This window comes from Methanobrevibacter sp. (assembly GCF_017406825.1).
In the GTDB taxonomy this organism is placed as follows: Archaea; Methanobacteriota; Methanobacteria; order Methanobacteriales; family Methanobacteriaceae; genus Methanocatella.
In genome coordinates this window covers 1-57,671 of record NZ_JAFQXT010000040.1, presented here as the reverse complement: position 1 = coordinate 57,671, position 57,671 = coordinate 1, and the positions used below count along the sequence as shown (strand labels likewise).

Below are 57,671 nucleotides of genomic sequence, written 5' to 3'. Positions count from 1 at the left end.
TTAATTCGATGTTCATTGGAACATCACCGAATGTGCGGCCTTCCATTCTGAGGAAGCACAGCTTATTGTCATTTTGCCATGGGACGTAATCACTAGGTCCGATGTGGATGTCACGATCGTCCATCCTTTCTGTCAATACGGATTGAACAGCTTCTGTTTTTGATTCTTTTTTGGAATCCAATCTTTCACGGTTAAGCATATTCAAGAAGTCAGTGTTACCACCAGTATTGATTTGATAGGTTCTGTCTAACTTTACACCCCTATCCATGAATAAACTAGCTAGTGTTCTGTGAGTGATAGTAGCACCGATTTGAGCTTTAATATCGTCTCCAACAATAGGAATTCCTTTTTCTCTGAATTTAGCATCCCATTCATCATCACTTACAATGAATACTGGCATACAGTTAACATATGCGACACCTGCATCAAGAGCGCATTGTGCATAATATCTTGCGGCCTCTTCAGAACCTACAGGCAAGTAGTTTACCAATATTTCGGCACCGCTGTCTTTTAGTACTGAAACTACATCAACAGGTTCAGCGTCACTTACCACAAAAGTGTATTCATCGTCATAATTTGACATGTGTTCTGCTACACCATCCAATACATGGCCCATGCATACTTTAACATCATATTTAGGGATGTCCTTTTGGAATACGGTAGTGCAGTTTGGTTTAGCAAATATTGCCTCATCAATAGTTTTCCCGACTTTTCTTGCATCTACATCAAAAGCTGCAACTACTTCAATATCGCTCGGAGTATATCCCCCAATATCCCAATGCATTAATCCTATTGCATCTTCTGGATTTTTACCATCATAATAATGAATTCCTTGAATTAAGGAACTTGCGCAATTCCCCAATCCTACAATTGCTATTTTAATCTTATTCAATTATAACACCAGCTAATATTTAATAATTTATAATACACTATTATGTATTTGTAATACACTTTATATAATTTATTATTTTCAATACATTATTCGAAAATTTCATTGACATTTCTTAAAAATTTAATCGCATCATCAAAAGACTCATCCATTTCCTCTTTGGAATTGAATTGGCTCTTTATTACTGCAAAAGTATCGTGATTTTCAATTACTTCAGGAAATTCCATATAGTTAGGGCCAAACAACTGAGTGAGATAATGATCACAGTCTTTAGGGCTTTTAAAATTGAGTCCTTCAAATTCTATGGAACTTAAAGGAAAAATTTTATCGTAATCGAAGATTTTTATTTTCCAGTGAGGAATCCCTTCAAAAGTTTCTGAAAAGTGCTTTGTTTTAGAATCCGTAAATCCGACTTTCTTTCTCAGAGACTTGAGTTCATCATGGAATTTGACTTTATTATTTAATAAGTCATGATAAAATTTATACTGGACAGGCGTGAACTTATCGGAAAAGTTTTCCAGATCATCATCCAACAGGAAATCATAAGGGAAAATGTCTATTTTTATATACGGCCTTAGCCATGCGATTTGCAAAAAGTTATATTTTCCATCTATAATATGCTCCCCGCTTTTATCCCGAATATCATAAACGCTATTGAATCCGTCAAAATAATTTTTCCTGTTTTCCAAAAGCAATGTTAAACCGCAATGCTCCTTTAAGTTATATTTTTCGATTTCTGTAGGCAGGACTTCGATGAATTTATTATAATCATTTCGAAGAGCGACCAAATCAATGTCATCATCCCATGGAATGAATCCGCCATGCCTTACAGCACCTAAAAGGGAACCAAAACCTAACCAGTAATCGATGCCATGCTTTTCAGCGACATTATCAATGAAAATCAGCAACTCCGCATATAAAACATGAAATTTGCGGCGAAATTCCTTAATCTCATCACTTTCCAATGACAATTCCAATAGATAATCCTGAGGAGATACTCCGTTGGCTTTTTTTAGCCTGTCTGTAATATCGAAACTTAATTTTAGGATTTTCGGATTGAATTTTATAAAATCCGGAAGTTTGAAATAATAATCTTCTAAACTCATATTTCCCCCAATATCAATTAAAAATAGCTTTCTTTTAAGAAATATTATTTTCAATTAATGAAATGAAAAATAAACTTCGAATTATTTTTTTAAATATTATTTAATTCAATGAGATATATAAAAGTATGGGAAATCATTTAAACCAATTGGGACAGTTAAATATTTATTTACAACAATCCAAAATTATGAATATAAACTGTTTATTGTATTTTAACCAAAGAATTAATTATTAGATTATTTTAAAATGAATAAGGAATTTTATGATATGAAAATGAAAAAAGTCCTATATATCGCATTTAATTACAATCATGATACTGGAATTGCATCAAAGAGAATAAGGGGTGTTTCAAAATACCTGCCCTCATTCGGTTGGCAACCAATCGTGATTGTGCCGAGAACATCCAACGAGACCGTTGAAATAGATAATGTAAGAGTTATCGAAACCGATTATCAGGACATGATATCAAAATTTATGCGCAAATCCACCACCACAGGCAGAAAACGGGAAGTGAGCAGCCGAGACCAGACAAATAAACTTATCTCCAAGTCAATATCTGTTGCAGGAGAACTTTTTGCATATCCTGACGGTGCAAAATATTGGAAAGAACCTGCAATTGAAGCGGCCAGCGAGATTATCGAAAATGAAAAGGTTGATGCGATATTGTCAACTTCTTCTCCAGTCACTTCACATTTAATTGCCCATGATTTAAAGGAAAAATATGATATTCCATGGGTGGCCGATTTGAGGGATTTGTGGAATCTGAATCCGTATATACAACATAATGTCATTAGAAAGCATTTTGAAAAGAGATTGGAAATGCAGACATTCGAAAGCGTTGACGCCCTTGCAACAACCACATCACTTGCAAAGCAGACCCTGCAAACCATACATCCGAACAAGAAAATCGTTTCAGTCGTATCAGGTTATGACCCGCAAGACTTTGAAAAGATAGAACAAACAAGCAAAAGTGAAAAATTGACGCTGATTTATGCGGGATCACTTTACAACGGGAAAAGAGACCCTTCAATATTATTCGATGCCATCAGTCAGCTGATTGGAGAAAATAAAGTGGGCAGTGATGAAATCTCTGTCGACTTTTATGGGGAAACCACAAATCTCCGGGAACTTTCACAGAAGTACGGTATCGAGAACAATGTCATGATTCATGGGAAGATTACTCAAAATGAAGTTCTCAAACGGCAAATGAATTCGGATGTCTTACTGTTAATCTCATGGATGAACGAATCGGAAAAAATGTTCATCCCCGGAAAAATCTATGATTGCATGGGCTGTAAAAAACCTGTCCTGTCAATAGGATACAGGGAAGGCTCTCTTAAAGATTTGATCGATGAGACAAATATTGGATATCATGTGTCCAATGTTGAAGAATGCAAAAAAGCTATTTATGATTATTACACTAAATATAATAAAAACGAGCTAAAATATAGCGGAAATGAATTTGCAGAAAACTATTCTCTTAAAAACACTGCAATGAATTTTTCAAAAATCCTTGAGGAAGTTATATGAATCCATATATAGAAATTTTAAGACCGGGAAATGCTTTAATGGGAGCGATTTCAATAATCTTGGTGGCCATTATCGACAGAACAATCAGCATACCTATTATTCTTGCGATGATTGCAGTATTTTTTGAAACCGCTGCCGGAAATGTTATTAATGATTATTTTGATTACAAGATTGATTTGATCAATAAGCCTGAAAGGCCTATACCATCTGGAAGAATTTCCCTTAAGAATGGAAAGAATTATGCATATTTCCTATTTTTCGCAGGAACAGTGTGCGGATTTTTAATCAGTTATCTGACCTCAAATTGGATTCCGTTTATTATTGTTTTAATTGCTGATGCTATTCTTTATCTATATGCATATAAATTGAAAACAACTCCATTAATTGGAAACCTGGCTGTGGGATTCATGACAGGTTTCGGATTTGTTTTTGGAGGATTCACCATAAACAATCCAGATATCATAACTACCTCCATATTTTTAGGATTCTTTGCCTTTGTAATGACAACTGCACGTGAGATTGTCAAGGATATTGAAGATGTGGAAGGGGATAAAAAAGACGGCGCCAGGACTTTACCTATCATGATAGGTAAAAAAATCCCTGCGATGCTTGCCGCCATTCTTATCGTTGTTGACTGTGCGTTATGCCCTTTATTATTCATTTATCATATTTTTGGAATATTGTACCTGGCCATAATTGCAATCGCAGTGATATTATTTATTTATTCCGCAGTTTTAATTTTAAAATCACAAGATGAAGCTACAGCGCACAAATCGTCTAAATTTTTGAAAATCGGAATGTTGATAGCTTTCCTATCCTTTGCACTGGGGTCAATTATCTGATAATATTTAAATAAATTTATAAAGAAAAATAGTAACGATGTTTGAGCAATTCAATATAAAGCAAAAAGACAAATATTATCTGCTATTTATTCTGATTTATAGCATTATTCTTGTTGGATACTACATTAATTTCAATGATAATCTTGGAATTTACTGTTCCGATGTGTATGTCTATCTTTTGAATGCCCTTTACTATACCGGGACAAACATCAGATCAACAGGAACAATATATTTATCTCCGCTGATTTGCTTTTTGACCTCAATATTCTTTGACTTGGGATTCGTGGATAAGCAGGCAATCTATATAGTGACTGGAGCCTTTGCGGTTTTCGGAAATATCGGTTTTTACTTGCTGCTTAAAAGATATTTTGATGAAAATCTGAGCCTGACAGGCACTGTAATGTACTGCTCATTAACACTGTACCTCACATGGCTGGCTAACGGAACTTTGGATATTCCTGCAGTGTCAATGATAATCTGGATAGTATTACTTGCAGTTATTGCAATTGATGATAATCCCAAATTTTACCAATATGCGATAATATTCGTTGTATTGGGGGTTTTTACAAGATACACAATCTTATTGACCTTGCCCGCCATCGCACTTTATTATGTTTATGAAAAAGGATTTGAAATTGATAAAAATGACTTGAAATACATCGCAAAGGGAATAGGAATAGGGGTTCTCTTGATGATCATTACCTTATCTGCAATAATGATAATGGGAAATGGGCATTTCGCTGCGGGAACTCAGATTTCTGACGGATTTAGTGGAGCTCAAGGCTCACAGAACGATCCCGCCTATAATACAAATGTAAGTTACTATGCGGCCAATTTCATTAATTTCATCTCAAATTTCCATACCGTCATCGACGGAAATCCAATTTTGGAAAGTCCCACCCCGCTAGCTTGGGCAGTGATGGCGATATTGATAATTGGAATGGGATTATGGATATTTGAACACAGAAGGAATGTTGAAAAAAAAGACATTATCCCACTTGCATTTTTTATAGGGGCGATAATAAGTTTTACAAGAATAAGTTCCGTTGTTACAACACTTCTTGTTTTGATTGGCCTTTACTTTATGGGAAAAGACAGCGAAAACAAAACAGAATATTTCATGCTTGCATGGATATTTTCAAATATCATATTCTTCAGTTATTACACAATAAAGGTGAACAGATATATGCTGCCGATATTCCCGGCCGCAATATACTTTGTTCTGCTTTCAATCGACACTATCAATAAACATCTGAAAATCAACAAAAATGTAATGCCGATTGTTCTGATTGTCTTGTTTATGGTTCAGGCTTTCGCATTCACATATACATTTGAACCAACAGACGAATTTAAAACAGTGGAAGATGTTTCCCATTACATTATCGACAATAACCCCGATTATGAAAACATCTCTATCGGAGTGTACAACGTAAGGGCGTTCAACTGGTGGCTGGGAGGAAATCTTCTGGCAATAGAAAGCGACGCCGAAGACATTATCGATGGAAGCAACGCCACTTACTATATATCGAACAAGGTACTGACTAATGTGACAAATTATACTGAAATAAAAAATATTAACAATGTCTATATATATGAAAAAAGTGTTTAAAATGAAAATTTTACATGTAGTGCCTTCATTCGCCCCCTGTTTTTCACATGGAGGGGTTGTGAACGCATCCTATCAAATTGCAAAAAAGCAAGTGGAAAATGGACATGACGTTACTGTTTATACCACTGACAGCTGTAATGAGAGACTGAAATTTGATAACAATTACAATGTTGACGTTGACGGAATTAAAGTATTCTACTTTAAAAACATCTCAAACACTGTTAAAAACAAACTGACAATCGATACCCCGCTCAGTTCAGTTAATTATCTTAGAAAAAGCATTGCTGATTTTGATATAATACACATTCATGAACACAGGCACTCCCTGGCCATTGCAACCCACAGATATGCTGAAAAGAATAACATTCCATACGTTCTGCAAGCTCACGGATCAGTGCTGCCTTTCTTCCAAAAAGAACAGCTGAAAGAAATTTTCGATAAGCTTTGGGGATTTGACATATTATATGACGCATCGAAAGTCTTTGCCCTGACTGAAATCGAAAAGGAACAATATTCGAAAATGGGGGTTGGCGAAGATAGAATCGAGATAGTCCCTTTGGGAATAAACCTGGATGAATACAAAAACTTGCCGGATAAGGGCAATTTTAAAACAAAGTATGGAATTAATGAAAATGAAAAATTAATCTTATTTTTAGGAAGAATCCACAAAATAAAAGGACTCGATTTGTTAATCGACAGTTTCAGCCAAATCAAAAATGAAAACGTGAAATTGGCGATTGTCGGAGGAGACTACGGGTTTAAGGATGAGCTTGAAAAGCAAATTGAGAAGTATGGTTTAAGCGACAAAGTCATATTCCCAGGAGTTTTAACCGGAAAAGATAAGATCGAAGCCTTAACTGATTGCGACATTTTTGTCATGCCTTCCAGATACGAATCATTTACAACCAGCGGGCTTGAAGCCATGGCATGTTCAAAGCCTCTTATTTTAACAAAAAACAATCATATTCATACATGGGTAAAGGATAATGTGGGCTTAACATGTGAATTTGATGAAGAAGACTTATCCGAATGCATGAAAACACTCTTAAATGATGAAAAACTATGTGAAAAATTCGGAAAAACAGGACGAGAATTAATAGAGAATGAATATGATTGGAATAAGGTTTCAAAGCAAATTGAAGGCATTTATAAAAATTGCATTGATGGATATTAGAAACATATATAATAATAGAAATAAAAAAGTAATATCATAAAAGCAATTTTAAGAGGATAAGAATGAAAGTTGTATGCTGTAAGAACTGTGGTGCAAAATACCAACTCGATGATGATGACGATATCACAACATTTGAGTGTTCTTCATGTGCAGGGGACTTAGAATACTTAGAAAACTATGCTGATGGCGAAACTAAGAAAAATTCCCTCTTTACAGACACATTCAGGAATAGTAATTCATATATCGTCCAGTGTGAAGATTGTGGATTAAAATATAAAATTAAAAGTAGCGACAGCATACTTGATTATGAATGTGATAGTTGCGGAGGCTCTTTGAGATATTTAGATGATGAAATGAACAAGGAATTAGATAAATATCTTGAAGAAAGGAAAAAAGAGCTTGAAACCATTAGAGAAAACTCACAAGTAAACAAACCAACATCTGAAGAATTAACAAATGAAGAACCTGAACGCTCTTTGAAGTCATTTACTGAAAAAATCGGTGATTTCTTTTCAGAAGAACATATGCTGCAAATTGCTGACACCGAAAAACGTGAACAAGAACTTGAAGAGGAAAATTCAGGCAAAACCGCTAGAACAACAATTCCAGATACTGTTTTATCTAAATTCGGGAAAGAGTTTGCTATTCCAAAAACAGACGATTATGATATTTTAAAAGAGTTCCTTAAAAACGAATTCTTTAAAGGAATGAATGTATATTATCCGAATACTGATAAACAGGATTCATCCGAAGGTTTCTTGAGTAAACTAAATATGAAAGAGCCTGGGGAAGATGATCTGGTGCCAAGCAAAACTTCCCTTAAAGAAGCTGATGAACTTGATGTGAGCGGCTTGAATATGAACAACACCATCCTAATTATCGGCGGTTTGATATTTATAATGAGTGTTATTGAAATATTGCTTATCAACAGCGGTATAGGTATCATTGCATTGTTTGTTGGTGTAATTTTATTATGTTATGGAATTTACAAGACAAGAGATGTTAAACAGGTTGAAGAAAGAACAAGAATTATCAGAGAACATTTGTTAACCCTTTCTGATGAATACTATGTTTTCTATAATCTTAAACTTCCAACTGCTTCTTCCGGTATTAACCACGTAGTTGTCGGTCCGACTGGAATCTATGCTTTATTATCACAAAAATACAATCCTAAACTCAGGTTAGAATCCGAAAATGAAAACCTGAATATGATTGGTGCTACTGATAATAATGAAGAGAAGATGGAAGAAATTCCAAACTACGGATCCGAAAGAAGATTCAGATACACAACTAAACAAGCCAAATTTTCACAGGACAACAAAATAAAACAAAAAGCATTGTCTCTAGGAGAAGATTTGATTAACTTCTTAAATGAAAACAACATCAGAAATTGCTTTGTTGAACCATTAGTCGGATTTATTAACAACGAAGTCGTTGTTATAAATATGCCTCTTACTGATGAAGATTTATTCATTGAAGAATTATTAAATCAAATCAAAACCAGCACTATTAAGTTAGACCAAGAGACTATTGACAAATGCGCTGTTTTACTCAGTAAATATTCTGCAGACTGTTCTGCAGAAATTTAATTTCTTTTTTTAGATAACATGATTTTTGACAAATTTAAGAAAAAATTTTATCTGCATAGATGCCAAAAGGTTGCAAAAAGCTATGGGAATAACCTTAAGGTAAATGGTGAAAGCTATGTTACGCCAAATACCACTTTAGGCAATAATGTTAATTTTAATGGAATGAAAATTCAAGGAAAAGGCAATGTAATCATCGGGGACAATTTCCATTCAGGCATCGAGTGCATGATAATCACAAGCATCCACAATTACGATAAAGGAAATGCGATTCCATATGATGACACCATCATCTCCAAAGACGTGATTATTGAAGATAACGTATGGCTGGGAAATCGCGTTACAATACTTCCAGGCGTAAGAATTGGAGAAGGAGCGATAATCCAGGCCGGAAGTACCGTAGTCAAAGACATTGAAAAATATGGAATAGCTGGAGGGCATCCTGCAAAGGTATTCAAATATCGTGATATTGACCACTACGAAAAATTGAAAAAAGAAGGCAAATTCCATTAAATCATGCTTTTGATCAAATCAACTTCTTTTTTATCTATTCCTTTTAATAGAATCAGGGCTACAAAGTAAATCACTGCGGCAACAGCAATAACAATTAAGATATTAATGATTCCTGTTGGATTAGCAATGAATACAAAAATGCCCATAATAACTGATGACACTATTATTTTAACAATTGATTTATAATCAAAAGGCAAGCTAGCATATTTTTTGGAATAAATTAGAGTTACTGCAAATGCAAAGAAATAGCAAAGCAAAGTTGTAAGACCTGCACCATAAATTCCAATATACGGCACGGCCAAGATATTTAAAACAACGTTTAGAATTGCTACTGCAATCCATATATGTGCTAAAATTGTTGTTCTTTTCTCTAAAATGATGATATTGTTAACAATTCCATAAATTCCCATAAATACTGCTCCAAGTGCAACTACTGGAGTTATCATAAAACCGTTGTCCGCAATAATGGTTGTGGTCAACATATACAGCAGAGGTTTTGAAAGCAAACTTATGCCGACACATGCAGGAATAGTAATTAAAAGATAATATTTCATGGAATAGGTTAAAAATGTATTGACCGTAGCCATGTCCCCTTTTTCATAATATTCCGGCAACACTGCAGGAAGCAACACTGCAAATGGAGTTAAAAACATTATAAGAAGATTCCCCAATGCATAACCCGGAGAATAGCATCCTACTGCTGCAGAACCGAGGAAAACACCTATTACTAATTTGTCGCTTGAATCCACTACCCATGAAGAGACACTATTCGGAACTGTCGGAATGGCGAATTTCAATTCCTCCTTCAAACTCTTGAATTTTGTAGTGATTCCCAATTCCCGTACAATTAGAATAGCCATTGCAACAAATACGAAGAAGAATCCGAAGAAACGTCCTAAAATAACTATATCAATAGGCTGATGCATCCAAGTTAAGATAATGCTGAATACCACTCCGATATAAGTCTGCAATACTAAAAATGTTGAATAGATAAGTATTTGCTGGAATGTTCTGAAATAGCTTAACAGCATAACATCCAAACATGCGAAAAATGACATTGCAATAACAATATACATTATTTGCATGCTTCCATCAAACAATGCAGCGGCAATCTGATTTGAGAATATTAGAAATACTGCGCTCATGATTAATGTTGAAGCTAAAACTAACAGCAACATTGAATAAAAGGATTGTCTGATAATAGCAGGGTCCTTTTCAGCCGATAAAAACCTAACCATTGTATATGGAAGACCCAAATTGACAAAATTTGGAATCAATGAGACAAATGTATTGACCTGTGCCCAAACCCCATAATCGGCAGTCGAGAAACTTTTTGTAATAATTGGAATAAATATCAATCCACTTAGGGAGATCAATATATTTGCAATACCCACTACCCCAATCCTCTTTATGAAATTGGCATACTCATTCATTGTCAATCACCTCATTAAATAGAGAGGTGTCAAAATTTTTGAAAAAGAAATCTTTATCATAATCCTTTGGAGAGAATGTGTCCAACATACCAATCAAATCGGCGCTATCAGTGATTTTGCATACATAACCATTGTCAATTAAATCTGAGATATGCTCTATACCCGGAACATCAACAATGAATGTTTTGCAATTAAACATCAAGCCTTCGTAGATGGCCGTTGAAAATGCCCCAACTTGATAACTGGATTCTGCAAATAACTGATATAATGGAATTTCACTATTGTCAATCACTTCAAAATTTTCCAAATCATTCAAAAGATATGGATAATTTTCCCTCCAGGTTTCGTATTCCCCAGAATGTAATTTATAGACAATTTTGAAATCCTTCATTTCACATGCGAATTCATATGCCAATTTTGACAGATATTTGCCTATAGCTCCCTGGGATATGAATAATATTTGATTATCATGAGGTTTAATATTGATAAAATCCTTAGATTGGACTTCAAAATATGGAAATCCGATAGGAATGACATTTTGCTTGGATATTGGGGATGTTTCATCATTTATCCAATAATCTCCAAAAGAAAATATCTTATTTGGGAAATATACAATTTCTCCTCTTTTTCTTGTTTTTGGAGGATATGAATAACCTAAATGATAATCTGAAATTGTTCCATGTTGCAATTCAATTGCATCAATCCCCAAGTCTTTTGCAGCCGCAACAATAGCCTGATTTAGATAAGCCACCACTACAAAAACCATTTTAGGATTTCTTTTTTTAAACAATTCAGTATACATCTCATAATCATATTGGAAATTTAGAATTTTCCTTGTCAATATGCTCTCAATATCGACATCCACATCAAATGCATTCTTAAGCTCCATCTTGATGTCATTTATTAATTTTTTTTCTGAAGGAGTGAATTCGAGCTTATTGCGTTTCTTATAAATATATGAACCCAATTCAATCCTATCTAGGTATTTAATATAATCCTGCCTTTTGGTAAAATGTTCATTGAAATATGTTGATTCCAACACTTCAAATGAATAATTGCCCTTAATAAAGTCAACTATAAAATAACTGTAGATATCAACAAATTCATCTTCGAAAATCACTTTTCTAGGATGGTCAAAAATCAGAATATCCTTTGTATAATTTCCGCTGAGGGGATTGAAAAGCAAACTATTTTTTAAAAAGGGGATGAATGATTTGACTTTATCAAAAAGAGATAGTTGTCTTTGTTGAACTGCACCAAAAATGCCTAATTTCTTTGTAAGCTCAAGATAAACAGAGAATCTCATCATCTGCCATGCGAAACAGCCCTGAATTTCCTGATAGTTTAGATCATACTTTTCTTCCAAATCAAAAAGTACTTCACAAATTTCTTTAACGCTTACTGTCATTTAAACACCAAAATCATTCAACCATATCAAAATCAAGCAGAGTATCTTCCAGAATATCATCTTTAACTGTTTTTCCAATAATTTCACCTATTCTTGATGGAGAAATTCCAGTTCCAGGACGTTTGAAAGTCAAATCATCGGCAGATATAGCTTCTCCCTTTTTAATGTCTCTGATTGCAACAATTGACCTTCTTGCATAACGTCTTGATGAAGATTCACAGATAACCGGCTGCTTATTTCTCATACCATTAATTTTAGATAAAAACAATAAATTCCATTTTAATTTGATGACATCATCAGGATCCATTGAATAGCAATGGGCATTGCCTGACAAATTCTTATCAGTAGTAAAAGGTTTTTCTAGAATGCGTGCACCATAATTATAAGCAGTTGTTAAGACCACCATGTCCTTATCTGGCTTAGTGTTGTCAGAATAGCCTATTTCATAACCTGGAAAATTTTTAACTAAATCCTTAATCATTAACAGATTTGCATCCTCATATTCAGTAGGGTAGGATGATACAGAATGCATAATCGCAATATCCACAGTAGAAACTTCTTCAATAGCATTTACAGCCTGCTTGATTTCGTTCAATGTGGCGGCTCCTGTTGAAAGTATAATAGGCTTATTTTTACTTGCTATATGTTTAATGAAAGGAATATTTGTTAAATCTGAAGATGATATTTTATAAATATCCATAAACTCATCCAAGTAATCTGCAGACTCAAAATCAAAGGGAGTTGATAAAAATTTGATTCCTATCTGTTGACAATACTCGGCAAGCTCCCTATACTCTCCAACACCGAACTTATCAAATTTTTTATATGAAGCGGGTGTTTCAGATAATTTCAAATCGTTTGGGTAATTTTTTGATATTAATGTTTCTGTTTTGAATGACTGAAATTTAACCGCATCTATGCCGCATTCCTTTGCTTCATCAATCATGAATTTTGCAGCAGCCATATCTGACATGCCTTCCTTTCCGGCAATGTCATAAAAGTTAACATCAATATCGGCAATCAAATAAGGATATCTATTAAATATATTCATTCACTACCTCTTTAATAAAAATTTCCTGTATTCCTCGCTAATAACAGACCAAACGTTCTCAAAGCCGTTTTTTAAATCTATGGCCAACATTTTCTTATTCATTTCAACTCTTAATTCATAATCATTAACTACTTTAATGAATGTTTCAATTATGTCCTGCCTTTCAATAGCTTCACCCAATCCCATATTAATAAAACCATTGCTCTCATTTGCAAAGACATGGGTGATTTCACGTTCATCCTTACATAAGCAAATTGTCGGAACTCCTAGTGAGCAAATCTCATACATTGTCTTTCCCGCTGAAGTAAATACAACATCAGCTTTAAACATGAATTCACTGATATTTGGAACATTCTTATAAATCTGAATAGCCGGATTATATTCATACTTCTCAACCAGCCCTTCAACATCATCATAACCTACTCCCACAACAACATTAATTCTTCCATCAAAATTAGTTGATAGAATAGATTCAAGAACCTTTTCAGTTAGGTTATTCTGGTCATTGCCGCTGAAGGCAATTAGAACATTGTTTACTTTTTGTGTGATAATCTTGTGAGGCTGGAAGTAGAACTCATCTCTTAAAACATAGTACTTGTACCCTGTGAAAATATTGCTTTGCTGACCAATTTCATGCTCATATAATGCATCAAAAACAACATCCGCCACTTTAGTACCAGCACCCAAATCCTCAAAATTGACAACGAAATATCCTTCCTCTTTTAAAATGGAAATATATTCCTCTGAAGTATCCAGAATGTCATTGATAACAATTTGAGGGGAATATTCTCTTAATTTATTTACTAAATCATCCTTTCCATCATAAAGCTGTAACGGATAGTTATAATTTTCTATGATGTCGATTCCAAGCTGATGAGCCTCATCAAGCAAAAATAAGACATCATGGAAAATCAATCTTGAAGCAATTGATAAACATCGATAAATATAGCTGGTTCCAATCTCATCATAAGCATTGACAACAATGGCTATTTTTTTCTTTTGCAGATAATTTTCAGCAATCCACCAATCCTCATAATTGTCGATGTCCACACTTTCCTCACGGGACACTTCAATCAAATCGATATTGGTTCCAAGACGGGACATCTCATTTACAAACTGTCTGCGGCTGGCAAGTATAGCTCCGGTTTCCCTGAAATCCTTAGGCAAGAATTGTCTGTTTTTCCTTTCTATGTAATTTGGGAAATAACTGTCATTATTCTCATCATATCCCCAGCTCAAATGCCTATCATCCACAACTGAAAGAACGCTATCAACGCCAAAATCTTCAAATTTCTCAATAGCCTTGTCTAAAGTTGACGGTTTTAATAATGGTGAAGTTGGCTGTAGCGTAATTACAATATCATACTCGTCTAAGGCCAATTTTTCTTTTTTCACTAATGCATCATATATAACCGGATCGAGTGGAACTTCATCCCCAGATAGTTCTTCAGAACGCCTTATTACACTTGCTCCAAACTTTTCCGATAGCAATGCAATTTCAGAATCATCAGTAGTTACCACAATATCATCAACATATTCTGATGACTTTGCAATGCCAATGGAATATGAAATTAAAGGCTTGTTATCCAATAAACGGATGTTTTTACGGGGAATTCCCTTTGAACCTCCCCTTGCAGGAATAACTACCAAAATTTTATTATTGTTATACATAACTATCCCATAAAATTTAATTAATACAATATTAAATATAGTAATGATATAATATTAAATCTTCGGTGTTACAATGAGTATGAAAGAAATGTCAAAAAAATTAATAGATAAAATTAACGAATTATCAACACCCGTTAAAATAATGCACGTTTGTGGATCCCACGAACACACAATTATGGAAAATGGGATTAGAAGCCTGCTTCCTGAGGAAGTAGAAATCATTGCAGGACCAGGCTGTCCTGTTTGTGTCGTTCCATCACGTGAAATTGACGAAGCATTGGAACTCATTGACAAGGGAGTTACAATAACCACCTTTGGAGATATGCTAAGAGTTCCGGGCTCAGAAAGGTCCCTTGCAGATGCAAAAGCTGAAGGTGGAGACGTCAGAGTAGTTTATGGAATCAACAGGGCTATTGAGATAGCTGAAAAAGTGGATAATGATGTTGCTTTTATTTCAGCAGGTTTTGAAACTACCGCTCCTACAACTGCAGCGGAACTGCTTGCAACACCTCCTGAAAACTTTTCAGTGCTCTCATGTCATCGTTTAATTCCACCTGCAATTGATTTTTTAATCAACTCTGGAGAGACAACATTGAACGCACTGATTCAGCCAGGACATGTCTGCACCATTATTGGTACCAAACCATTCGAATATTTCTCAACCGATTACGGAATTCCGCAAGCTGTGGCAGGATTCAATCCATTGGACATATTGATGTCAGTTTATATGATTTTAAGACAAATGAAAAACGAAACACCGAAAATTGAAAACGAATACAAAAGAGCAGTGAAAGAAGAAGGAAATGTAATCGCAACAGACATGATTGAACAGGTCTTTGATGTGACATCAAGGGAATGGAGAGGATTTCCAAAAATACCTAATTCCATTTTGGAAGTTAAAAAGGAATTCAGCGACTTCAATGCCCGTGAAAAATATGATATTGAAGTTAAGGATGTTAATGAAGCTCCAAAAGGATGTATCTGCGGACCTATTCTAAGAGGCCTTGCAAGACCTGAAGACTGCAAGCTGTTCAGAAAAGCATGCAACCCGTTACACCCAATCGGAGCATGCATGGTAAGTAAGGAAGGAACATGCAACATTGCGCACAGATATTCAAGAGGATAAAATGACAATTGAAGCAATAGCAGTAGACATAGACGGGACAATAACCGACGAAAAAAGACAAATCTGCATATCCGCCATCGAAGCCTTAAGAAAAGCTGAAGCGGCAGGAATCCCCACAATAATTGTGACCGGAAATGTGGTTAACTATGCATATGCCGCAGAAGTGCTGATAGGATGTAGCGGAGGACTGGTTGCAGAAAATGGAGGAATCGTATTTAAAGAAGGTGAAAACAACAATGCCGTTGAAACCATGGTCGAAAGAGACTTTGTAACATCTGCTGAAGACCACTTAAAAGAAAAACTGGCTGACAAATTCGACAAACACGCTTCCCATGACAACATGTACAGATTAACCGAAACAGTATTCTACAAAACAATTGACAAAAAAGAATTGGAAGACGCACTGGAAGATTTCAAATATTTGGACCAGCTTGAAATCTACGACAGCGGTTTTGCACTTCACATTACAGATAAAAGAGTTAATAAAGGAACTTCACTCAAATATCTATGTGAAAGAAACGGAATAAACATGGAAAATGTAATGGCAATCGGAGACAGCCAGAACGATGAGGATTTCCTAAAAGAGGTTGGATATAAAATAGCTGTTGGAAATGCCGACGACAAATTAAAGGAAATGAGTACCTACGTCTGTGAAAACTTCTTTGGGGACGGTGTGGCCGAAGCTATTGAAAAATTTGCCCTTTAGTGATAATATGATATATGAAATTGCAGAAGATGTGAAAAAAACAATTCAAAGCAAATGCGACGCTTACGAAATCTACATTGATGAATCAAAAATCATCCAATTAGATTCGCTTAAGGATGAATTGAACTTTGCAAAAGAAGAAATTGAATTAGGTGTTGGAGTAAGGGTAATCAAAGACAACAGACAAGGCTTTGCATTTACCTCCAATATGGAACAAGCAACACAAACAGCCCTAAAAGCAATTGAAAACACAAAACTGACAAAAGTTGATGAAAATTACGCATTTGCCGAAGTGGAAAAAGTAAGCGAAGTTAAAAAGGTTTATGATAATAAATTTAATGATTTGAGCCTTGATGAATCCGTTGAATTATTGAAAGGCACAATAGATGTTGCTGTTGAATCCGGATGTGAGGTTACCGGTTCCGGTTTCAGCGCCAGCGCGGGCAAATCATTGATTGTGAATTCGAATGGAGTTTCAATCAAAAATGAGGGAACTGGATTTGGTTTAGGATTATCCGTAACCCTGCAGAAAGATGGGGAGATTGCTACCGCATACAATTCGGAAAGTTCAAGGTTTTTAGATATCGACGGTGAAAAACTGGCAAATGAAGTCTGTGATCTGGCCAAAAGTTCACTTAACACAAAACCTGTTGAAACTGGAGACTATGATGTTGTGCTTGATTATTATGCCGCAACAGGATTGCTGTCAACATTCATGAGTGCGTTTAACGGTGAAAATGTAATGAGGGGAAGATCCATCCTAAAAGATAAGTTGGGTGAGGAAATCGCAAATGCCTCACTATCCATCATTGACAACCCTCTGCTTGATAAAGGAATGTTTACCTCAAAATGTGATGATGAGGGAACAGCATCTAAAAAAACCGACCTAATCAAAGACGGAATTTTGAACTCCTTTATCTATGACATTTACACCGCAAATTGTGAAGGGGTCAAAAGCACATCAAACGGGCTTAGAGGTTCCTATTTGACCACACCTATGATTTCACCAACAAATCTTGAATTTGAATTCAGCGAAATGAAGGATTTGGGAGAAATCGGCAGCGGCGTTCTGACAACCAGCGTGTTGGGAGCCCATACCGCAAATCCTATTTCAGGTGATTTTTCAGTGGAGGCAAGCAACGCTTTTAAAATAGAAAATGGTGAAATAAGTGACCCTATCAATAAGGCCATGATTTCCGGAAATATCTTTGAAATCATGAAAGACGTTGAAGGTTTAAAATCTGAAATAAAACAATATGGCTCATACATCATTCCTAAATTACTGGTTCATAGTTTAAGGGTCGTCGGACAATAAAAAAAGGAGAAAAATTAGATTTTCTTCAATTTTTCTCTATATCTGTCAATTGTGGATGTGTCATTTTCAATTGTCAAATAATCTTCAGTCAATCTTTTATTTTCATCGAATAATTTAACTTTATCATCCATTATTTTTTCAATGTCCTTTTCTAGTCTTTTTAAACGTTTATTAAAAGAATATTCAGACTGGTTCATGTTGATTTTTGATTGGCGGGACAATCTTTCAACTTCTTTTTCTAAATCATATTCCTCTTTTTTAGCCATAATTCCACCTACATTTCAATGATAGGCAATTGAATTTCAGTTATATACTCATCGGGATTATCGCAATTATGGAAACCTTTAATCAAAACCTCTTTAGGTGATCCGATGATATCATAATGGTTAGCTTGAGAGATTTTAACCAATTCGGCGTAAGTGTCCATGATTGTATCGGTCGGGCCGAAGTGTGTGCCTGCCAAAACCTTGTTTTCTATCATATCGACAACACGAATTCTGTCGGTTTCATCAGCATCCTCTTTGAGCGGAATGCTGACATCATAAACAACATCACCCTGATTTACTTCATGTCTTGGTGAGAAATAAACAATGAATGGATCTCCATCAGTCATAATCTCTTCAGTTTCCACCCATTCCATTAATATGTTAAGAAATATTTCCAAATCTTCAATTGGAGTTTTGCAATTGATTACCGCTAATTTTTGTTCTGGAATTACTTTTACATCATAATCCATTTTTTACACCTACTTAAAATTATAATCTTAATTGAATAAATAAACTTCTACTTCTTCACCCTCATCAACAAGCTCGACCAATTTTGGAATTTTCACATATCCGTCAGCAGTGGATAGGGAAAATATTGCTCCTGAATCTTTAAATATCGGTTGGATATTGCTACCATCGACTTTAACCAACTGATATTGCATTCTACCAACCTGTGAGTGGATTCTTTTTGTGATTTTACCTTTAACGACTTTCATTTCAAAGTCTTTCTCTATTCCGGCCAATTTTGTTAATGGTTCTGCCACAAATGCATTGAATATCATTAATGCTGATACGGGATTGCCCGGAAGACCAATGACAATCTTGCCGTCAATAACTCCGACGATGGTTGGTTTTCCCGGTTGAACAGATATTCCATGGATATGAACCTCTCCCAATTCATCCAAAACATGCTTCAAGACATCGCCTAAACCGGCAGATGTTCCTCCAGAACAGAACAATACATCCACCTCTTTTAATGAGTCTGTTATCTTTTCCTTTACCTCATCATAGTCGTCTCTCATAACGCCTAAAAATTTTGCATCGGCACCACATGAAATGGCATCGTTTTTAATCATTCCGCCATTGACATCATAGATTTTTCCGTATTTTAACTCTTCACCTTGAAGAGTAATTTCATTTCCTGACGAAAGTATGCCTACACTAGGTTTTTTGTAAACTTCAATGGTTTCAAAACCCTGTGAGAGCAAAACGCCAATCTTTCCGGGATTCAAGAAATCGCCTTTTTCAAGAATCAGGTTACCTTCCTCAATGTCGGAGCCTTTTTTTGCAACGTCCTGTGTGGGGGTTGCAGTTGTCAGCAGGTTAACTTTATCGTCGAATTTTTCCGCATATTCGACCATGACCACTGCATCAGCACCTTCAGGCATTGCAGCGCCTGTACTGATTTCAATGCATCTGCCCTTCTCGACTTTCTTGTCTGTGGTTGCGCCGGCTTCCAAAAAGTCAATGACTTCCAGAGTATTCGGAGACTCTTCAGATGCACCGAAACTATCGCTTGAAAGTATTGCAAAGCCGTCTTTCAGCGCCTTATCAAAAGGAGGAAAATCCATTCGAGAGTAGACGTCTTCAAACAATATTCTGCCGTAAGCCTCATCAACTGGGATTTCTTCACTTTCAGATTTTAGATTTTCATCAAATAAATTTTGAATGATATCAATAGCTTCATCACATTCCTTAATTTTTAAAAATTCAGTTCCCATACTATCACAAAATAATAAAATCCAATAAATTAATATATAATATATTGATATAAATATAAATAATTTAATCTAATGGAAGAATTATAATATTTTATTTTGGAGGAGAGTATTTGTCTAAGCCTAATCAAAACCAACAACAAGAGTACAGAAGGGTAAGAACCCCTAAAAAAGGGGAAATCCCTGGCGTAGTTGAACAAATTATGGGACACGGAAAATTAAAAGTCAGATGTGCTGACGGCAATATTAGAATGACCAGAATCCCTGGAAAAATGAAAAAACGTATTTGGATTCGTGAAGGAGACGTAATCCTTGTAAAACCATGGGATTTCCAATCTGATGAAAAAGCGGATGTAATCTGGAGATACACAAAAACAGAGTCAAACTGGCTTGAAAGAAAAGGCTACTTGAAAATGTAGTCACATTTACTTATTTTTTTGATTTTGATGGACCCAAAAGTCGCTAAAGCCGATGCAAAACATCAAAAAATTCATTCTGAAAAAAGAAGAAAGGACAATTCCGAGAGAAAGACAGGGAATGAAATTTTTGATAAAATCACATTAGAAACACTATACAAATTAGCCAACCAGGGATACATTGATGTTTTGAACGGTGCCATAAGTACCGGAAAGGAAGCGAACGTTTTAACCGGCATAACCGATGACGAAAAATTTGTGGCCGTGAAAATATACAGAATCGCCACATCCGATTTTAAAAAAATGGATTACTACCTTAAAGGAGATCCAAGATTCAATGTTAAAACTAAAAACAAAAGGAAAATCATATATTCATGGGTAACAAAAGAGTTTAAAAACCTGACCCGCCTACACACTGCTGGAGTTAATGTTCCCGAACCGATTACAAGTTCAAATAACGTTCTGCTAATTGAGTTTATTGGCGATGAAGACGGAAATCCTGCACAACCCGTCAAAAATCAGCTGCCGCAAGAGCCGGAAGAATTCTGGAATAAGCTACTGGTTCAGTTGAAGATGTTTGTTAACGATGCAAAGCTGGTTCATGGAGACCTGTCCAATTACAACATCCTGAATTTGAATGAAGAACCTGTAATTATTGACGTTTCACAATCCGTTGTGTTGGACAATCCAATTTCAAAGGAACTGCTTGAAAGGGACATAAACACCCTCGTAAGGGAATATTCAAAACTTGGTGTTAAAACCAGTTTTGAAGAAGTTTGGGAATATGTTAATCCTAAATTTTAATAATTATAATGACCAACTAATATTAAAGGTGATATTTTATGCCAGAAACAGATTATTTAAAAATACCCCAAAATAGAGTGGGGGCATTGATTGGAAGCAATGGTAATGTTAAGAAGTCCATTGAAAAAATAACCGGAACAATACTGGACATTGATAGCGATGAAGGCACAGTTTATATCACACCAAGCGATGATATGGAAGATCCATTGGGAGTATGGAATGCAAATCATATCGTTAAAGCAATAGCTAGAGGATTTAATCCGGAAGTAGCGATGAAACTTATCAGTGATGATATTTATTTGGAAGTTATCAGTCTGCCGTTATACATCGGCAAATCCAAAAAGGCACTTGCAAGACATAAAGGCAGAATCATTGGTAAAGACGGCAAGACTCGTGAAATAATCATGGAAATGGCCGAAGTTGACATGGCGGTCTATGGCAAAACAGTTTCATTGATTGGTGAAATGGACAACATCATGATTGCAAAGGAAGCTATTGAAATGATTTTGAACGGATCAAGACACAAATCCGTTTATGGATTTTTAGAACATAAGAAGGATTCATTGAAAATGAAGGAATTCAAAGACCTTGTCGGAATTGAAGAGGATAAAATCGAATTCAGGGACGGCATTGAATTTGATGAAAAAGATTATTAGGAGTTTAATCTCCTACATTATTATTTTTTAACACAATTGAAAATTTTTCCACATCACTAAAAAATCATATCAAAGAAATATTACAGAACCAAATCAATAATAATAACATTTTGCTTTAAAAATTATACCAATACTTGAAAAGTTTTATATACTTTGACCAACTTATATAGATAGTGTAGTGCAAATACTATATTTTCTACATATTTTTAAATTATTATTTCTCCATACATTTAGATGAATTAGATAGGGTAGGGTAAAAATATTACTTTTCAAATGCTCTCTCTCAATTTATTTATATGGACTATCATGATAAATTTAAATATATGAAATTTACAAGGAGGAAAAAATTTTGGACCAACAACAACTAGGATTAGATTGGGAAGAGGACTTTCAAAGATTAACCCCATCTGAATTCTTTAGAAAAAACAAGCAGATGTTGGGATTCACTGGTAAAATCCGTTCTTTAACCATCGTATTCCACGAATTGATTACTAACAGTTTTGATGCATGTGAAGAAGCCGGAATCTTGCCTGATATCGACATCGAATTAAAACGTGTTGACAAGGAACATTATATTTTAAGACACAAAGATAATGGGCCGGGAATTCCTGAAGACTACGTTATGCAGGTATACTGTATGATGTTTGCAGGATCTAAATTCAGAAACATCCAATCCAGAGGACAGCAAGGTTTAGGTTGTAGTGGTTGTGTACTCCTATCCCAAATGACCACAGGTAAGCCTGCTCGCGTAATTTCATGCTACAAGGAAGGCGGTGAAATTAAAGGAGTGAAAATGAAATTCCAGATGGACGTTAAAAACAACCGCGGAATTCTAATGGAAAGGGAAGACTACCCTGCTGAAAGTACCGGGGTATGTATCGAATTGCAATTCAAGGAAGTATCATACTCCCTTGCAGAACAAGGTGCATTCGAATACATCAGAAGAACCATGATCGGTAACCCTCATGCAAGAATCACATTCAGAGACCCTTCAGGACATAAATACATCTTTAAAAGGGCAGCAGATGTTGTTCCGGTACAGCCAAAAGAAGTCCTGCCACACCCTAAAGGTGTAAGTGCAGATGACTTGATGACCATGGCGCAAAATACCGACAGCAGAAGATACAAGAGTATGCTGACCTCTTCATTGTCAAGAATGTCAAACAAAAGGGCTGATGAAATCGCAGAGATAACTGGAATCGACATGAACAAACGTCCTAAGGCCATGACATTCCAGGAAGCGGAAGCAATCGTTCACTGCTTTAAGAAAATGAAATTCATGGCTCCGCCAACTGATGGACTTATACCAATCGGATCCGAGCAAATCGAAAAGGGTATGAAACAAATCCTTAAACCTGAATTTGTAGCAACAATTACAAGAAAACCTGTTACCTATGCAGGAGGGGTTTCATTCATTATTGAAGCGGGTCTTGCTTATGGAGGAAATGCCGGAAGAGTCGTTAACGAACAGAGAAAATCAGAGATTATGAGATTTGCAAACAGAGTTCCATTAACATTTGATGCAGGAAGCTGTGCCATCACAGAAGCACTTAAAAGTATCGATTGGAAACGTTATGGCTTGAAAGACATGGACAACACTCCATTAACCTTATTTGTAAATATTATTTCAACTCAGGTACCGTACCTCTCAACTGGAAAGCAAAGCGTATCTCCAGAACCTGAAATCGTTCATGAAATCAGACAGGCCACCATGAAACTGGCCCGTAAATTGCAAAAACATATTAGGGCTAAAAGAGCAGCTAAAGAAAAAGAACAACGTTCCAAAGTATTCGAGGAATACGTTCCGGTCATTATCGAAGAAGCTGCAAAACTTGGTGAAACTGGAGTTCCTGAATATCAGGAAGTGCTTGCAAAAGTTACCAAAAGGGCTCTTGCAGAATTGCTTGGGGAAACAGTTGAAGAAGAAGAGGAAGAAGAAGAACTTGACGCAATCATCATGGAAGAAGTCGATGAATTTGGACATGCCGTCGAAGAGGGTAATTCCACATTAGACAATTTCATTGAAGATGATATCGATGACGGTTTTGAGGATTAGGTGATTTAGATGGCAAAAGTTAAACAAGACGAAAAATCACATAAAGAACTTAGGAAAGAATACACCTACAACAAATTAAAAGGATTAGGCCAGGAAATTATTGAAGAGATTGAAAAAAATCAAGTGCCTAACATTAAAGTTCCATCCCGTGGTACCGGAAACATTGTTTATGATGACGCCAAAAGATACTACGTATTAGGGGATAGATACGGTAGAAGATCTTTGGGAAATGTTAAACAAATCAGAAAATTGGGTCAGATGGTTTATGTGGCTAATTTCTGTAAGGACCTTGTGGCACGTGAAAAAACAGCAACAATCAGGGAAATGTATTACGTTTCCGAAGGTTGGGGAATAAGTTTTAAATCACAGCAAGAATCCAACATTGTAGGGGAAGACTTGGAGGTGACTCTGGGAACTACTCGTGAGGATTTAGGTTTAATGCCTGAAGAAGACGGAGCATCCGTTTACGGGGACCTTACATTATTTGATGAAGTTGAAATCAATGCTGCAAAAATGGGAAAATCAGGTTATACCATCTCTCCAACAATTGACCAAGTCGACTTTTTAGACCATAATGTTGACAAGGTATTGGCTGTGGAAACCATGGGAATGTTCCACAGGTTGGTTCAGGAAAATGCTCATGAGAGATTCAATTGTTTGATTGTGGGACTTAAAGGACAAGCTGCCCGTGCAACAAGAAGATTCATTAAAAGAGTTAATGAAGAATTGAATCTGCCAGTATACATCTGTAACGACGGAGACCCTTGGGGATTCCACATCGCACAGGTAATCATTTCAGGAAGTGCAAAATTAGCGCACGTTAATCACGATCTTGCAACTCCTGATGCCAAATTCATTGGAGTAACAGCATCAGACATTATCAATTATGAATTGCCTACTGATGATCTCAAACCTGTTGATGTATTAAGGCTTAAAGAGCTTTCCAAAGACCCGAGGTATAAAAATGATTTCTGGCAGACAGAAATTAAAAAGATGCTTAAGATCGGTAAAAAAGCAGAACAACAATCTTTTTCCAAGTATGGGCTTGAATATGTTGTAGATACATATTTCCCAGCTAAATTTGAGGAAATGGAAAATCAGAATTAAATTTAAACTTTTCCTCCTTTTTTTTATTTTTTAAATTTTTCAAATCCCAACATTTATATAATAAAAAAATCATATACCCCTATAGGTATAGGATGTGTTATTATGAAAGAATGTATGGATAGTGCAAATTTACACAGAAGACTTAAAAAAATCATCGGCCAACTGAATGCAATCGATCGTATGATTGATGAAGACATTCCCTGTGAACAGATATTAATGCAGGTTAATGCATCAAAATCCGCATTACATAAAGTAGGGCACATTATCGTTGAAGGTCACCTCGAACATTGTGTAAAGGAAGCTATTGAAGATGGAGATTCCGATGAAGCCTTAGGAGATATTTCCTCAATATTGGAATACTACTCCAGACTTTAATTTTTTTTAAAATAACTTTATACCCCATAGGGTATATCCATACCTCGGAGTTGTTGAAAATGAACTTGACACAAAATGAAAAAAAAGACATACTGCTAATAGTCATTTCAATAATCAGCGTAATATCAAGTTTTATTCTATCCTTTGACTATCTGGCTTGGATTGCAGTACTATTATGTGGAATACCAATATTTAAAGAATGTGTTGAAGGGATGATTGCAGAATTTGATATTAAGGCAGATCTACTAGTTACAATAGCTATTGTTGCATCAATCATAATCGGCGAAGTATTTGCCGCTGGAGAAATTGCGACGATTATGGCTATTGGAGGATTTTTAGAAGAATACACCGTATCAAAAACTCGTGAAAAAATTGAAAAACTTGTTAAAATGACTCCGCAAGTTACTACAATAATTAAAAATGGAATCGAAAAAAGGATACCAGTTGAAAAAGTAGAGATAGGGGACATTTTAAAGGTGCTTCCCGGAGAAAGCATACCTACCGATGGAGTAATAGTCAATGGAAAAACATCAATAGACCAGGCCACATTGACAGGCGAATCATTGCCTGTTGATAAAAGCGTCGGCGATGAGGTATACAGCGGAACTATTAACCTTTACGGTTCATTCACAATGAAATCAACAAAATCAAGCAAAGACAGTTCCATTCAAAAATTAATCAGACTGGTTGAATCTTCATCACCTGAAAACGCAAATATCGTTCGCCAAGCTGACAAGTGGGCTACAATGATTGTTGTTATAGCCTTCACAGCAGCAGTTCTGACATATTTATTCACCTTTGAAATAATAAGGTCAGTTACCATTTTAGTAGTATTCTGCCCATGTGCATTGGTTCTTGCAACTCCAACAGCGATTATGGCTTCAATTGGAAATCTGGCAAGATATGGAATATTGGTGAAGGACGGAGAATCTTTAGAGGAACTGGCATATGTTAGTGAATTAGTATTCGATAAAACAGGAACACTAACATATGGCATCCCAAAAGTAGTTAATGTAGTTTCAAAAAATCCCGAAGAGATGATGTATCTTTTAGCTTCACTGGAATCCAGATCAGAACATCCTCTGGCCAAAGCCATTGTCAGTTATTATAAAGGCAATGAACTGGCAGAAATCGATGAATTTGAAATGCATTTGGGCATGGGAGTGAGTGGAAACATCAGCGGCTCAAAAATAATAGCCGGGAACAAAAAACTGCTTAATTCCCAGAATATTGAAGTAGTGGAAGAAAAAACTAATAAAACAGAGATTTTCGTTGCCAAAGACTCAGAATATATCGGGAAAGTGCAACTTGCAGATACCCTGCGCGAAAATTCAAAAGAAACAATCAGAAACCTAAAAAGATTGAGGGTTAAGACAACACTGCTTACAGGAGATAATGAAAAAACCGCAGAACTTATCGCAAATGAAATCAAAATTCGAAATGTCATATCAAACTGTTTACCTGAAGATAAAATGGAATACATTAAAAATGAACAACTACTCGGACATAAAGTTGCTATGATTGGAGATGGAATAAATGATGCCCCCTCACTCAAAAAAGCCAATGTTGGAATTGCAATGGGGGATATCGGAAGTGATGTGTCAGTTGAAGCGGCGAACATAGCATTAATTAATGACAACATCGGAGATCTTCCTCATTTAATTGGAATTGCTAGAAAAACCGTAAGAACCATAAATATTGCCATAACCTTTGCATTAATCGTCAATATCCTTGCAATGGGATTGGCGATACTTGGAATCCTAAACCCAATTGAAGGGGCGTTGATTCACAATATCGGATCTGTCATCGTAATAGTGTACTCAGCAACATTGACCAATTACAAAATTTCAAAAAAAGATTACACAAGAGCAAAAAAGTTAGGCATAACTAAAACTATAAATAAAGCGATGACATAATATTAACTATCAATAATTAGGTGAGAAATATGGCTGAAAAAGAAATTAAAGTAGTGGGCATGCACTGCCCATCATGCGTAAATGCTGTAGAACTATGTCTAAAAGACATTGACGGAATTGAAGACGCAAAAGCAGATTTGGATTCCGGAATCACTAAAATTACAATGTCCGGCGACGTAAGCGACGCAGACATTAACGAAGCTGTTGAAGAAGCAGGATTCAAAGTAGAATAATTCTACTTTTTCTTATTTTTTATAAAAACTTTTTAAAATATCCAATATTTTCTCGTTATTTTCGCCGATTAAAATATTGTGTTTTACATTATCAAAAACTATCAGTTCAGAATTTTCAATTTGCCTTTGAAGATCTTTATGTGATTCCAACAAGAATACCCCATCATATTTTCCGGCCAAAACCAGTGTCGGGACATTGATTTTAGAAATCTCATTTTCAATATTGAAGTCCAAGCTCACATCTACCGCCTTAATAAACGCATCCACATTAGCATTTAATGAAGCCATTTCCTTAAGAACCATCAATTCCTCTTTATTTTCCTCAATAACCTCCGGACATAAAATCAATGGCAGGATATAGTCGAAAAATTCGCCGAAACTATTGGCTAATGTCTTTTTAAACTGAGTAATGACCTCAAATGAATGCTGGTCCGCCTTATAAAAGCTGGACATCAACACAAGAGAATCCACTTTATCGGGATATTTGATTGTGAAGCTCTGTGCAATGGCACCTCCTAATGAAAATCCGATTAGATTTGCATTTGAAATATTTAGCTCCTCCAAAAGACCATTCAAGTCTTCAACATAAGTGTCTATAGTGATTTCATCACTACCAAGTTCAGATTCACCATGACCCCTTAAATCAAATCGTATAATCTGAAAATCGCCTTTAAGATTGCTTGCTAAAAATTCCCAATATAACAAATTATCTGACAGGCCATGAATAAAAACCAATGGTATGCCGCTTCCTTCAACTTTGCAATTTAAATTCATATTTTACAATTTATTCCAATCTTTTAAATACTTAATGGAAAACGTGAAGTCAAATATCAAATTTTAAATAAGTTAAAGAATAAATTTAAACTCATATAATAATATTTCTAAAAATTATTATAAAAAAAGGGATTAAAATGAAAACTGTTGCAATTAATGGTTATGGAACCATCGGTAAAAGAGTGGCAGATGCTGTTTCTGCTCAAGATGATATGAAAATCATTGGTGTAAGTAAAACTAGACCAAACTATGAAGCAAGAACTGCTGTTGAGGAAAAAGGCTATCCGTTATACATTGGAATTCCTGAAAGAGAACAATTATTCAAAGATGCGGGAATTGAAATAGCTGGAACCGTTGAAGAAATGATTCAGGAAGCAGATGTTGTTGTTGACTGTACTCCTGGAAGTATCGGTCCGCAAAACCTTGAAATGTATAAAAAAGCTGGTGTGAAAGCCATCTACCAAGGTGGAGAAGACCATGAACTGACCGGCCTTTCATTCAATGCTATTTCCAATTATGATGACTCTTACGGCAAGGATTACACCAGAGTTGTTTCATGTAACACAACCGGTTTGACCCGTACATTATCTACAATCGACCCGATAGCAGATATCAAAAAAGTCAGAGCAGTAATGGTTAGAAGAGGATCAGACCCATCTGAAGTCAAAAAAGGACCAATCAACGCTATTGTTCCAAATCCTCCAAAAGTGCCATCTCACCACGGCCCTGATGTGAAAACCGTTATGAAAGGCATTGATGTGACAACAATGGCATTGCTCGTGCCAACCACTTTAATGCACCAGCACAACATCATGGTTGAAATCAACAACGATATTGAAACCGAAGAGATTATTGAAGCATTAGAAAAACGTTCCAGAGTGATTGTCGTTTCCGCTGAGGAAGGTTTAGGCTCAACTGCGGAACTGATGGAATATGCAAAAGAACTTGGAAGAAGCAGAAATGACTTATATGAAATCCCGGTTTGGAAAGAATCAATCAACGTGGTTGGAAACGAACTGTTCTACATGCAAGCGGTGCATCAGGAATCTGATGTAATACCTGAAAACATTGATGCTATTCGTGCACTTCTTGAAATGGAAAGCGATAACGAAAAATCAATTGCCAAAACCAACAAAGCTATGGGAATATTATAAATTCCCTCTTTTTTACTATTTTTTTGATTTAAAATGAAAAACAGAGTATTTTTTGGACCTGCCGGAAGTCCCGTCAATTACAAGGGAGCAGCATATAAAGCCCCGAAATACATCAGTGATGAGGGACTGAATTCTTACGAATATCAAAGCCCATATGGAGTTAGAATTGGCGAAAAGGCAGCAACCACCCTTAAAAAAGAATCCCAAAAACATGACATTCTTGTTTCAATGCACGCCCCATACTATATAAATTTGTGCGCAAAGGAAGAGGAAAAACTTGACAAGAGCATTGGCCATTTAATCGCAGCTGCCCGTGCAGGGGAATGGATGGGAGCATACCGCCTGGTATTCCATCCTGGAGCTTATTTGAACAGGAAACCTGAAAAGGCCATGGAAATATCAAAAAATACTGTTGAAAGGCTGTTTGAAGAACTTGAAGCTGAAGGAATTGAAGAGTTTACCTTCGCTCCCGAAACCACAGGCAAACGCACACAGCTTGGAAATGTCAGGGAAGTTGTTGAGCTATGTGCAACATTCGACCATTTCGAGCCTACAATCGATTTTGCCCATGTCCATGCTCGCGGCAGAGGATTCTTAAATAAAAAAGAGGATTATAACTGCATATTCTCAATAATTGAAGATAATCTGGACATTGACATGCTGCACTGCCATTTTACAACAATCGAATATGGAAAAGGCGGTGAAGTTAAACATCATACCCTGGATGAAAGTGATGAATACGGTCCGAATATCAGGGATCTGCTGGCTAATCTGATTGATAACGGCTGGAAGGCAAACATTATTTGCGAGACACCCGAACGTGACATTGACGCATTAAAAATGAAAGAGATATATGAAGAGATGATCTAATAGTCTTTGACGGAGCCTATCAAATCATCCATGTCCTTGAATAAATCATTTATATCATCATTATCATCTTTATTTGAACTTAGCTGGATAACCAATTCATTTATTAAGTCTTCCATTTTATCAACGAAAGTGTTTAATGTTACTATTTTTTTCTCGATTTCAGCCTCGACCACTTCATTACTCTCCAATTCCATCATCCTTTGGGTTATCTTTAACTGATTGGCGAATAACTGATTGGATTTTTTAATTGCGTTTGTGAACTTGGAATAGGACATATGTGTAGGGTCGAACAATTTTCCAACTAGTTCTGTGGCTTTGGCTTGTTTTGAATTGTATTCCTGCTCTATTTCATTTACCTGTGATTCGAACTTTGAGGGAACTTTAACTGTTTCCTCATTGGGATCATGATAAACTTCCCTGCCGCATTGTGAGCAGAAATGCTGATTTGGCACTAACTTTGCCCCACAATATATACAAAAGTGATTATGGTTATCCTGAAGAGTCATAAATAATTATTTGATAAAACTTATTAAAAAAAGTATGATATCCTTAATCCAAATTTTTTACAATATCCCTGCCAAGAGGAGTTAATCTGTAGATTCTGTTCTTGCGCTCATTCTCATTAATACATTCAGCAACGCCACAATCCTTTAATTCTTTCAATACATTTGATATATGGCTCATTCTAATATCTGAATCATTAGCAATCTGAGTTGGAGTTTTATCATATTCCTGCAATGCTTTTAAAGCCTTTGATCGGTATGTAGAAATAGTAATGTATGCAAATACCTTTAATGTTTCATCATCTATGATAATTCCCCCATAAATAATAAATCAAGAAAAATATTTAAAGTTATATACAATTTTAGAAAAAGAACATTCCAACTATACAACAACATAATAACTAGATATGTTCTTGAAAAAAGTTACTGTTTTTTTAATTTCAAAACAACAATTTCGGAATCGGTACCCCATCTCATAGGAGTGTCCATGGACCCGACACCTGTTGTTACATGCAAATACCCACCTGATTTATTCCTGAACAGACCCATATTATATCCAAACATCAGATTTCCAAACCAAACCACCGGATAAAACTGTCCCCCATGGGTGTGGCCGGACAATTGAATATCAAAGCCCAAATCAGAAAACCAATCCCAATGATATGGCACATGATAATTGATTATGTTCAGCATGCCCGGCCTGATTGATGACTTGTCGACTTCCGGAATGCCAGTATCCTCAATACTATAAGACCTGCCATAAATATTTAAGCATTCGAATTCCACCGATTCATTGTTCAAAACAATGATTCCCGCTTTTTTGCATGCTTTTATTACATTTTCAATGCCCGGATAGTAATCATGATTTCCGGGAGTGAATATTACGGGCATCTTGACATCCTTAAAAGCCATGAAATCATCTTCCTCAACAACAGACGAACCGTCAGCCAAATCCCCTGAAATAATTGCCAACTCACAATCCAACGTATTCAGTTTGTCTTTGATATCAGAGATTATTTTCCTGTGACGCACAGACCCGAAATGCACATCTGAGAGATGTGCGATGTTAATGTCCCTTTCCAGATTAGTGAAAATCAATGTTTTTTCATGAACCACCAATTTATGGGCTCTCCAATAGCTATAAACTCCCAGGATTGGTACAATCGATAACAATAAAACATTTACAGTCATCGACAATGCTATAAAACTTCCAATTGAATAAATCGCAATTAAATCAAAAAAGAACATGACCGATGCCCACATCCACACCCCATCAAGGGTTGTTAAGATTCGAGTTACTCTGCGGGATTTGCGAGCTTCAAATAGCATTGGTAAAAAATGGTTTAGACCTATTAGAATTGTTATTAAAAGCAAATAAATATCGTTAAGTCCTCCAACAAATAGCCCAATATATTTAAGCAGGAAAAACTCGAACAGCATATAGAATGGAGTTATGAATAATACTCTTTTTGTTCTGAAACTCATGTAAGTTGACCTCACAAATAATATGTTACAACAAATATTTAAATCATTAAAACTAATGTTAAGATGTAAGAAAAAAATCGGAGATAAAAATTTGAAAAGCAACAACAAAAAACCAGAAATCAAAACAGCAACACAAAAAACCTCAAAAATCGAAACTGACGATAAAGACTATGCTGAATTGGTTGTAATCAGACCAGTTGGCTATCCATTTGATTTTGCATTAATGGATGAGGATATCGAAATAAAAAACATCGATTTATTTGAGGAATATGCCCGTGAACAGTGGTTGGGTTTGGTTGTTCGTGAAAAATCACATCTGTTCGACCAAAAAATAATCCCCGATTATGGTTTTGAAATCGTGACTGCAAAACCGAATAACTCAATTATCTCTGAAAGCACTAAAATCAAAATCATTACCGATAAAATTGAAAAGAACACTGATAACAAGGTTAAATCAGATATCACTCTTGATGATATAGTCGGTCAGGAAAACGCCAAGGCCAAAGTTAAAGTCATTGCAAAATATTTGGAAAATCCTGAAAGGTTTGGACCTTGGGCTCCAAAAAACATTTTATTTTACGGCCTTCCAGGAACCGGTAAAACCATGCTTGTAAAGGCCCTGTCAAATGAACTCGATGTACCGTTATACCTGGTTAAGGCAACCTCATTAATTGGAGAGCATGTCGGAGATGCCTCATCCAAGATTCATGATCTGTTTAAAAAAGCTTCAGAAAACGCGCCGTCAATAATTTTTATCGATGAAATAGATGCAATTGCACTTCACAGGTCATTCCAATCAATCAGAGGGGACGTTTCAGAAATCGTCAACGCACTTTTGACTGAAATGGATGGAATTGAAGAGAATAAATCAGTTATAACAATTGGCGCTACCAACAACCAAAACAGTCTGGATTTGGGTGTGAGAAGCAGGTTTGAAGAGGAAATTGAATTCAAATTACCTGATGATGATGAGAGGTTGCATATTTTAGAAAATAATCTCAATACCATGCCTCTGGATTACGATTTGGATTTGGAAAAAATTGTAAAGATTACAAAAGGACTGTCCGGCAGGGACATCAAAGAGAAGATACTGAAAACATCACTCCACAATGCAATATCAAATGACTCAGAAATAATCACCATGAAAAACATTGAATATGCATTAAATAATACCAAAATTAAAAATACTGATGTTAAAGGAATGTTTGAGTAAAAATTTAATTGAAATCAAATATATACTCGGCCGCATCGATAACATCTTTATTCTCTTCTTTTGCAGCTTTTTTAACATTTTTTGAGATATCGTAAAATATCTTATTCACTATAGAATTAGTTAAATTATCGAGAATTTTGACACTACCATCTACATCTGCCAACTTCACGGATGCTTTTTGAGTTTCACGTTGTCTTATCTCTTCCATAGATGCTCTTAAATTACCAAGCATCTCATCAACTTCCATTATTTTGAACGATTCTTTAAGTAAAATGAACTCGTCATTGATGATGTTTTCGGCTTCACCGAATTCCTTAATTCTAAGTTGAGTATTCTCATCTGCAATCTCACGCAAATCATCAATGTTGAATGATTTGACCCCAAGTTCGCGAACATCATCAGAAATGTCTCTTGGATTTGCAATGTCAACAATCATCAAGTTCTCATAATCCATATCGATGCCCAAAAGGCGTTCTTTAGTGATAATCGGATGGGGAGCGCTTGTGGCGCTGATTACCAGATCTGCTGTGGCAAGATATTTCTCCAAATCATTGAAAAGTATCGCTTCACCACCCAAATCCTTAGCAAGTTCAACTGCTACATAAAAAGTACGGTTAGCGACGAAGATTGCATGCAGGTCCTTTTCAGCCAATGCCTTTGCAACCAGTTTGCCCATTTTGCCCGCACCAATAACCAGCACGGACTTGTCATCCAACTTTCCGATGTGCTTTTCGGCCAAATCTATTGCAGCAGAACCTATTGATACCGCACCCTTGTTGATATTGGTCTTGTTTCTGACAACCTGACCCACGTGAATCGCCTTTGTAAAGACTGCGTCAAGGGACTTTCCGCAATGATGGTTTTTGACAGCCTTGTGTTTTGCATCCTTAACCTGGCCCAGGATCTGGTCTTCTCCAACAATCATGGATTCCAAACCTGAAGTCATTCTCAGCAAATGCATAACCGCAGACTGGCCGTATTCTATTATGATACTCTGGTTTTCATGAGACAGCAATTCATCATCCTCATTTATGAAATCATTGTTGATGTAGTACTCCTTTCTATTGCAGGTGGAAATTTCAACATATTCCCCAATGGAATATTTTTCCTGCAATTGCCTAAACAATTCATCCATATCCTTGGAAATGTTTTCCATTGACTGGATATCTGCTATCTTATGGTCAACTCTTAAATTAAGTATCATTTAATCCCCTTATTAAATTGTCAATGTAAATTTTAGCATCATCAATCTGATTATTTTTAACTAAATCGTTGATTTTTTCATTCTCAAAAATTTGATAAAGATATTCCCGCCTTTCCTTCTGGTCTTCAATGACATCCTTTAATCTTAATCTTGTATAATCCTGAAGCTCTATTTCGATAATGTCCTCATCAGTTATTATTGATTGAATCTTTTTCCTTAACTGGCGAGCCATCAACGGGCTTTTTCCGTTAGTAAAAATAGATATCTCCACATCACCTATGCTGAAACTTGTAGGAACAATAACATTACCTTTATCCGGATAATCGGCCCTATTTATCAATTTGTCTCCTGAAATTTCAGAAACATGCTCTGACAAATCTTCATCACCGCTTGCAACAACGACCAGGTCAGCCCATTCAACTAACTTGTCAACATCATCAACGGAACATAATTCGGCACCTTTATCAGACAGTCCCATATCCAAATTGCCTCCAGCCAATTTAACATTAGCTCCATGGTCTAAGAATCTGTTTGCACGCCTTGTTGCTACTTCGCCAGTGCCTAAAATAAAAACATTCAGATTTGAAGTTTTTAGATAAATAGATGTCCAATCCATTTTAATCAGAATTTTCAAGAGATTTTGCATGCAATACTTTTACTGCAGCTCTCAAATCATTGTTACAGTCAGTCAAAACATTCATGGCTTCAATCTTGGACACATTGAATGTTTCGGCCAATGCTTCAGCCCTCTTATCGGGAGTAGGTTTTTGAACTCCCACCAATCTTTCAGATAACTGCTTTTTTAAATCCAAATACTCGTCATGACTCATTCCCATATTCCTTAAAGTCATGTCTCTTAAAGGGCAAGGCTTTGACGGTTTGCAACACCAAACAAGTGATCCGAAACAGGTCCCTGCCCCTTCACCTAATCTAGTTTCTTTACCGAATTGAATCTTGATGTCAACAAACTCCTGTGGAGTTAAATTGACTTCCTGTAATGCATTTAAAACTGGGCATGGTTTAATTGGCGGACAGCAAAAAGCGAGTCCTCTTACATCTCCTCCTCTACAAATATGAGATGGTGCATCTTCCCAAGTCATAACAATCCTCCAAATTAATTTTCATTTCTCTGAATTAATTTAAAATATTAATATAATTTATTTAAAGATAGAATATATAATCTTTTTTATGGATTAGCATATAAAAAAAATTTAAATATTTTGTCAATCTTATTTTTTAATGAAATGAAGATAGAAAACATTACCGTCACTGTTGAAAAAAAGAATATCAAAAACATGTATATTCGCATTTTGCCCCCAAATGGGGAAGTTAAGGTGTCCGCACCATTGTTTGTTCCTGATGAAGACATTATAAGCTTCATCAAATCAAAGAAAGATTGGATTTTAAAAAAGCAAAAATATATTTTGGAAAATGATATAAAATCCCCCTTAAAATATGCAAACGGTGAAAAACACCCCCTATGGGGCGATGAATATGCATTGCAATTAATTTCCAATTTGAAAATCAAAAAAGCATTTGTTAAAGATGATATGCTTTATCTGCCTGTACCTAAAAGAAGTACGATTGAAAAGAGAAAAAGCATACTGGATGAATTTTACCGCCAAGAACTGAAGATGGCCATCCCACCTGTCTTGGATAAATGCACAAAAATAGTTGGAAGAACACCTGCAAGCGTCAATGTCCGTAAAATGAAAAACTGGGGAAACTGCAAAAGGGACGGCAGGATTACTCTAAATTTGAATCTTGCAAAAAAAGACAAAGAATGTTTGGAATATGTGATGATACATGAATTGTGCCATCTGATAGAATTTAATCACGGAAAAAATTTCAAAAAGTTAATGGACGAATTCTGCCCGGATTGGAAAAAAATAAAAAAAAGATTGAATGATTAAAGACTATCTGTCTTTAAGCATATCTTCTTTCTCATCAGGAGTTAACTGATCAACTATTTCTTCAGGAGTGCCGACATCAAGGAGTTTTCCTCCTCTCATCAAAGCGGCCCTGTCACATACATCCAATACGAAATCCATATCGTGGGAAACGATTATGAATGTCTGTTCCAATTCGGCACGTGCTTTTAGAATTGAATCGGTAACGTTAACACGAGTAATAGGGTCCATTGTACCTGTTGGCTCATCCAAAACTATGAGCTTAGGCTCTTTGATTAAAACCTGTGCCAGAGCAATCCTATGCTTTTCTCCTACACTTAACTGATCAGGATATTTGTCTAGAATCAATGTAGCGTCCTTTTCATCGAATCCTACAGTAACCAAAGCATGAATAGCTTGAATCTTACCGAATTCGGCAGGCAAATCTAAACTGATTGCATCAGTCAGGTTACCCAAGATTGTTCTGTGAGGATATAATGAATATTCCTGGTGCAATAAACCAATATAAGGCATGATACGGCCACGGTTAAGAGGGCCTACTTTTGTCATGTCAATCCATTCGTCACCAAGTTTGATTTTAATGTCTCCGCTACTTGGTTCGGTCAATCCCATCAACATTCTGGTTGTGGTAGTTTTACCGGAACCGCTTAAACCTACCAATCCGAAAATTTCCTCTTTATTGATTGTTAAACTAATTCCATCAACAGCTTTAACTACTCCTCTTTCAATAGAGTAGTAATGTTTTTTAACATCTTCGAGTACAACTTCAGGTTCGCCGAACTCAGGGACTTCAGGTTTTTTAGGAACAGGAACTGTTTCCATGAAATGGTCTACAACTACATGGGGTTCTCCTTCTTCCTTTATTTGACCATTTTCTAACCATATTACATTATCTGCAAGTTCAGTCATAACTTCAGGCCAGTGAGAAGTGATTAACATAGTGATGCCTTCATCTTTGACACCTTCTTTTAATGTATTGTGGAGTTTCACTGCTGTTTGAGGATCCAATGTACCGGTCGGTTCGTCTGCTAAAAACATCATTGGGTTTTTAGCAAGCTGCCTTGCAAGTACAACTCTCTGTTTTTCCCCACCACTTAAATCACGAGCGACGTGAGTGATCCTGTGGTTCATCTGAACCATTTCCAATAATTCTAATGCTGAATATAATCCTTCTTCATATTCGACATCTTCAGGCATTGCCCTCATTACATTTTCAATAACAGTCTCTTCATCATATAAAGCGAAGTTACGTTGCAGCATGATGGAAATCCTTCTTTTGATACTTGCAAATAATTTCCTTTCAGCATTGAAGAAATCAACTTCTTTAGCTTCATATGTTCCGCCACAATGGCATGTTTCACCGACATGAGACGGGGATTCTACAGCCAAACAGTCCGGACAGACAGCGAGATTCATTATGATATTTCCTGAATCCGGTTTGTATTCTTTAGTCCCTCTAAGCATGTTGATTAAAACGGATTTACCGCTTCCACTACGTCCCAATATACCTAAAGTTTCACCTTCGTTAATCTTTAAATTAATATCTTTAAGAACATCAACATCATCAAAGGTTTTGGTAATATTCTTAAGAGTTATAAAATCCATGTAATCACCTATTGAAATAATTTTTATTTTAATCTATTAATAATACTTTCTAATAACAATTGTTTTAAAAAAATTAAAAACCAGCAATATCAAAATCAAGTTTTCCTGAAATAAGTGAACGAGCGATTGAAAATCCATCAACACCGGTATCAATCATTTTTTGGAGATTTGCTTGACTGTTAACAGAATTATTTCCGATAACCTTAATATTTACATTATTGCAGATTTCAGATAAAAGTTTCCAGTCCGCTTCAAAAACGCCCTTCCTCATGGCGTCAATGTGAAGATAATCCGCACCTGCATCCTCAATTAAACCGGCCAATTCTAAAGTGTCGGTCCCTTCAACGTTGGCTCTTATTTTAACCGAAACTTCACTGTCCACATTATCTGCAACTTCTGATATGAAATCGCCTAAATCCTGACGATTCAACATTTCCTGACCACAGCCAATATCCATTATTTCCTTTTGGCGACAATGACAATTAATTTCAACAATGTCCAAATCCCTAATATTTCCCACATCAATGATTGGCCGTGTAGTTGTTGCGCGCACATTGGCCGAGACTTTAACACCTTTGTGAACTTTCTTTATAGAATCAACTTCATTTTCAATATGTGAAAAAATTTCATTTAGAGGAAAATCAAATTCCCCTCTTCCCCTTTCAATAATTTTCCTACTTGCATCGATTGTAGGGGCGTCTAGACTGTATCCGCCCAAGGTAGCTACATCAAAACCGTATGGAATAACCTTGTTCAGGAATTCGGCGTTAGTTATTCCGGCCATTGGAGCAACTACCCTAATCATCATATTCCTCAGTATTCTTTTTCAACAACCCAAGTCCACATTTCATTATTGTGTGCCCTGATTTCTTCAAGGCCAATATCGGCCATGTAAGCTGCATCTTCAGCGTTTTTACCTCTGCCGATACCTGCTTTAAGTTTGATACCTATCTCTTCATCGATTTCAACCATAATGTCCTCAATTTCCTGTTCGGATAAACCGTTGCACGGAGACATGAAGTTATCCCCACCGATGAAGAACAGCAATGCACCTTTTTTAATCAATTTTGTCATCAGGTAATGTTGAGCCTTGTTAACCATGAAACTAGTGTCAAAAGCTGATTCAATGTCTGTTAAGGTTTCTGTGACGCTGTTAATGTCAATGTGGGCTGCCTGAACAAAACTGTCCTCTTCACTTACCAAACTGTCAACAGCCAAAATTTCTTTTCTTTCCCCTGATTGAGCGCTTCCTGCCTTTTGAAGAGCAATTGTTGCCAATTTTTGAGCTTCATGAGGAGTTTCAGCAGCGCCAACACCCATACTTACAGTGATTGGGTATCTGTTTCTAATTGACCTTTGAATTCTTAAATGATCCTCTTCATTTAAACCGTTTGAAACTGCAAGCAGGTTGTCGAATCTTGTAAAGAAAACTAATCCTTTTTTGTTTCCGAAATGATTGTTCAAGTCTGCAAATAAGTTCGCCTGCAACATCTGTAAATCAGATTCAGTTCTTGGCTTTGGAGTTACAGTCCAAGGACCATAATTGTCAATTTGTATTAAAGTCATTTGTATCATTTACTAATCGCCTCTTTCTTACTAAGGAATACTATCTATAATAATTTGTGCTAAATTTTTCTTAGCATCTAAACTATTCATTATTGTATTTGTAACTGTTACCTTATTAACTATTTGATTTAATTGTGATTTCAGATTGGAATCTTTATTGTCAATGACAATGTTGTCTAAAAAATCCTGATATAATTTTGCAACACCTGCTGAAGAAACTTCAACGCCTAAAGCTTCCATGAATTTGCTTGCCGGACCTGAAACTGCATCAGAACCTATGATAGGTGAAACGGCAATAACATGAGCATCCTTTAATGCTTCACGAACGCCTTCAAGAGATATTATTGGTGAAATTGAAGTTATCGGATTTGACGGTCCTATAATTACTGCATCGGAGTTTCTAATCGCATCAATGATTCCTTCAGCCGGACTGACTTCGGAAAACTTTAAATCCAGAACTTCCGGTTCGGACTGGTATTTGATTAAGAAATCATGGAATTCCAACTCGCCGATGTCAGTGACTATCTTGATGTCGGACTGCTCTTCACTCATCGGCAGGATTCTGGATTCGATTCCCATATTTCTTGCCTGAATTTCGCATGCTTTTTTAAGGCCATGCTTTTGCATCAGCTGGGTCTTTTGTATTTTTGTAGCGCGGTCGATATCCCCTATTCTCAGCAATTCGCCGCAGCCCAACTCCTCAAGCCTTTCATGAGTGATGAATGTGTCATCCTTAACTCCATACCAGAATTCGTCATTTATCATATCTGACATCGTATATAAAACAGTGTCAATGTCTGCTGAGACATAAACGCCGGAAAAATAATTGTTTTCCAAAGTGTTTACGATAATTGTCAAATCTCCGGGATCCACAATTTCCTTAAGGCCTTGAAGTAGTTTTGGAGTGCCTGTTCCTCCAGATAATACAGTAATCATGAGATCTACTTCCTAAATACGTCCGCTTCTTTTGGCATTAAAACAGGTTTAATATTTGAATCAGTGTTTCTCAAAATATCAAAGCTTTCGAATCCTCGGATAATAACAACTGGGAGTCCTTCATCAGCCTGTCCCATAATAAGGGATGCCGCTGCGGACAATTCATCGCAGGTTGCAATTTCAGTTGTTTCCAGTTCCCTGCCGTATAAATCTTTTTCACCGACACGTTTCCAGATAGGTGAAATTCCGGAACAGCCTATTGCAGTCCCGATAGCTCCGAATCTGAATGCCCTTCCCTGGGTGTCAGTGATTATTACTGCAATTTCTTCATCGAATTCATTTTCTAAAAATTCGCGAATCTTGCATGCGGATTTATCCGCATCCTTTGGCATTGGAGTGGCCAGACCGTCCCCGACATTTGACTCATCGATACCCGCATTGGCACAGACAAATCCCTGTTTTGTTTCAGTTATGATGAATTTAGGGCCTACGCGGACAACTTCATTAGATTCATTCAGAATAGCTTCAACCAGTTTCGGGTCCTTGTCGGCTTTTTCTGCAAGTTCAACAGCCAAATCGGAAGGATTCAAATCATCTAAAATGATGAAATTTTCTTCAGCTTTTGAAATTAAGGTTTCGGCAATTAAAACAATGTCTCCATGATTTAAACCGCAACCCTGTTTTTCAACAGCTTCCTTTATAATTCGAGAAATGTCGCTATTGCCGTCAACAATAGGAATATTCTCTAATCCAAATAATTCAATACTCATAATAATCATCTGATAGTTTTAAAAAAAAGAAAAAATTATGGATTATAGACTGCAGTAGTCCATTTTCCATCAAAAACGGCGGCACATGATGTGACCGGTTTTTCATAATTTGCAAAAACGCCCTCGTCAAAAATGTATTTTGCAGCTTCCTCGGAAGTTTTAGCTTCAAAATCGACTTTGTCGGGCACCTGGCTGCCATATGTTGAAATGAATGCTGCTTCACCATATGGAACCTGTTCGACTAAAATTTTATTATCGTTTACAATGCCTATATAACACTCATATTCATCCTCATTGTCTGTGGATGTGACAGCTGCGGCAATTCTTGGAGTGTTATAATCGTCTTTTTCATAATCCATGGTAAGTAATGAATATGCCATTGCATCCCTGATATTCATTCCCACAGCGATTTTATCCGCTATGACATCGGTTTGAGAACCGTTTGAAACAACTATTTTATCATCCACAATTTTAATAGAATTGTAAGAGATATAAGCGTTCTTATAAATGTCCTTTTCAAAACCTTCTATTGGAACAACAGCCGCATGATCGTCATGATTCATGCATTTTCTATTAGGAAATGACCTGCTTGATACCCTGTATGCCACAAAAGGTTTACCTTCACTATTCATACCTGCTGATAGAATTCTTCCTGTATACATTTTCATTCCTCAATTTTTAAAGTTCCGGACGTATTACGGCATCATTTACTGAAACTCCTGATGGGGTTTCAATGATGATTTCACCCGGTTTAATAATAACTTGACCGTTATCAATAACATTTGCATGTACAGCTACAGAACTTCCCGAAATCGCATCCGACCTGTCCTGGCCATTGACGGTAACCTTATGCAAATTGGCCACCGGCACCACATAATATTCCTGGTCCCCAGAAACATCAGTGACATTAGGCTTTCCGCCGCCATCTTCAACATCGTCTGCAGCGTCCGCTTGAAAATCAGTAGCTGAAAAATTACTTGTAACCACTAAGAAAATCATTATTGTGAATAAAATATCAATGAAAGGAACTAAATTGATACTTGGTTTTTGATCTAAAAACTTTTTCTTATGTTTTTTTACATCAATCGCCATGCAATCACCTTATTGTCTTAGTTTACTTTCAGTAATCTCAGCATTAACATTACATTTCTCTAAAATAATATTTGCGATACTTTTATCCAGCATACTTGGCTTGAACGAAACCTTAATGTTTGCATAAGGATCCGAAATCAGCCTGGTGTTAACGACACCATCTGCCTCTTGTAAAGCTTCAAGAGCACATTCGACATTGGAATCGACTCTGACTTTTACAACTGCGAATCCCCAATTGGTCATTTTTGTAGCAAGTTCAATCTTATCCATTTCCGCCTCAATGAGAGTTTGGATATAAGTATGCATAGGCAATAACACAATAGCCACTAAAAGACCCATGATAGTAGTTGTCAAAGCCACATAGATACCTTCCGCCATTGCAGCGGAATCAGGATGAACACCCAATGATTTGAAAGTCATCCAGATACCTATAACAGTACCGATCAAACCCAAAAATGGAGCAAGTTCAGTTAAAGTCTTGAGGGTATTTAATCCTTTGGTCATTTTAGCAACTTCAACAATGAAAATCTGTTCCATACTTTCCTCAACTTCTGTCTTATTTTTATAACCGATTTTCAAAGTTTCGGAAACAATTTTAGAAATAGGATTTTTAAAACCGTTAATCTGTTTTAAAGCTTCGACAGCACCTCCTCTCTCCATTGATGCTGTTACTACACCGAATATTTCAGTGGTATCGACTTTACTAATCTTTTTAAGATATGCAATTTTTCTTAATGAAATAATCAAACCGTAAATACCTACAAAGAGGATTATGTACGTGATAATTCCTCCCTGAGTAAAGATATCCATTATTCCATCAATAAAAGGCATAATATACTCAGTAATCATAGTTATCCCTTATCATATAATTATCAAAAAATCATTTATAAGAATATTTTATTAATACATATACTTAAATATTTATTGAAAAATAGGCGATTTTTGGAATTATTTCATTTTAGCCACCGTATTCCATGACCTCCTAACAAAATCGGGCATTTCATCATATGTGTAATTGCTTAGGAATTTTTTTGTTGTCGGGTCTGACGGATAACCGGAACCAATCCCTCCGGATTTAATGAATTCCTTATTGATATCCGCAATCTGGGCATCCCTTTCAGCCTTTGCGATAATGGAAGCGGCACCAACTTGAATATAATTATCATCCGCTTTGTGTTCGGCTATAACATCAAATCCTGTGTCTTTTCTAAGATTTTCCTGAAATCTTTCGGCCTTCACATCAACAGCATCAACAATGGCCTTTTCAGGATTTAACCTTAAAATTAATTCTTCCATCGCATTCTTTTCTATCTCATTAAGATTAATGCCATCCGCCCTCATCTCGTCAATTTCACGAGCAGTTATAACGATGATGTCATATTCAAACATTTTCTTCAATTTACGGGACAGGATAGTTCGGCGATTTGGATTTAATTTCTTTGAATCCTTGACGCCCATTCTTTCAAGAACTTTTTCCATCTTTTCAGGAATAATTACGCCTGCAATAACCAGAGGTCCCAAAACAGATCCTCTGCCTGCCTCATCAATGCCTAAAATATCCATAAAAATCAAAAAAAATAATAAAAAAAAGAAGAGAAATAAAATAAATTTATTTCATAGCCCTAAGACGGACTTCAGGTTCTAATGCTAAAGGTTCAGCGGCAACAATGGCAGTACCTTTCGCTACAACTGTCATTGGATCTTCAGAAATTTCTATTGGTATGGAAATTTCATCAAAGACTCTTTCTTTTAATCCGCGAAGTCTTGAACTTCCTCCGACTGCAACAGAATTGTTGTAAACGCCCATCATTAATTCAGGGGACAATCTTTCTAAAATCACATTTAATCCGTCAACAATCTTTTGCATGTATGGTTCTACCGCATCTGCAACGAGCATTGAATCGATTACGACCTTTTTAGGTCTGTTAGTCTCTAAGGATTTACCGATTACTTCAACACTTAAATTTTCAATTTGTTCGGAACAGTGAATCATTCCAACTTCAATTTTTGCAGCTTCCGCATCATGAATACCTATCGCTACATCGTATCTTTCTGCTACAAGTTCAACAATTTTAGCATCTATATCGTCTCCACCACATCTAACAGTTTCAATATCATTGATGCCGCCAAGAGAAATGATTACAATGTCGGTTGAACCTGCACCAATATCTATAACCATAGTGCCGTTCGGTTCTGCTATAGGCAAACCTGCACCAATGGCTGCGGCCAATCCTTCACTGATTACTAAAATGTTTTGTGCTCCGGCTTTTCTTCCGATTTCTTCTGCAGCATTTTTTTCAACTTCGGATGCATCTCCAGGAATACCTATGACAATTCTTCCTACAGTTTCGCCTTCATTAATACCGATTTGCATCGCTTTAATGAGTAATGCCTGTGCCTGTGCAACATTTTCAATGACTCCTTTTTTCAAAGGTCTGACTGCAAGAATATCTTCAGGAGTTCTTCCAAGCATTCTTTTAGCTTCTTCACCAACCGCTAAAACTTCAGTCGGATCATCTTTTTTAACTGCAACAACAGAAGGAATTTGGTATAAATCAAATTTATCCCCTGATGGTTTTGCAATTACAGTATTTAAAGTTCCTAAATCAATTCCTAAACTGTTACTGATAACTTTAGTGTCTTCAGTTTGTGGTATTTCCTCTTCATTTCCAAAAATATTCATGATTAATCCTCCGTTACAATGTCTCTGAAATCGATAACGAAAATTTTATTAGATGTAGCTATGCTTTGAACTTTTCCAACATCACCATCTCTTTCAATGGAAATTAAAATTGTTGACAGAACAATTTCATTCGCATTGTAGAATGGTTTAAGAGCAGACTTAATGAAGTTTGGCAACCTAACATCACTGCTAAGATCTATATCAATGAAATTAGTGGTTTGAGACTCTTTAATGATTGAAATCGATATATTGGATTTATCAATAACGGACACTGTGTTCCTGATTACATTATCGGGACCCACAAATACCATCATATTAGGTTCTTCATTCAGATAAGTTTTTGAAATCTGAATGAATGCTCCACCGCGTTTTTGAGTTTCGTTTTTAAAATCATTGAAGATCAATGAGTTTCCATGAAGCATGATGAAATCAAATTTCTTGTCGAAACTGCCATCCTTAAGAATTACATGTTCCCTGAACAATATGTTGATTTTATGATTTGAAGCGATGGCTTTATAAGCCATATCATCAATTAAATCAACATTTCCCGCAATCACACACCAATCCTTTTGAATTTGATAATTCTCGGATGTGGTGTATTTTGCAGCTTGCCTGAGAATACGTATATTATCTTCAATCATTTAACTACTCGCAATTCATTAATATTACTTCTTTTCAAATAACGATAAAAACAATTTAAAAATACCAAATTTAGTAAAATAATTACGCCATTTAATACTTAAAAAATGGAATTTATAGCTATTTTTTAAAGTCTAACAATTAATATTTATTAAAAATATTATTATATATATTTTATCTTTAATTCTTTATTTTTAAAAAAAAATTCGTAATAATTAAACAAAACAAAATTAATCACTTAAAACAAAAATACTTTAACATATATTGATAATATTAAGTATTAGGTTGTATTTAAAAAAATAACATTTCTATTAAATTATATGAGTGTATAAGTTAAATTGAGGTAAAATTAAAGCATAATTTAATAAGAAAGGAAAATAAAACTATTACTGGAGTTAAAATATGAGTATTACAGATACTGACATAAAAAGTTTCATTGCAATATCAGACATCATATCCCTGTTGAATATGAGTTCCGGATTCCTATCAATAATCTGTTCAATAAATCATAATTTTGGACTGTCTGCAATCCTTATGATTATTGCAATCATGTTTGACTCAGTAGATGGTTGGGTAGCACGAAAAACAGATAGGCATGATGATTTGGGCTTCGGAAAAAATATCGATTCACTATCAGATATAATTTCATTCGGAGCTGCACCTGCTATATTTATTTATACCTGCATTAACACCACCCCAGGCATTTTTGAAATAACAGTGATGCTTGTTAGTTTATTGATCGTTATCTGTGGAGTTTTAAGGCTTACAAGATATAATGTAATCGCGGGAAAGATTGACACTGATGACTTCATCGGTTTTCCGATTCCTGGAATATCATTCATTATAGCGACATTATATCTGAGCGGACTGTTCAATCCGATTATCGCTTTAATATTGAGCGTTGTTGTTTCATTATTAATGATCAGCAATTTCAGGTATCCTAAATTTGACAATCACATAATAATAGGCATATCCTGCATTTTAATCCTGATAATTATCCTCCCAATTAACATCAGCATATTCAACATCAATCCGGCAGGATTATTATTGCTCCTATTTTGTTTATATTACCTAATAATTAATTTAATTAAAAGATAACACCATTTTACTCCTATTAATTAAATTAACCATCTAAGAATTAAAAGGAGTATTTAAAATGAATAATAAAAAACCAAGAGATCCATTGTATCCCAGAGGTTTTGAGCAAACAAAAGAGCTGAAAAATCAGATTCAAGAAGAATTTCCAAAACCAAATAAAAAAGAAGAAGACGAATTAACACCACTTAAAAAATTAAATCATAAATTGGGAGTTTATCTATCACCCAAATCCGTAGATATAAGTGATAATGAGAAGAAAAGAAAAATCGGAGTGATTATAACCACAATAATTATAGCCACATTGATCATTTCCATGTATTATTTTATAATATATGAGCCTGCACAGGAAAAATTATCGCTTGCAAAAACAACAAAACTGAATGAACTTCATGACCTGTACACAGGAGCACTGACCACATCTCCAAATGCAATGATTCTGGAAAACAGAATCAACGAAGCCAAAACCCCCGAGGAAGTATCGGCAATAAATATACTGATTGAAGCAACAAGCGATTGGAGAAGCTTTCACAAAAAGTCCATAAATCTGAATATGGACAAATACAATAGGACAATGGCGGTTTATGAAAATGAAAGTGAAAACACAATCCTTCCCGTTTCAGAAGCCATGGAGATTGTCAACGAAAATGATGCGACAATCCTATCCCAAATAAAATTCGAAGAACCGAACACAGTGTCTGTTCCAATTCTGGTTTCAAGGCTTCAGGCAGGTGCCGGACTTGTAAGAGTGGGAAGTATCGTTGACATATACACAAATTCAAATTCAACCGATGACAACGCCACAAACAGCACCAACCCCAAAATAAGCGGATGCACCGTTTTATCAATAATGAGATATGAGGAAAACGGGGAGATTGATTCGCAATACTCAAAAACTAAAATGACCGTAAAAGGAAATAACACGTATCCTAAAGAGAACACAAGGGGTTTTTCATCAAATGTGCTCGAAATGATTAAAGGTGCGATTGTCAAAGGATATGATGAAAAAGAAACATATCAAATGCTGAAGGATTACGGTGTGAAATTATCCAATTACGAAAGAGAAATCAATCTAGGGGATTTGGATGCGCAATATATGCTACTGATTGAAATTCCGCAAGATAAGGTTAATTATGTCCTGGATAATATGGAAAGCATTGTCTTGACCATCCCCACTTCCGAAGCGCCGGACTGGATGGTTTCGCAATTAAGCTCGACATACCGGTATTGAGAAAAGTATTATATGAGATATAACAAAACTGATACTATGGATAAACCTACTATCTCAACAATTATCGTGATAATTTGTTTATTGATTATCGGATTATACGCCATGGGGGAAGTGAATTATTATTCATCAAAAATAATTGTGGAAAGAAATATTGATGCCCCAAAAATAATAATTCCCTCAATCGGAGTAGAAGAGAAAATTAATAATGAAACCTTAAATCAGGGCGTTTTAAGTGACCCTGCGGAGAATATTCCTACTGAAAGTCCCGTCTTGTTATACGGGCACAGGACACTTCAGGGATCTCCCTTCTTAAGGTTGAATGAACTAGGCATAGGCGACACATTCCTTCTTGAATGGCCGGGAGTAGGGGAACTTAATTATAGCGTTGTCAACACTGCAATTGTACCTGCAGATTACCAAATCAATGCCAATGATGAAAATGAGACTTATCTAATCACATGCGACCCGATCGGATCTACGGAAAACAGATTAATCATTCAGGGAGAATTGATCGAAAAAGGTCCGATAAACACCCAGATTCTCAAGAATAATCCGCAAGAATCAAATGCAATTATAATTTCAGCAATATTTTTAGCGATAGGATTGGTATTCAGTTTCTTTTATCCGAAAGACAACAGAATATATATTTTGGCAACAATACTGATTATCTCAGCGATTTTATTCTATTGCTACATCAATCCGATGCCATCTGAGATTATTTACGATAAGATAATATTTTTGAATGGAGGACTGTGAATGGATGTTGATAAGGAATACTTTTCAAATATAACTCCAAGGGAAAGGGCGATATTTGAAGGCGCCATTAGCATGGGTGCCTTGTTCCATCAGTTTGTTGGAACCCCCGTCAATAAAGACACTAAAGAAAGCTTAGAAAGAGCAATGGAAGAATCTTTAAACTTGCAACCTGCAATTGAAAAAGTTGAAGTTGAAATCAGCTTTGAAAAACTTGAAGAATCAATGACTGAATTTGACTACACATCCCTTACAGGAGATATGCTTGATGTCAAGATACATACAAAAGTAGATGATGTTGCGGCAATAATCAGAATCGAATTCATTGAAGAGTTGAACTACCCATTAATGTATGTTGAAGATATTGAAGATTAGAATATGTCTTTTAAATCTTTCAATAACTCTTCCAAATGATTTCTTTTAACATGGTTCATTAAGACCACCCTAATTGCTACCGGACATTTGGCAACAGAAATCTTCCATCCCAAACCCTCTAATTTTTCAGCCAGGTCATTTGTCTGCATTTCAGGATGGTTGAAAGCGACAATATTCAATTCAGGTTCGCAAACTATTTCATAACCTAATTCCTTTAAGCCTCGGGCAAGGAATTTTGTATTTTCCATTAAATCATTGGCAATTTTTGAATACCCTTCTTTTCCAAAGTATTTCATTATAGCATATGTTGCAGCAGATGATGCTCCAAGACGAGTTCCTACAATTGTGGACTGTGTCTTTACAGTCAGATACGGAGAATCAACCGCCATGACTTCCAGATACTCCTCACATCTGAAGATTATGCCTCCTGCAGGAATCGGGGCCAGTCCCATCTTATGAGGATCAACGGTTATTGAACAAACTCCTTCAAGTGAAAAATCAAAAACAGGCAAATCGTATCCAATTTCTTTTAAAAATGGAATTGAAAAACCTCCGAAGGCAGCATCAACATGGAAATAAATGTTATGTTCCAAAGCGATTTTGGAAATCTCCTCAATCGGATCGATTAGACCCAATTCGGTAGTTCCGGCTATTGCTACGATAGCTACAGTTTTTTCGGTGATTGAGTTTCTGACCGATTCCGCATCAATCTTGAAATTCTCATCCAATTGCGCTTCAACGATTTTCAGGTTCAACATGTCTGCAGCTTTCTTGAATGAAAAATGAGCAGATTCAGGAATAATAATTTCCCCATCGGTTATTCCTTTATATTTTCTTGCATGATTTCTTGCGGCCCTTATTGCCATAAGATTCGCTTCGGTTCCGCCGGTTACAATATTCCCATAAGCATTATCAAGTGATAAAAATCTTCCAATGGATTTTATAACTTCATTTTCTATTTGTTTTGTGCCTTTGAAAAGGCCAGGGTCACCTAGATTAGTGTCTAAGAATTTGCAATAGACCTCTTTTGCAAATGGATGTGCCTCTGTACACATTGAACCTAATATTCTGCCATCCGCATACTCATAGTCCAATTTATGAAGTTCTTCTAACTCTTTTAATATGACCTGTTTATCGATTGGCTTATCTTCCATAAAGTAACCTATTATAATTAAATAAAAATAAAAAAAAGAAATAAAAAGATTATTCTTAACGTTTACGGGCAGCGTCAAGAATAATTTTTTGCTCAGCACGAGCAACAGTCTTTCTCACATCAGCAATAGCATCGGTGTTTGATGAAACACTTGAAATACCGAATTCAACAAGTTTTTCAACAATGTGCGGTACACTGCCTGCTTGACCACAGATACTGCATTTGACACCCGCTTCAGCACATTTTCTAATTGTTCTTTCAATCAGTTTCATTACTGCAGGGTGCTCTTCAGAGTAGTGTTTTGCTACAAACTCGTTGTTTCTGTCAACTGCAAGTGTGTATTGAGTTAAATCGTTGGTTCCTAAACTTACAAAGTCTATTCCAACTTTAATGTACTCATCAATCATTATTGCCGCTGCCGGAATTTCAACCATCATACCGAAGTCAACATCCTTGTGAGGTTCGAAACCGACTTCGGAACAAAGTGCTTTTGCTTTTACAAGTTCTTCCGGACTTTGTGATAAAGGAATCATGATTCCAATGTTTGTGTATCCTTTTTCGTGCAATTTTTTAATGGCTTTGAATTCACATTTAAGGATTTCAGGTTGATCGAGTTCTCTTCTGATTCCTCTCCAACCAAGCATTGGGTTGTGTTCCCTAGGTTCGTTTTCTCCACCTTCCAATGTAATGAATTCATCGGTAGGTGCATCCAATGTTCTGTACCATACAGGCCGTGGGTAGAATGCGTCCGCTACAATCTGGACGTTGTCCGCAATTGTATCTATCAATTCATCTTCCCTTCCGTCAGCAATGAACTTGCCTGGGTGGATACCTGATGTCAACATTAAATGTTCTGTTCTTAAAAGTCCAACACCATCAGCGCCTGTTGCTGCTGCTTTTTCTGCTGCTTCAGGCATACTTACATTAGCTTTTACTTCAGTTACGGTAATAATTGGAGCCGCTTCAACGGTTCCTGCTGCGACAGGTGCTTCCTCTTTGGTTTGTGTAATTCCATCAAACACTAATCCTTTTTTACCGTCCAGGGTAACTCCGGAATTTTCTTTTAATGTGGTTGTAGCGTCACCTGTTCCTACAACGCAAGGAATTCCAAGTTCACGGGAAATGATTGAAGCGTGACAGGTTACTCCACCTTCATCGGTTACGATACCGCTTGCTCTTCTCATGGCCGGCACCATATCCGGTGTGGTCATTGTTGTAACCATAATGTCTCCATCTTTAATTTTATCCAATTCGTCAATGTCTAAAACAATTTTAACAGTACCTGCAGCCATTCCAGGACTTGCTCCAAGACCCCTTACAAGAACATCTCCTAAATCGGAGGAAGCATCTTCAGTTTCTGCTTCAACATCACCTAATGTGGTGATTGGTCTTGCCTGCAATAAGAACAGCATGTCTTTTTCAAACGCCCATTCGGTATCCATAGGTTCGCCGTAATGAGCTTGGACTGTTTTACCCATTTCAGTCAATTCAATGAGCTCTTCATCTGACAATACTCTTTCTTTTCTTTTGTCTTCTGGAACCTCAACTTTTACACTAGTACCGTTTTCATCGTTAGTGTACATTACTTTCTTGTCACTGATTGTTACATTGACGATTTCATTGTTCTTTTTATCAACTTGATAGTTATCAGGAGTTACATCACCGGACACTACTGATTCTCCAAGTCCCCAGGACCCTTCGATTAAAGCGATTTCTTCTCCAGTGGATGGGTTAACAGTGAACATTACTCCTGCTTTATCAGCATTTGCCATTTTTTGTACAACTACTGCAATGTAAACTTTTGAATGTTCGAAATTGTTTTCTTCACGATAGAAAATTGCTCTTGCTTCAAACAGTGAAGCCCAGCATTTCCTGATGTATTCGATTACTTCGTCATCTCCAGATACGTGCAAGAAAGTATCTTGTTGGCCTGCAAATGATGCTTCAGGCAAATCTTCTGCAGTTGCAGATGATCTGATTGCTACATCAGTGTCATCTTCACCAACTCTTTGACAAAGTTCATTATAATATTCACGAATGTACATGACTAAATCTTCTGGAATAGGAGATTCTACAATGATTTTTTTGATCTCTTCAGCAGCAGCTTGAAGAGCCTTAGTGTCATTAATGTCAGTTTCTTCAAGAATGCTCATTACTTTTCCATTAATTCCAGCCTCATCCATGAAATACTCATAAGCTTGTGCAGTTACTACAAAACCTGGTGGTACTGGAATGCCCGCCTGGGTTAATTCACCCAAATTAGCACCTTTTCCACCTGCAATTCCGATGTCGGATTTGGATAAATCCTCAAATTTTACAACATACATGAATAATAACCTCTTGGTTTGAAAATTATCTTACATTGACTAAGTCAATATTATAATTAGATATGTTTTTAACGTTTAAATATTTAATGAAAAAAAAGTTGTGGAAAAAAATTAGAAATTAAAAAAAAGAGAAATAAGATTAATTAAATAATAATCTATTTAATTAATTCTGCGCCTTTGTCAACAACAATTTTGCATGGAACCGGCATTTTCATGCCTGCTCTTTTCAATGCAACTTTAGCTTGTTCAAAGTTCTTTTCCTGACAATCGATAGTGATGATTCTTTGATCTTTTTTGACGATAGCTTCAACGGAAATAGGTTTACCGAAAGCGTTTCTCATTCCGCTTTGTACCCTATCTGCTCCTGCACCGGTTGCCATTGGGTTTTCCCTTACGATTTGGTGAGGGTATACTCTTAATTTTAAGTGGTATCCCATTCTTCCAGCAGCTCTTTGCATTAATCTGTTAGAAGCAACCCTAGCTGCTTCTAATGAATTGTGTCTTATTTGAGCCGGTTTTTTAACAGCTAAACTTAATGAAACTGGAAATTCTTCTTTTAAGTTACCCATATCATATTGTACAATTCTTGAATTTGGGTTTTTTCTAATATATTCTCTTCTTGTATAAGCACGAACCATAATTATTCCTCCGAAATAAACATAAAATGTTTTAATTAAAGATAGCTAAAAATAGTGAATTTTACAATAATAGCTATATAAAAATTATATCATAATATAATAGAATACTTAAATATATTAATTAAGTTATTAATAAAGGTTACCATATTTTTGAAATTATGACCACAAAAATATTTTATGATAATAAATAATATACTATATATTATGAAGATTAATGGCGATCTCACTTTCATATATGCTGATGAAAAAAATGCAAAACTAGTTTTTGAATCACTCGATGTCGATAATGAAAATTTTTTAGAGTCTAAATTAAATGACAATGAAATCGAATATAACGTCAGTAGTGAAAAATTAGGTACATTTTTAGCAACGGTTGACGATTTAATCGCTTCAGAAATCGTTGTTGAAAAAATAATTGAAAAAACTAAACAATGAAAAGTTTTATATAACTAAAAAAAAATATATTAAAATTAATATATATTAATTCGTTATGAGTGTGTAATTTATGGAATGCTATTATCATCCTGACAGAGACGGCACAGACACATGTGCCATATGTGGAAAATCAATCTGCAAAGAATGTGGATTAGAAATCGCTGGTAAAATTTACTGTAAAGAATGTTTAGAAAAAATTGTAGGTCTTGGAATTCAAGATAAAGTAGAATCTGCTCCTCAAGCAGCACCTGTTGTAGAACCTGTTACTCCAGAACCTCCAAGACTGGATAAGAAACCTGTTGATGAAAGTATTTATCAACCTCAAGTTGAGCAGGAAGCTTATGCACCGCAAGAAGAAGTGGCTCCGGCTCCTGAAATCAAGCAGATTCAAGATGATTCTCCATACAAAATCAGGGACAACATAGAATATGCAGGAGGCATGGAATCCTCCTATATTCAAGAAGAAGATATTCCTCAAATGGAAGAGAAACCTCAAAACGAATTTGAAGTTAAAGAAACTCCATCTGAAAGTTCACAAGAATTCATCTATCCTGATCACTCTTACGAACCACAAACAACAAGCGCAAGAGCTGAATTGGAAGACAAATATGAAAAATATCTAGATGATTTGTATTTCGATGAAAATGTTCCTTTAAATGAGCAATTGGCTAAAGATGAACAGGAATTCGGTTCATTGACTAAAAAGCCATACGCCCCAAAAGCTGAAGAATCACTTCTGAAAGAAAAGCCTAAAAAGGAAACTCCAGAAGAGATGGAAGCAAGAATCAGGGCGGAACTGATGGCTGAAAAAGACGGCGGCAAAAGAGGTTCCCGCAACATCCATAAATTGAATTATCAGGAAGAAAAAGAACCTATGAGCGCTGTTGACATCCTTCTAACAATTATTCTGATTATTGTTATCTTAGTTGTGCTTTACTACTTGATTTATGTGTTTGTATTGAATTCTACTTATCCGACATTTATGGATGCAATATACGCGCTTTCAAACCCTCAGAATGTAATTAATAATATTTTAAGCCCTCAATAATGAAAAACATTTTCATTATTGACTTTTTCTTTAAATTTTTCCAAACTGTCTTTGTTTTTATAAGCCAATACCCGGATATTTGACGGATATTTGTCAATATATTCGGAGATTATTTTTTTAGGAATCGGATTTTCTAGGATGCTCAACACTCTTTGGCGAAAATGAGATGAAAATCCGAATGAGATGGAATTTTCCAGACTTTCCAGATTATCATAAGGTCTGTTTTCAGCAATGCTTTTGGCCAATTTCTCATTGAACAGATTCAGATTGGACAGCTCCGTCAGCGAATAATTATTTGCCGTATCCAAAATACTTTCCTCATCACGGATGCCGTAGATTATTGAATTGTTTTTGATTTCCCTTTTCAATACTTCGATTGTTTTTTTAGGCATCATATCAGTTACTTCATCAAAATTATCTTTTTGAATGCTTTCACGGATTAATGTGCCGCTTACCCCTTCAATCCTTTCAACAAAAATGAATTTATCTGCATAATCAAAGCCGATTTTGGATAATGAATTTGAAAATGAGGTTATGACATAATTGTCTTCTTCAAGTTTTCCATTGAGAAGTATTTCATTGGTTGTTTTATCTATAACCTTATAGGGTTTTGAAGCTACATGATGTCCCCTGTTGATTCTTTTCAGTATTTCATCCATTCCCTCTACGGGCTTATAACCTCGAGGAATGTAATCCGTGTTTAAAGCCTGAAACATCTTACAGAGACATAATGAATACTGGCCTGATCCCATTATCCCCATTGGCGGACCTTCAACAACAATGTCGGCGCCAACAGAAATTGCAATTTCTGCCCTAACTTCCCTTGGCAGTATATATGGTATGCCCCTACCACTTCTCTCAAATAAGCCCGGTACAATAGCTACAAATAATGACTCAGGAAACATGCCTTTCGCAGTTTTCATGCAATGAAAATGACCGTTATGTAAAGGATTATACTCAGTGAAATCAGACACTAAAATCGCATCACATGATGAGTCGGAAATTTTACACTCACAATCCAAATCATCGTAAAATAATTCCATATCCCTTTTAAGAATATCGCGAACTAGAGACATAATAAAAAATTTGTCTTTGAAATTAAAAAAAGTTATCATTAAAAATATGAATATACAAATATTGAATTGACTAAGGTGATAATCATGGATTTGGTTTTAAAGAATTGTAGGTTAGTTGATAAAATCGGAGAATACCATATCGGAATTGAAGACGGCAAAATCAGAAATATTTCAAAAACACCCCTCAATGCCGACAATACTGTGGACATGAAAAATAACTACATATTCCCAGGATTTATTGACCCCCATATCCATTTCAGAGATCCTGGACTAACCCAAAAAGAAGATTTCAAAACAGGCAGTCAGGCTGCTGCAAATGGAGGTTTTACAACAGTTATCGACATGCCCAATACAGTTCCGAAAACAAATACCTACAAAGCCCTGAAAGAAAAGATTCAGATTGCCGAAGCCAAATCCGTCGTTAATTTTGAACTTCAGGCAGGGCACAATACTTTGGATGAGATGAAAAAAATGGTTGAACTGCATCCTGTCTCATTTAAGGTGTTCATGGATTTGGAAAGCGATGAAAGCCTGGAAAGGATATTCCATGATCTATCCCTTTTAAAGAAGAGCACTGATTACAACGGTCTTGTTGCCACACACTGTGAGAAAAAATCAATCGTTGAAAGTGAAACCGCAAAATTGAAGGAAAAAGAAGAAAATGAGGCTATTGACTATACTTATGCAAGACCTGCGCAATCTGAAGACGAATCTGTAAAGCAGGCCATTGACCTTGCCAGGGAAAATGATTTGCGATTACATATCTGCCATTTAAGCTCAAGCAAATCATTGAAGCAGGCGAAAAATGCAAGCAAAAGTATGCCAGTGAGTTGGGAATTCACACCACACCATTTATTGCTCGATAATTCTTCATACAATACATATGGAACACTCGTTAAAACCAACCCCCCACTCAGACCAAAGGAAAAAAGTGTGAGAATTGGCGATTTAGATGAAAAATCAATTATCGGAACCGATCATGCGCCGCACACACTTGAAGATAAGGCAAAAGGAACCTGGGACTCATCACCGGGAATACCAAACCTAGAAACAGTAGCCCCCCTGCTTTTAACTGAAGTGAACAAGGGAAATATCGACTTAAAAATAATTCCAAAAATTTTCAGCCAGAATGCCGCTGAAGTATACGGATTGGACAATAAAGGAAAAATAGAAATCGGATATGACGCCGATTTTACAATAATCGACCTGAAACGAGAAGGCAGATTCAATATTGAAGAGTTTAAAACAAAAGCAGAATACTCCCCATTCGACGGCTGGGAATACAAAGGACTTCCTGTAATGACAGTCGTTAATGGAAAAATAGTAATGAATAAAATATAACTAGTTTTTTATAAAAAGAGGCTGACTCATAATTTTTGTGTTTAAATTTTTTTCTTATTTTATTATCCTTTAATTTTATATATTAGGAAGTACAATCTATTATTAGAGTTAATTAACTTTTTGGTTGTGTTTTTTATGGTTTTGAGAGAAGATAAAATTGGTCAGCAATTATTAGTTCCTTTGGACTTAAGAGATTTGATTCCAAAAGATCATCCGTGTTATTTTATTCAAAATGTTGTTGATCAAATGGATTTTTCGAAAGTCGATGCAAATTATTGTTACAAAGCAGGT

The 57,671-nt window shown here is 35.9% G+C and carries 59 protein-coding genes (1 of these 59 running past the window's edge); 28 read left to right on the top strand and 31 right to left on the bottom strand.

What is annotated here, in order from left to right:
- Together IJF99_RS06970 and IJF99_RS06965 are read right to left on the bottom strand one after the other, a co-directional pair.
- Nucleotides 1-892: the 5' portion of an inositol-3-phosphate synthase gene (locus IJF99_RS06970; RefSeq protein WP_292793501.1), read on the bottom strand. It extends 203 nt beyond the left edge of the window; the window shows 892 of its 1,095 coding nt (coding positions 1-892); it begins with the start codon at nucleotides 890-892; the stop codon falls past the left edge of the window.
- 86 nt (nucleotides 893-978) lie between these two features.
- Complete coding sequence (locus IJF99_RS06965; protein ID WP_292793497.1) at nucleotides 979-1,995, bottom strand: LicD family protein; 1,017 nt, start codon at nucleotides 1,993-1,995, stop codon at nucleotides 979-981.
- A 265-nt stretch (nucleotides 1,996-2,260) separates the two neighbouring features.
- Here IJF99_RS06965 and IJF99_RS06960 point away from each other — a divergent pair, with 265 nt between their 5' ends.
- From IJF99_RS06960 to IJF99_RS06935, 6 genes are all read left to right on the top strand, one after another.
- The gene (locus tag IJF99_RS06960; RefSeq protein WP_292793494.1) at nucleotides 2,261-3,523 is read left to right on the top strand and encodes a glycosyltransferase; all 1,263 of its coding nucleotides are present in this window, start codon (nucleotides 2,261-2,263) and stop codon (nucleotides 3,521-3,523) included.
- On the top strand, nucleotides 3,520-4,365 hold the full coding sequence (locus IJF99_RS06955) for a UbiA family prenyltransferase (protein ID WP_292793491.1): 846 nt from the start codon (nucleotides 3,520-3,522) through the stop codon (nucleotides 4,363-4,365). Before IJF99_RS06960 ends, IJF99_RS06955 begins: the two co-directional genes overlap by 4 nt.
- Nucleotides 4,366-4,402: 37 nt before the next feature.
- Nucleotides 4,403-5,974: a glycosyltransferase family 39 protein gene (locus IJF99_RS06950; RefSeq protein ID WP_292793488.1), complete on the top strand. Its 1,572-nt coding sequence runs from the start codon at nucleotides 4,403-4,405 to the stop codon at nucleotides 5,972-5,974.
- Between the two features lies 1 nt (nucleotide 5,975).
- Nucleotides 5,976-7,148 (top strand): glycosyltransferase, encoded by a 1,173-nt coding sequence (locus tag IJF99_RS06945; RefSeq protein ID WP_292793485.1) that lies wholly within the window; start codon nucleotides 5,976-5,978, stop codon nucleotides 7,146-7,148.
- A gap of 62 nt (nucleotides 7,149-7,210) precedes the next feature.
- Nucleotides 7,211-8,737, top strand: coding sequence for an NERD domain-containing protein (locus IJF99_RS06940; protein ID WP_292793483.1), 1,527 nt, complete (start codon nucleotides 7,211-7,213; stop codon nucleotides 8,735-8,737).
- 18 nt (nucleotides 8,738-8,755) lie between these two features.
- Nucleotides 8,756-9,247: an acyltransferase gene (locus tag IJF99_RS06935; RefSeq protein ID WP_292793481.1), complete on the top strand. Its 492-nt coding sequence runs from the start codon at nucleotides 8,756-8,758 to the stop codon at nucleotides 9,245-9,247.
- Here IJF99_RS06935 and IJF99_RS06930 read toward each other — a convergent pair.
- The 4 genes from IJF99_RS06930 to IJF99_RS06915 are packed head-to-tail and all read right to left on the bottom strand — an operon-like array spanning nucleotide 9,244 to nucleotide 14,810.
- Nucleotides 9,244-10,680, bottom strand: a complete 1,437-nt coding sequence (locus tag IJF99_RS06930; RefSeq protein ID WP_292793479.1) for a polysaccharide biosynthesis C-terminal domain-containing protein — start codon at nucleotides 10,678-10,680, stop codon at nucleotides 9,244-9,246. The genes IJF99_RS06935 and IJF99_RS06930 overlap by 4 nt on opposite strands.
- Entirely contained in the window at nucleotides 10,673-12,088 is a 1,416-nt protein-coding gene (locus tag IJF99_RS06925; protein WP_292793476.1) for a sialyltransferase, read from the bottom strand. The genes IJF99_RS06930 and IJF99_RS06925 overlap by 8 nt, the downstream gene beginning before the upstream one ends.
- Nucleotides 12,089-12,101: 13 nt before the next feature.
- Entirely contained in the window at nucleotides 12,102-13,139 is a 1,038-nt protein-coding gene (locus IJF99_RS06920) for an N-acetylneuraminate synthase family protein (protein WP_292793473.1), read from the bottom strand.
- 3 nt (nucleotides 13,140-13,142) lie between these two features.
- Nucleotides 13,143-14,810 carry a glycosyltransferase gene (locus IJF99_RS06915; RefSeq protein ID WP_292793471.1) on the bottom strand — a complete coding sequence of 556 codons (1,668 nt, stop codon included), beginning with the start codon at nucleotides 14,808-14,810 and terminating at the stop codon, nucleotides 13,143-13,145.
- A gap of 79 nt (nucleotides 14,811-14,889) precedes the next feature.
- Here IJF99_RS06915 and hypD point away from each other — a divergent pair, with 79 nt between their 5' ends.
- Genes hypD through IJF99_RS06900 form a run of 3 tightly spaced genes read left to right on the top strand, consistent with a single transcriptional unit; the run spans nucleotide 14,890 to nucleotide 17,957 of the window.
- Nucleotides 14,890-15,936 (top strand): hydrogenase formation protein HypD, encoded by a 1,047-nt coding sequence (hypD, locus tag IJF99_RS06910; RefSeq protein WP_292793551.1) that lies wholly within the window; start codon nucleotides 14,890-14,892, stop codon nucleotides 15,934-15,936.
- 1 nt (nucleotide 15,937) lies between these two features.
- The gene (locus tag IJF99_RS06905) at nucleotides 15,938-16,642 is read left to right on the top strand and encodes a phosphoglycolate phosphatase (RefSeq protein ID WP_292793469.1); all 705 of its coding nucleotides are present in this window, start codon (nucleotides 15,938-15,940) and stop codon (nucleotides 16,640-16,642) included.
- A gap of 7 nt (nucleotides 16,643-16,649) precedes the next feature.
- On the top strand, nucleotides 16,650-17,957 hold the full coding sequence (locus IJF99_RS06900) for a TldD/PmbA family protein (protein WP_292793467.1): 1,308 nt from the start codon (nucleotides 16,650-16,652) through the stop codon (nucleotides 17,955-17,957).
- A 14-nt stretch (nucleotides 17,958-17,971) separates the two neighbouring features.
- Here IJF99_RS06900 and IJF99_RS06895 read toward each other — a convergent pair whose 3' ends face one another.
- The 3 genes from IJF99_RS06895 to glp are packed head-to-tail and all read right to left on the bottom strand — an operon-like array spanning nucleotide 17,972 to nucleotide 19,944.
- Nucleotides 17,972-18,223 (bottom strand): hypothetical protein, encoded by a 252-nt coding sequence (locus IJF99_RS06895; protein WP_292793465.1) that lies wholly within the window; start codon nucleotides 18,221-18,223, stop codon nucleotides 17,972-17,974.
- An 8-nt stretch (nucleotides 18,224-18,231) separates the two neighbouring features.
- Nucleotides 18,232-18,693: a GyrI-like domain-containing protein gene (locus IJF99_RS06890; protein ID WP_292793462.1), complete on the bottom strand. Its 462-nt coding sequence runs from the start codon at nucleotides 18,691-18,693 to the stop codon at nucleotides 18,232-18,234.
- A gap of 27 nt (nucleotides 18,694-18,720) precedes the next feature.
- A complete protein-coding gene (glp, locus tag IJF99_RS06885; protein WP_292793460.1) occupies nucleotides 18,721-19,944 on the bottom strand; it encodes a gephyrin-like molybdotransferase Glp in 1,224 nt (407 codons plus the stop codon).
- A 110-nt stretch (nucleotides 19,945-20,054) separates the two neighbouring features.
- On the opposite strand from glp, the gene eif1A reads away from it, so the two are divergent.
- The 8 genes from eif1A to IJF99_RS06845 all read left to right on the top strand — a co-directional run bounded on the left by eif1A (nucleotide 20,055) and on the right by IJF99_RS06845 (nucleotide 27,504).
- Complete coding sequence (eif1A, locus tag IJF99_RS06880) at nucleotides 20,055-20,360, top strand: translation initiation factor eIF-1A (protein ID WP_292793457.1); 306 nt, start codon at nucleotides 20,055-20,057, stop codon at nucleotides 20,358-20,360.
- Nucleotides 20,361-20,387: 27 nt separating this feature from the next.
- Nucleotides 20,388-21,161 carry a serine protein kinase RIO gene (locus IJF99_RS06875; protein WP_292793455.1) on the top strand — a complete coding sequence of 258 codons (774 nt, stop codon included), beginning with the start codon at nucleotides 20,388-20,390 and terminating at the stop codon, nucleotides 21,159-21,161.
- A gap of 38 nt (nucleotides 21,162-21,199) precedes the next feature.
- Nucleotides 21,200-21,817: a KH domain-containing protein gene (locus IJF99_RS06870; protein ID WP_292793453.1), complete on the top strand. Its 618-nt coding sequence runs from the start codon at nucleotides 21,200-21,202 to the stop codon at nucleotides 21,815-21,817.
- A 349-nt stretch (nucleotides 21,818-22,166) separates the two neighbouring features.
- Nucleotides 22,167-23,873 (top strand): DNA topoisomerase VI subunit B, encoded by a 1,707-nt coding sequence (gene top6B / locus IJF99_RS06865; RefSeq protein WP_292793450.1) that lies wholly within the window; start codon nucleotides 22,167-22,169, stop codon nucleotides 23,871-23,873.
- A 9-nt stretch (nucleotides 23,874-23,882) separates the two neighbouring features.
- The gene (locus tag IJF99_RS06860; RefSeq protein ID WP_292793448.1) at nucleotides 23,883-24,980 is read left to right on the top strand and encodes a DNA topoisomerase IV subunit A; all 1,098 of its coding nucleotides are present in this window, start codon (nucleotides 23,883-23,885) and stop codon (nucleotides 24,978-24,980) included.
- Nucleotides 24,981-25,082: 102 nt separating this feature from the next.
- Nucleotides 25,083-25,355, top strand: a complete 273-nt coding sequence (locus tag IJF99_RS06855) for a metal-sensing transcriptional repressor (protein WP_292793445.1) — start codon at nucleotides 25,083-25,085, stop codon at nucleotides 25,353-25,355.
- 59 nt (nucleotides 25,356-25,414) lie between these two features.
- Complete coding sequence (locus tag IJF99_RS06850; protein WP_292793443.1) at nucleotides 25,415-27,271, top strand: cation-translocating P-type ATPase; 1,857 nt, start codon at nucleotides 25,415-25,417, stop codon at nucleotides 27,269-27,271.
- Nucleotides 27,272-27,300: 29 nt separating this feature from the next.
- The gene (locus tag IJF99_RS06845) at nucleotides 27,301-27,504 is read left to right on the top strand and encodes a heavy-metal-associated domain-containing protein (RefSeq protein WP_292793441.1); all 204 of its coding nucleotides are present in this window, start codon (nucleotides 27,301-27,303) and stop codon (nucleotides 27,502-27,504) included.
- Nucleotides 27,505-27,516: 12 nt separating this feature from the next.
- On the opposite strand, the gene IJF99_RS06840 is transcribed toward IJF99_RS06845, so the two are convergent.
- Nucleotides 27,517-28,278, bottom strand: a complete 762-nt coding sequence (locus IJF99_RS06840; RefSeq protein ID WP_292793439.1) for an alpha/beta hydrolase — start codon at nucleotides 28,276-28,278, stop codon at nucleotides 27,517-27,519.
- A gap of 137 nt (nucleotides 28,279-28,415) precedes the next feature.
- On the opposite strand from IJF99_RS06840, the gene IJF99_RS06835 reads away from it, so the two are divergent.
- Nucleotides 28,416-29,432 carry a phosphorylating glyceraldehyde-3-phosphate dehydrogenase gene (locus IJF99_RS06835; protein ID WP_292793436.1) on the top strand — a complete coding sequence of 339 codons (1,017 nt, stop codon included), beginning with the start codon at nucleotides 28,416-28,418 and terminating at the stop codon, nucleotides 29,430-29,432.
- Between the two features lie 33 nt (nucleotides 29,433-29,465).
- The gene (locus IJF99_RS06830; protein ID WP_292793433.1) at nucleotides 29,466-30,302 is read left to right on the top strand and encodes a TIM barrel protein; all 837 of its coding nucleotides are present in this window, start codon (nucleotides 29,466-29,468) and stop codon (nucleotides 30,300-30,302) included.
- On the opposite strand, the gene IJF99_RS06825 is transcribed toward IJF99_RS06830, so the two are convergent.
- The 3 genes from IJF99_RS06825 to IJF99_RS06815 all read right to left on the bottom strand — a co-directional run bounded on the left by IJF99_RS06825 (nucleotide 30,299) and on the right by IJF99_RS06815 (nucleotide 32,290).
- On the bottom strand, nucleotides 30,299-30,808 hold the full coding sequence (locus tag IJF99_RS06825; RefSeq protein WP_292793430.1) for a zinc-ribbon domain-containing protein: 510 nt from the start codon (nucleotides 30,806-30,808) through the stop codon (nucleotides 30,299-30,301). The genes IJF99_RS06830 and IJF99_RS06825 overlap by 4 nt on opposite strands.
- A 43-nt stretch (nucleotides 30,809-30,851) precedes the next feature.
- Nucleotides 30,852-31,073 (bottom strand): winged helix-turn-helix domain-containing protein, encoded by a 222-nt coding sequence (locus IJF99_RS06820; RefSeq protein WP_292793549.1) that lies wholly within the window; start codon nucleotides 31,071-31,073, stop codon nucleotides 30,852-30,854.
- 155 nt (nucleotides 31,074-31,228) lie between these two features.
- A complete protein-coding gene (locus IJF99_RS06815) occupies nucleotides 31,229-32,290 on the bottom strand; it encodes a metallophosphoesterase (protein ID WP_292793428.1) in 1,062 nt (353 codons plus the stop codon).
- 91 nt (nucleotides 32,291-32,381) lie between these two features.
- On the opposite strand from IJF99_RS06815, the gene IJF99_RS06810 reads away from it, so the two are divergent.
- On the top strand, nucleotides 32,382-33,503 hold the full coding sequence (locus IJF99_RS06810) for an AAA family ATPase (protein ID WP_292793426.1): 1,122 nt from the start codon (nucleotides 32,382-32,384) through the stop codon (nucleotides 33,501-33,503).
- A 4-nt stretch (nucleotides 33,504-33,507) separates the two neighbouring features.
- Here the strand turns inward: IJF99_RS06810 and hemA are convergent, their stop codons facing one another.
- The 3 genes from hemA to IJF99_RS06795 are packed head-to-tail and all read right to left on the bottom strand — an operon-like array spanning nucleotide 33,508 to nucleotide 35,807.
- Complete coding sequence (hemA, locus tag IJF99_RS06805) at nucleotides 33,508-34,707, bottom strand: glutamyl-tRNA reductase (RefSeq protein ID WP_292793424.1); 1,200 nt, start codon at nucleotides 34,705-34,707, stop codon at nucleotides 33,508-33,510.
- Nucleotides 34,697-35,323: a bifunctional precorrin-2 dehydrogenase/sirohydrochlorin ferrochelatase gene (locus IJF99_RS06800; RefSeq protein ID WP_292793421.1), complete on the bottom strand. Its 627-nt coding sequence runs from the start codon at nucleotides 35,321-35,323 to the stop codon at nucleotides 34,697-34,699. The genes hemA and IJF99_RS06800 overlap by 11 nt, the downstream gene beginning before the upstream one ends.
- 1 nt (nucleotide 35,324) lies before the next feature.
- Nucleotides 35,325-35,807 carry a methanogenesis marker 9 domain-containing protein gene (locus IJF99_RS06795; RefSeq protein WP_292793419.1) on the bottom strand — a complete coding sequence of 161 codons (483 nt, stop codon included), beginning with the start codon at nucleotides 35,805-35,807 and terminating at the stop codon, nucleotides 35,325-35,327.
- A gap of 144 nt (nucleotides 35,808-35,951) precedes the next feature.
- Here IJF99_RS06795 and IJF99_RS06790 point away from each other — a divergent pair, with 144 nt between their 5' ends.
- Nucleotides 35,952-36,620: a SprT family zinc-dependent metalloprotease gene (locus tag IJF99_RS06790; RefSeq protein WP_292793417.1), complete on the top strand. Its 669-nt coding sequence runs from the start codon at nucleotides 35,952-35,954 to the stop codon at nucleotides 36,618-36,620.
- 3 nt (nucleotides 36,621-36,623) lie between these two features.
- Here the strand turns inward: IJF99_RS06790 and atwA are convergent, their stop codons facing one another.
- The 11 genes from atwA to IJF99_RS06735 all read right to left on the bottom strand — a co-directional run bounded on the left by atwA (nucleotide 36,624) and on the right by IJF99_RS06735 (nucleotide 45,910).
- Entirely contained in the window at nucleotides 36,624-38,222 is a 1,599-nt protein-coding gene (gene atwA / locus IJF99_RS06785) for a methyl coenzyme M reductase system, component A2 (RefSeq protein ID WP_292793415.1), read from the bottom strand.
- Nucleotides 38,223-38,295: 73 nt separating this feature from the next.
- On the bottom strand, nucleotides 38,296-39,006 hold the full coding sequence (locus tag IJF99_RS06780) for a tRNA-dihydrouridine synthase (RefSeq protein ID WP_292793547.1): 711 nt from the start codon (nucleotides 39,004-39,006) through the stop codon (nucleotides 38,296-38,298).
- Nucleotides 39,007-39,035: 29 nt separating this feature from the next.
- Nucleotides 39,036-39,797, bottom strand: a complete 762-nt coding sequence (locus tag IJF99_RS06775) for a GTP cyclohydrolase III (protein WP_292793413.1) — start codon at nucleotides 39,795-39,797, stop codon at nucleotides 39,036-39,038.
- Between the two features lie 21 nt (nucleotides 39,798-39,818).
- The gene (gene cofD, locus IJF99_RS06770) at nucleotides 39,819-40,724 is read right to left on the bottom strand and encodes a 2-phospho-L-lactate transferase (RefSeq protein WP_292793411.1); all 906 of its coding nucleotides are present in this window, start codon (nucleotides 40,722-40,724) and stop codon (nucleotides 39,819-39,821) included.
- A gap of 5 nt (nucleotides 40,725-40,729) precedes the next feature.
- Nucleotides 40,730-41,503 carry a coenzyme F420-0:L-glutamate ligase gene (locus IJF99_RS06765; protein WP_292793409.1) on the bottom strand — a complete coding sequence of 258 codons (774 nt, stop codon included), beginning with the start codon at nucleotides 41,501-41,503 and terminating at the stop codon, nucleotides 40,730-40,732.
- A gap of 26 nt (nucleotides 41,504-41,529) precedes the next feature.
- Nucleotides 41,530-42,156, bottom strand: coding sequence for an IMP cyclohydrolase (locus tag IJF99_RS06760; protein ID WP_292793545.1), 627 nt, complete (start codon nucleotides 42,154-42,156; stop codon nucleotides 41,530-41,532).
- Nucleotides 42,157-42,172: 16 nt separating this feature from the next.
- Nucleotides 42,173-42,586, bottom strand: coding sequence for a biopolymer transporter ExbD (locus tag IJF99_RS06755; RefSeq protein WP_292793407.1), 414 nt, complete (start codon nucleotides 42,584-42,586; stop codon nucleotides 42,173-42,175).
- Between the two features lie 9 nt (nucleotides 42,587-42,595).
- The gene (locus tag IJF99_RS06750; RefSeq protein ID WP_292793405.1) at nucleotides 42,596-43,435 is read right to left on the bottom strand and encodes a MotA/TolQ/ExbB proton channel family protein; all 840 of its coding nucleotides are present in this window, start codon (nucleotides 43,433-43,435) and stop codon (nucleotides 42,596-42,598) included.
- Between the two features lie 99 nt (nucleotides 43,436-43,534).
- Complete coding sequence (gene rnhB, locus IJF99_RS06745; protein WP_292793403.1) at nucleotides 43,535-44,149, bottom strand: ribonuclease HII; 615 nt, start codon at nucleotides 44,147-44,149, stop codon at nucleotides 43,535-43,537.
- Nucleotides 44,150-44,195: 46 nt separating this feature from the next.
- On the bottom strand, nucleotides 44,196-45,269 hold the full coding sequence (locus tag IJF99_RS06740; protein WP_292793401.1) for a rod shape-determining protein: 1,074 nt from the start codon (nucleotides 45,267-45,269) through the stop codon (nucleotides 44,196-44,198).
- Nucleotides 45,270-45,271: 2 nt separating this feature from the next.
- Complete coding sequence (locus tag IJF99_RS06735) at nucleotides 45,272-45,910, bottom strand: hypothetical protein (RefSeq protein WP_292793398.1); 639 nt, start codon at nucleotides 45,908-45,910, stop codon at nucleotides 45,272-45,274.
- Between the two features lie 400 nt (nucleotides 45,911-46,310).
- Here IJF99_RS06735 and IJF99_RS06730 point away from each other — a divergent pair, with 400 nt between their 5' ends.
- The 4 genes from IJF99_RS06730 to IJF99_RS06715 are packed head-to-tail and all read left to right on the top strand — an operon-like array spanning nucleotide 46,311 to nucleotide 49,362.
- Nucleotides 46,311-47,006, top strand: coding sequence for an archaetidylserine synthase (locus tag IJF99_RS06730; RefSeq protein WP_292793395.1), 696 nt, complete (start codon nucleotides 46,311-46,313; stop codon nucleotides 47,004-47,006).
- A 58-nt stretch (nucleotides 47,007-47,064) separates the two neighbouring features.
- Nucleotides 47,065-48,234, top strand: coding sequence for a DUF515 domain-containing protein (locus IJF99_RS06725; protein WP_292793392.1), 1,170 nt, complete (start codon nucleotides 47,065-47,067; stop codon nucleotides 48,232-48,234).
- A gap of 36 nt (nucleotides 48,235-48,270) precedes the next feature.
- Complete coding sequence (locus tag IJF99_RS06720) at nucleotides 48,271-48,990, top strand: sortase (RefSeq protein ID WP_292793389.1); 720 nt, start codon at nucleotides 48,271-48,273, stop codon at nucleotides 48,988-48,990.
- Nucleotides 48,991-49,362 (top strand): dihydroneopterin aldolase family protein, encoded by a 372-nt coding sequence (locus IJF99_RS06715; protein ID WP_292793386.1) that lies wholly within the window; start codon nucleotides 48,991-48,993, stop codon nucleotides 49,360-49,362. It abuts the gene before it with no gap.
- Here the strand turns inward: IJF99_RS06715 and mfnA are convergent.
- The 3 genes from mfnA to rplJ form a co-directional block, all read right to left on the bottom strand.
- Complete coding sequence (gene mfnA, locus IJF99_RS06710) at nucleotides 49,359-50,516, bottom strand: tyrosine decarboxylase MfnA (RefSeq protein WP_292793383.1); 1,158 nt, start codon at nucleotides 50,514-50,516, stop codon at nucleotides 49,359-49,361. The genes IJF99_RS06715 and mfnA overlap by 4 nt on opposite strands.
- A gap of 55 nt (nucleotides 50,517-50,571) precedes the next feature.
- A complete protein-coding gene (gene ppsA / locus IJF99_RS06705) occupies nucleotides 50,572-52,842 on the bottom strand; it encodes a phosphoenolpyruvate synthase (RefSeq protein WP_292793380.1) in 2,271 nt (756 codons plus the stop codon).
- Between the two features lie 155 nt (nucleotides 52,843-52,997).
- A complete protein-coding gene (gene rplJ, locus IJF99_RS06700; RefSeq protein WP_292793377.1) occupies nucleotides 52,998-53,480 on the bottom strand; it encodes a 50S ribosomal protein L16 in 483 nt (160 codons plus the stop codon).
- 204 nt (nucleotides 53,481-53,684) lie between these two features.
- On the opposite strand from rplJ, the gene IJF99_RS06695 reads away from it, so the two are divergent.
- Together IJF99_RS06695 and IJF99_RS06690 are read left to right on the top strand one after the other, a co-directional pair.
- Nucleotides 53,685-53,915 (top strand): KEOPS complex subunit Pcc1, encoded by a 231-nt coding sequence (locus IJF99_RS06695; RefSeq protein ID WP_292793376.1) that lies wholly within the window; start codon nucleotides 53,685-53,687, stop codon nucleotides 53,913-53,915.
- A gap of 70 nt (nucleotides 53,916-53,985) precedes the next feature.
- Complete coding sequence (locus tag IJF99_RS06690) at nucleotides 53,986-54,963, top strand: hypothetical protein (RefSeq protein WP_292793374.1); 978 nt, start codon at nucleotides 53,986-53,988, stop codon at nucleotides 54,961-54,963.
- Here the strand turns inward: IJF99_RS06690 and IJF99_RS06685 are convergent.
- Nucleotides 54,957-56,039 (bottom strand): nucleotidyltransferase family protein, encoded by a 1,083-nt coding sequence (locus IJF99_RS06685; protein WP_292793371.1) that lies wholly within the window; start codon nucleotides 56,037-56,039, stop codon nucleotides 54,957-54,959. The two genes, IJF99_RS06690 and IJF99_RS06685, sit on opposite strands and share 7 nt — an antisense overlap.
- Before the next feature lie 84 nt (nucleotides 56,040-56,123).
- On the opposite strand from IJF99_RS06685, the gene pyrC reads away from it, so the two are divergent.
- Entirely contained in the window at nucleotides 56,124-57,380 is a 1,257-nt protein-coding gene (gene pyrC / locus IJF99_RS06680) for a dihydroorotase family protein (protein WP_292793368.1), read from the top strand.
- Nucleotides 57,381-57,671 lie beyond the last annotated feature (291 nt).

What these genes read in the sequence shown, in the direction of transcription:
- IJF99_RS06965 (WP_292793497.1), bottom strand. Translation starts at nt 1,995, where the DNA reads ATGAGTTTAGAAGATTATTATTTCAAACTTCCGGATTTTATAAAATTC.
- IJF99_RS06960 (WP_292793494.1), top strand. Translation starts at nt 2,261, where the DNA reads ATGAAAATGAAAAAAGTCCTATATATCGCATTTAATTACAATCATGAT.
- IJF99_RS06955 (WP_292793491.1), top strand. Translation starts at nt 3,520, where the DNA reads ATGAATCCATATATAGAAATTTTAAGACCGGGAAATGCTTTAATGGGA.
- IJF99_RS06950 (WP_292793488.1), top strand. Translation starts at nt 4,403, where the DNA reads ATGTTTGAGCAATTCAATATAAAGCAAAAAGACAAATATTATCTGCTA.
- IJF99_RS06945 (WP_292793485.1), top strand. Translation starts at nt 5,976, where the DNA reads ATGAAAATTTTACATGTAGTGCCTTCATTCGCCCCCTGTTTTTCACAT.
- IJF99_RS06940 (WP_292793483.1), top strand. Translation starts at nt 7,211, where the DNA reads ATGAAAGTTGTATGCTGTAAGAACTGTGGTGCAAAATACCAACTCGAT.
- IJF99_RS06935 (WP_292793481.1), top strand. Translation starts at nt 8,756, where the DNA reads ATGATTTTTGACAAATTTAAGAAAAAATTTTATCTGCATAGATGCCAA.
- IJF99_RS06930 (WP_292793479.1), bottom strand. Translation starts at nt 10,680, where the DNA reads ATGAATGAGTATGCCAATTTCATAAAGAGGATTGGGGTAGTGGGTATT.
- IJF99_RS06925 (WP_292793476.1), bottom strand. Translation starts at nt 12,088, where the DNA reads ATGACAGTAAGCGTTAAAGAAATTTGTGAAGTACTTTTTGATTTGGAA.
- IJF99_RS06920 (WP_292793473.1), bottom strand. Translation starts at nt 13,139, where the DNA reads ATGAATATATTTAATAGATATCCTTATTTGATTGCCGATATTGATGTT.
- IJF99_RS06915 (WP_292793471.1), bottom strand. Translation starts at nt 14,810, where the DNA reads ATGTATAACAATAATAAAATTTTGGTAGTTATTCCTGCAAGGGGAGGT.
- hypD (WP_292793551.1), top strand. Translation starts at nt 14,890, where the DNA reads ATGAAAGAAATGTCAAAAAAATTAATAGATAAAATTAACGAATTATCA.
- IJF99_RS06905 (WP_292793469.1), top strand. Translation starts at nt 15,938, where the DNA reads ATGACAATTGAAGCAATAGCAGTAGACATAGACGGGACAATAACCGAC.
- IJF99_RS06900 (WP_292793467.1), top strand. Translation starts at nt 16,650, where the DNA reads ATGATATATGAAATTGCAGAAGATGTGAAAAAAACAATTCAAAGCAAA.
- IJF99_RS06895 (WP_292793465.1), bottom strand. Translation starts at nt 18,223, where the DNA reads ATGGCTAAAAAAGAGGAATATGATTTAGAAAAAGAAGTTGAAAGATTG.
- IJF99_RS06890 (WP_292793462.1), bottom strand. Translation starts at nt 18,693, where the DNA reads ATGGATTATGATGTAAAAGTAATTCCAGAACAAAAATTAGCGGTAATC.
- glp (WP_292793460.1), bottom strand. Translation starts at nt 19,944, where the DNA reads ATGGGAACTGAATTTTTAAAAATTAAGGAATGTGATGAAGCTATTGAT.
- IJF99_RS06875 (WP_292793455.1), top strand. Translation starts at nt 20,388, where the DNA reads ATGGACCCAAAAGTCGCTAAAGCCGATGCAAAACATCAAAAAATTCAT.
- IJF99_RS06870 (WP_292793453.1), top strand. Translation starts at nt 21,200, where the DNA reads ATGCCAGAAACAGATTATTTAAAAATACCCCAAAATAGAGTGGGGGCA.
- IJF99_RS06860 (WP_292793448.1), top strand. Translation starts at nt 23,883, where the DNA reads ATGGCAAAAGTTAAACAAGACGAAAAATCACATAAAGAACTTAGGAAA.
- IJF99_RS06855 (WP_292793445.1), top strand. Translation starts at nt 25,083, where the DNA reads ATGAAAGAATGTATGGATAGTGCAAATTTACACAGAAGACTTAAAAAA.
- IJF99_RS06850 (WP_292793443.1), top strand. Translation starts at nt 25,415, where the DNA reads ATGAACTTGACACAAAATGAAAAAAAAGACATACTGCTAATAGTCATT.
- IJF99_RS06845 (WP_292793441.1), top strand. Translation starts at nt 27,301, where the DNA reads ATGGCTGAAAAAGAAATTAAAGTAGTGGGCATGCACTGCCCATCATGC.
- IJF99_RS06840 (WP_292793439.1), bottom strand. Translation starts at nt 28,278, where the DNA reads ATGAATTTAAATTGCAAAGTTGAAGGAAGCGGCATACCATTGGTTTTT.
- IJF99_RS06835 (WP_292793436.1), top strand. Translation starts at nt 28,416, where the DNA reads ATGAAAACTGTTGCAATTAATGGTTATGGAACCATCGGTAAAAGAGTG.
- IJF99_RS06830 (WP_292793433.1), top strand. Translation starts at nt 29,466, where the DNA reads ATGAAAAACAGAGTATTTTTTGGACCTGCCGGAAGTCCCGTCAATTAC.
- IJF99_RS06825 (WP_292793430.1), bottom strand. Translation starts at nt 30,808, where the DNA reads ATGACTCTTCAGGATAACCATAATCACTTTTGTATATATTGTGGGGCA.
- IJF99_RS06815 (WP_292793428.1), bottom strand. Translation starts at nt 32,290, where the DNA reads ATGAGTTTCAGAACAAAAAGAGTATTATTCATAACTCCATTCTATATG.
- hemA (WP_292793424.1), bottom strand. Translation starts at nt 34,707, where the DNA reads ATGATACTTAATTTAAGAGTTGACCATAAGATAGCAGATATCCAGTCA.
- IJF99_RS06800 (WP_292793421.1), bottom strand. Translation starts at nt 35,323, where the DNA reads ATGGATTGGACATCTATTTATCTAAAAACTTCAAATCTGAATGTTTTT.
- IJF99_RS06795 (WP_292793419.1), bottom strand. Translation starts at nt 35,807, where the DNA reads ATGACTTGGGAAGATGCACCATCTCATATTTGTAGAGGAGGAGATGTA.
- IJF99_RS06790 (WP_292793417.1), top strand. Translation starts at nt 35,952, where the DNA reads ATGAAGATAGAAAACATTACCGTCACTGTTGAAAAAAAGAATATCAAA.
- atwA (WP_292793415.1), bottom strand. Translation starts at nt 38,222, where the DNA reads ATGGATTTTATAACTCTTAAGAATATTACCAAAACCTTTGATGATGTT.
- IJF99_RS06780 (WP_292793547.1), bottom strand. Translation starts at nt 39,006, where the DNA reads ATGGCCGGAATAACTAACGCCGAATTCCTGAACAAGGTTATTCCATAC.
- IJF99_RS06775 (WP_292793413.1), bottom strand. Translation starts at nt 39,797, where the DNA reads ATGATACAAATGACTTTAATACAAATTGACAATTATGGTCCTTGGACT.
- cofD (WP_292793411.1), bottom strand. Translation starts at nt 40,724, where the DNA reads ATGATTACTGTATTATCTGGAGGAACAGGCACTCCAAAACTACTTCAA.
- IJF99_RS06765 (WP_292793409.1), bottom strand. Translation starts at nt 41,503, where the DNA reads ATGATTATTATGAGTATTGAATTATTTGGATTAGAGAATATTCCTATT.
- IJF99_RS06760 (WP_292793545.1), bottom strand. Translation starts at nt 42,156, where the DNA reads ATGTATACAGGAAGAATTCTATCAGCAGGTATGAATAGTGAAGGTAAA.
- IJF99_RS06755 (WP_292793407.1), bottom strand. Translation starts at nt 42,586, where the DNA reads ATGGCGATTGATGTAAAAAAACATAAGAAAAAGTTTTTAGATCAAAAA.
- IJF99_RS06750 (WP_292793405.1), bottom strand. Translation starts at nt 43,435, where the DNA reads ATGATTACTGAGTATATTATGCCTTTTATTGATGGAATAATGGATATC.
- rnhB (WP_292793403.1), bottom strand. Translation starts at nt 44,149, where the DNA reads ATGGATATTTTAGGCATTGATGAGGCAGGCAGAGGATCTGTTTTGGGA.
- IJF99_RS06740 (WP_292793401.1), bottom strand. Translation starts at nt 45,269, where the DNA reads ATGAATATTTTTGGAAATGAAGAGGAAATACCACAAACTGAAGACACT.
- IJF99_RS06735 (WP_292793398.1), bottom strand. Translation starts at nt 45,910, where the DNA reads ATGATTGAAGATAATATACGTATTCTCAGGCAAGCTGCAAAATACACC.
- IJF99_RS06730 (WP_292793395.1), top strand. Translation starts at nt 46,311, where the DNA reads ATGAGTATTACAGATACTGACATAAAAAGTTTCATTGCAATATCAGAC.
- IJF99_RS06725 (WP_292793392.1), top strand. Translation starts at nt 47,065, where the DNA reads ATGAATAATAAAAAACCAAGAGATCCATTGTATCCCAGAGGTTTTGAG.
- IJF99_RS06720 (WP_292793389.1), top strand. Translation starts at nt 48,271, where the DNA reads ATGGATAAACCTACTATCTCAACAATTATCGTGATAATTTGTTTATTG.
- IJF99_RS06715 (WP_292793386.1), top strand. Translation starts at nt 48,991, where the DNA reads ATGGATGTTGATAAGGAATACTTTTCAAATATAACTCCAAGGGAAAGG.
- mfnA (WP_292793383.1), bottom strand. Translation starts at nt 50,516, where the DNA reads ATGGAAGATAAGCCAATCGATAAACAGGTCATATTAAAAGAGTTAGAA.
- ppsA (WP_292793380.1), bottom strand. Translation starts at nt 52,842, where the DNA reads ATGTATGTTGTAAAATTTGAGGATTTATCCAAATCCGACATCGGAATT.
- rplJ (WP_292793377.1), bottom strand. Translation starts at nt 53,480, where the DNA reads ATGGTTCGTGCTTATACAAGAAGAGAATATATTAGAAAAAACCCAAAT.
- IJF99_RS06695 (WP_292793376.1), top strand. Translation starts at nt 53,685, where the DNA reads ATGAAGATTAATGGCGATCTCACTTTCATATATGCTGATGAAAAAAAT.
- IJF99_RS06690 (WP_292793374.1), top strand. Translation starts at nt 53,986, where the DNA reads ATGGAATGCTATTATCATCCTGACAGAGACGGCACAGACACATGTGCC.
- IJF99_RS06685 (WP_292793371.1), bottom strand. Translation starts at nt 56,039, where the DNA reads ATGTCTCTAGTTCGCGATATTCTTAAAAGGGATATGGAATTATTTTAC.
- pyrC (WP_292793368.1), top strand. Translation starts at nt 56,124, where the DNA reads ATGGATTTGGTTTTAAAGAATTGTAGGTTAGTTGATAAAATCGGAGAA.